The sequence below is a fragment of the Streptomyces sp. NPDC021080 genome (assembly GCF_044333225.1).
Classification (GTDB): domain Bacteria; phylum Actinomycetota; class Actinomycetes; order Streptomycetales; family Streptomycetaceae; genus Streptomyces.
In genome coordinates, this window is record NZ_JBIRQM010000005.1 from 1 (window position 1) to 57,671 (window position 57,671).

A 57,671-nucleotide genomic window follows, 5' to 3' on the forward strand; every position below is an offset into this window, starting at 1 on the left:
AAACGCCCGGTTACATTCCGAACCCGGAAGCTAAGCCTCACAGCGCCGATGGTACTGCAGGGGGGACCCTGTGGGAGAGTAGGACGCCGCCGAACAAATTTTAGAGAGCTGGTCCCCGAACTTCGGTTCGGGGACCAGCTCTTTTTTGTTTTGCTTTACTTTGAGTTCACGTTGCGCGACCAGGATCCGCATCATGAGTACTGCTGCCATGCTCGGAGCCGCGGGTGTCGGAGCCGGTGACGAGGTCGTCGTGCCGGCCTTCGGGAACGTCGAGGTCGCCGACGCCGTGACCCGGGCCGGCGCCACTGTCGTCTTCGCGGACATAGACCCGGCGACGTACTGCCTCGACCCCCGGGCGGTTGAAGCGGTCATAACTCCCCGGACGGCGGCGCTCGTTGTCGTGCACCGCTTCGGGCGGACAGCCGACATGGTGCGGTTGCGGGAGCTGGGGCAGCGGCACGAACTGCTGATGCTGGAACAGGGCGAGTCCGAGGCGCCGTACGACGAGATCGCGCAGCGCAGGGAGCGGGCCGCCTATCTCGACGGCCGCCTCAGCGGCGTACGCACACCGGTCAGCGGCGATGGCCACACCTACCAGCAGTACGTCGTGCGGGTGCCCGGCAACGGGCGTCCGGACCGGGACGCCTTCGCACGGGCCGTACGGGCCAGGGGAGTCGAGTGCCGGGTGCCCGTGAAGACCCCGGTGCACCGCCTGCCCGGGTTCCGCCGCGACGTACAGCTTCCCGAGACCGAGCGGGCCGCCGACGAGACCCTTTCGCTGCCCGTGGACGGGACGTTGACGAAGCGGGAGATGCAGCGGATCGTCTCCGCGTGCAACGCGCTCGGCGGACTGCTGGAGCCGGCCTTCTGATCAGGGCCGGACTGGTTGGGAGCACGGCCGAATTCAGGGTATGATCTCTCTTGTCGCCGCGAGGGAAACCTCAAAAGAGACAGGCCCCCCTAGCTCAGTCGGCAGAGCGTCTCCATGGTAAGGAGAAGGTCAACGGTTCGATTCCGTTGGGGGGCTCAAGCAGAAAAGGCCTCCGCCCTTGTGGGCGGGGGCCTTTCGCATTGCGTGTGTTCCGACCGACCGGACCTCGGCCCCCGGGACGCATGTCCCAGGAGCTCCGGTCCGCCGGGTCTCAGTCCGTGTGGAGGCCGGGGACGCGCATCGCCAGAATCGCCATGTCGTCCGACGGGGCGTCGGATGCGAAGCGTTCGACCGCGCGCATGATGCGCGCGGCGACAGCGCCGGCCGTCAGCCCCGTGCACGTGGTGAGGACGTCCGCGAGGCCGTCGTCGCCGAGCATGCGGGTGCCCTCACGGCGTTCCGTGACGCCGTCCGTGACACACAGCAGGACATCGCCCGGATCGAGCGTGACCCTCTGCTCGTACAGCTCCAGATCCTCCATGACGCCGAGGAGCGGCTGCGGTTCGGCGGCCGGCTCGACCGTGCCGTCCTGGCGCAGGCGCAACGGGAGCGGATGGCCGGCGCAGACGACCTTCAGGACGGCGCTGCCGTCCTCCTGGGGCCACAGCTCGCCGTAGAGGAGGGTCAGGAAGCGGCTGCGGGCGCCCTCGTCGAGGATCGCGGAGTTCAGCCGTTCCAGGACCGCGGGGCCGCCGTAGCCCTCGCGGGCCAGCAGCCGCAGTGCGTGCCGGGCCAGGCCGGTGACCGCCGCCGCCTCCGGACCCGTACCGCAGACGTCGCCGATGGCGAAGCCGTACGCGCCGTCGCGGATCGGGAAGACGTCGTAGAAGTCGCCGCCGACTTCGTTGCCCTCGCCGGCCGCGCGGTAGATGACCTCGACCTCGACGCCCTCGATCTGGGGGAGTTCCGGGGGCAGCAGGCTGCGCTGGAGGGACTGGCTGATGGCCGTGCGCTCCGAGTACAGGCGGGCGTTGTCCAGTGCCAGGGCCGCTCGCCGGGAGAGGTCCTCAGCCAACTCCAGGATCTCCTGGCGGAAATGCTCGTCCGACGGCTTGCCGAGGGTCAGCATGCCGATGACGCGGTTGCGGGCGACCAGGGGCAGGACGACGGTCTCGCCGCCGACCGCCGCGGCCGTCGCCAGGGTCGGGCCGATGCCGGAGCTCACCGACGTCTGCCCGCCGAGGCCCAGGCTGCGCATCGAGGTCCGCAGGGCTGCGTCGTGGGCGGCCGCGGCCGGTGCCGACCAGACCCGGGCGCCCGGAGTGGGCACCGGGTCCGGCGGAGCGACCTTCGAGAGCAACGCCTTGAGGCCGTCGATGAGTTCCTCGTCCTCGTGCAGGACGTACGAGAGGTAGGGATCGGAGGCCTGGTCGGCGATCGTGTACACGGCGCACCAGGTGGCCAGGGTCGGGACCGTCATCTGGGCCATGAGGGCGAGCGTCTGGTCGCGGTCCAGGGTGCCGGCGAGCAGGTCGGAGGCCTCCACGAGGAAGGACAGCGAACCGCGGCGCAGACGTTCCAGCTCGCCGAGCCGGGCCGACTCCACGGCCAGGGCGATGCGGTCGGCGGCGAACTGCAGGCGCAGGGCCTCCTCGTTGGTGTAGCGGTTCGGCGATTCGGCCGCGACGCCGAGGGAACCGGTGAGGCGGCCCTCGACCTTCAGCGGGACCGTGACGACCGAGCGCATGCCGGTGCCGCCGAGGAGCGGTACGGCGCCGGGGACGAGGGTGAGGTCCTCGTGGACGGCGGGCATCCGGGCCGAGCCGTAGCGGCCGGGGCCCGCCTCGACGGGGACGCGGGCGAAACGCTGGCGCGCGGAGGGCAGGCCGGTGGAGGCGCGTACCTCCAACTCCGTTTCGTCGTCGGTCGCGAGGAGCAGGAAGGCGGAGTCGCCGTCGAGCATGTCGCGGGCCCGTTCCACCGTGCGCTGCAGAAGGCCGTCGAGGTCGTCCGGGGCCGGTGATCCGATGAAGACCTCGAACGGATCCGTGGCCTGGCCCTCGGCGTGGGCGCCCGAGTCGGAGGCGGCTCCGCGCAACGGGGTCTGCAGCACGGCGCGTTCGTGGTCGCGGACGAGGAGACAGACGGTGGAGGGCTCGCCGCTCGTGTCACGGACCCGCAGGTGCGAGGCGTACACGGGGGTGACGCGGCCGTCGGCGCAGCGGACGCCGTAACTGCCCTCCCAGCGGGAGAGTTGGAGGGCCTCCACGATGCCGGTGCCGGTGCCGGGGGTGTGCGGCCAGGCCGCCAGGTCGGTGAGCGGCTTGCCGGTGACCTGCTCGGCCGCGTACCCGAAGAGCTCCTCGGCGTCCTCGTTCCAGGAGTTGATGGCGCCGGTGCGGTCGATCTGGACGACCGCCACGCGGACGCGGCCGTCGGCGAGGGGGAGGAGGTCGGCGGGGAGCGAGGGGCCGGCGGTGCGGGTGCCGACCGCGCGCTCGGGGAGGTCGAGCTGGAACCACACCTGCTTGTGGGTGGGTGTGTAGTCGACACCCCAGCGGCGGGCGAGGGCCGCGCACAGCTGCAGGCCGCGGCCGCCCTCGCGGTCGGGGCTGCCCATGGTGACGGCCGCGGCCTGGAGTGGGATCTCGCGTTCCGGGTAGCGATCCGCCACCTCGATGCGCACGCCGTCGTCGCTGCGCAGACACAGAACGTCGGCGGAGGTGCCCGCGTGCACGACGGCATTGGTGACCAGTTCGCTGGTCAGTACGACGGCGTCGTCGACGATGTCGGCGAAGCCCCAGCCCTGGAGGGTGTCGCGGACGAACGAGCGGGCGGTCGCGACGGAGCGTCCGACGGGATCGAAACTGGCGGCCGCGCGCGCGGTGATCACAGAACTCCTTGTCCGGTCGTCGGCATGCGGGGCTCCGTGGCCCGCTCGCTCCTGCGTGGGCAGAGCGTGGTGCCCTGTCGGCCGGGGATCCTGGGGTGTCCCCCCAGGATGCAGTCCGGTGGTCATGGTGCGGTGCCCTCCGATGCCTGCCCGCTCGTGCTCGTGCCACCGCCCAGGCCGGACGGGACCGGCACGGCTGGACAGCCGCTTGCAAGGTTACTTACCTTCGCGGCCCCTGCGGATGCCGGTCATGGGTGTTTCCGTCTTGAAGAGTGCGGTGTTTCCGTTCGGGCAGGTGCGTGTGATTGCCTCCGGCCAGGGCCGGAGGACGTCCCGCGGGTGTGCGGACGATGTGCGAAGCTGCCGAACTGTTATGGCCTGGTTGGGCCGGGGTGAAACACTGGGCAGGCTCCAGGAGTGGGTCCGGGCAGGTCGTACGCCTCCCGCGCACCACGAAGAGAAGTACCCGAGCAGAAGTACCCGAGTACGCCGAGCAGTATTGGTCGACCCTTGCGGGAGGGACACAGTGGAGTCTGGCGCAGCGACGCGGGGCGGTAGGACGCGCGCGAAAGGCGGACAGTCCCTGAACAGCGGGCGCGCACCGCGCACCGGCACCACCGAGGTGGACACGGCGGCCCTGAACCGGTTGCTGGCGGCCCTGGTGGCGATGAGGGACGGCAACTTCCGCAAGCGGCTCACTGTTTCCGGTGACGGCGTGATGTCCGAGATCTCCGCCGTCTTCAACGAGGTCGCCGACCGCAACATGCACCTGACGGGTGAGCTGTCGCGGGTACGGCGCGTGGTGGGGCGTGAGGGAAAGCTCACGGAGCGGCTGGAGGCGGGTGCCGGCGAAGGGGCCTGGGCGGCCGCCATCGACGCGTCGAACGCGCTGGTGGCCGATCTCGTACGGCCCGTCTCCGAGGTCGGCCGGGTGCTGTCCGCCGTCGCGGAGGGCGATCTGTCGCCGCGCATGGACCTGCGCGCGCAGGCGGCGGACGGCAACGGGCATCCGCTGCGCGGTGAGTTCCTGAAGGTCGGCCGGACCGTCAACAACCTGGTGGACCAGCTGTCGACGTTCACCGACGAGGTCACCCGGGTGGCCAGCGAGGTGGGTACCGAGGGCAAGTTGGGCGGGCAGGCCCGGGTCCGCGGTATGTCCGGTTCGTGGAAGGACCTCACGGACTCGGTCAACACGATGGCCTACCGGCTCACCGCCCAGGTGCGTGACATCGCTCTCGTGACGACGGCGGTCGCCAAGGGCGACCTGTCGCGGAAGGTCACCGTTCACGTGGCCGGCGAGATGCTGGAGCTGAAGAACACCGTCAACACGATGGTCGACCAGCTGTCCTCCTTCTCGTCCGAGGTGACACGCGTCGCCCGCGAGGTGGGTACGGAGGGCGAGCTCGGCGGTCAGGCGCAGGTGCCCGGTGTGGCCGGTGTGTGGAAGGACCTCACCGATTCGGTGAACCTCATGGCCGGCAACCTGACGGCCCAGGTGCGCGGGATCGCGCAGGTGACCACGGCGGTCGCGAGCGGTGACCTGTCGCAGAAGGTGACCGTCTCCGCGCGCGGCGAGGTCGCGCAGCTCGCCGAGACGATCAACCAGATGACCGAGACGCTGCGGACGTTCGCCGACGAGGTGACCCGTGTCGCCAACGAGGTCGGCGGCGAGGGCCGGCTCGGCGGTCAGGCCAACGTGCCGGGGGCGGCGGGAACGTGGAAGGACCTCACGGACTCGGTCAACACGGTCTTCCGGAACCTCACGACCCAGGTGCGTGACATCGCCGCGGTGACGACCGCGGTGGCCAACGGAGACCTGTCGCAGAAGGTCAGTGTCCAGGTCGCCGGCGAGATGCTGGAGCTGAAGAACACCGTCAACACGATGGTCGACCAGCTGTCGTCGTTCGGTGTCGAGGTCACGCGCGTGGCGCGCGAGGTCGGTGTCGAGGGTGAGCTGGGCGGCCAGGCCCAGGTTCCGGGCGTGGCCGGTACCTGGAAGGACCTCACGGACTCCGTCAACACGGCGTTCCAGAACCTGACCGGCCAGGTCCGCAACATCGCCCAGGTGACCACGGCGGTCGCGAACGGCGATCTGTCGCAGAAGGTCACCGTCGAGGTCGCCGGCGAGATGCTGGAACTGAAGGTCACCGTGAACACCATGGTGGACCAGCTGTCGAGCTTCGCCGACCAGGTGACGCGGATGGCCCGTGACGTGGGTACGGAGGGCCGGCTCGGCGGCCAGGCCCGGGTGGACGGTGTGTCCGGGACCTGGAAGGAACTCACGGACTCCGTCAACTTCATGGCGGGGAACCTGACGTCGCAGGTGCGGCAGATCGCCCAGGTGACCACGGCGGTGGCCCGGGGCGACCTGTCGCAGAAGATCGACGTGGACGCGCGCGGCGAGATCCTGGAGCTGAAGAACACCATCAACACGATGGTCGACCAGCTCTCCGCGTTCGCCGACCAGGTGACGCGGGTGGCCCGTGACGTGGGTACGGAGGGCCGGCTCGGCGGTCAGGCGCAGGTGCCCGGTGTGGCCGGTGTGTGGCGCGACCTGACCGACTCGGTGAACGGCATGGCCGGCAACCTCACCGCCCAGGTGCGCAACATCGCGCAGGTCGCGACCGCGGTGGCCCGGGGTGACCTGTCGCAGAAGATCGACGTGGACGCGCGCGGCGAGATCCTGGAGCTGAAGAACACCCTCAACACGATGGTGGACCAGCTCTCGAACTTCGCCGAGCAGGTGACGCGGGTGGCCCGCGAGGTGGGCACCGAGGGCATCCTCGGCGGGCAGGCCGAGGTGCAGGGTGTCTCGGGCACCTGGAAGGACCTCACCCAGTCCGTGAACTTCATGGCCAACAACCTGACCATCCAGGTGCGCAACATCGCCGAGGTCACGACCGCGGTCGCCATGGGCGACCTGTCCAAGAAGATCACGGTCGACGCCAAGGGCGAGATCCTCGAACTGGTCACCACCGTCAACACGATGGTGGACCAGCTGTCGTCGTTCGCCGAGCAGGTGACCCGGGTGGCCCGCGAGGTGGGCACCGAGGGCCAGTTGGGCGGTCAGGCGAGGGTGCCCGGGGTCACGGGCATCTGGAAGGACCTGAGCGACAACGTCAACCTGATGGCCTACAACCTGACCATGCAGGTGCGGAACATCTCGCAGGTGGCGGCGGCGGTCGCCAACGGCGACCTGACCCGGACGGTGACGATCAAGGCGAGCGGCGAGGTCGCTCAGCTCGCCGACACCTTCAACACCATGGTCAAGACGCTGAGTTCGTTCGCCGAGCAGGTCACCAAGGTGGCCCGCGAGGTGGGTACGGACGGCATCCTCGGCGGTCAGGCGCACGTTCCGGGAGTCGCGGGGACGTGGAAGGACCTCACCGAGTCGGTGAACGGGATGGCGTCCAACCTGACCGGGCAGGTCCGCAACATCGCGATGGTCACCACGGCCATCGCGAAGGGCGATCTGACCAAGAAGATCGACATCGACGCGCGCGGCGAGATCCTGGAGCTCAAGACCACCATCAACACGATGGTCGACCAGCTGTCGTCGTTTGCGGAGGAGGTCACCCGAGTCGCCCGGGAGGTGGGCACGGAGGGGCAGTTGGGCGGTCAGGCGCGCGTCCGTGACGTGGACGGGACCTGGCGCGACCTCACCGAGTCGGTGAACGAGATGGCCGGGAACCTGACCCGGCAGGTGCGTGCCATCGCGCGCGTGGCGACCGCGGTGACCCGTGGTGACCTGAACCTGAAGATCGACGTGGACGCCTCCGGCGAGATCCAGGAACTCCAGGACTACATCAACAAGATGATCGCCAACCTGCGCGACACCACGATCGCCAACAAGGAGCAGGACTGGCTGAAGGGCAACCTCGCCCGCATCTCCGCCCTGATGCAGGGCCGCCGCGATCTCGACGACGTGGCCTCGCTGATCATGAGCGAGCTGACACCGGTGGTCTCGGCCCAGCACGGCGCGTTCTTCCTGTCGATGCCGCTGGTCGACGGCCAGGACGCGGGCACCGAGGACGAGGAGGCGTACGAGCTGCGGATGCTCGGGTCGTACGGCTACTCGATGGGATCCATGCCCACCTCGTTCCGGCCCGGTGAGGCGCTGATCGGGACGGCCGCGCAGGAGAAGCGCACGATCCTGGTGGAGAACGCGCCGAGCGGCTATCTGAAGATCTCCTCCGGACTCGGCGAGGCGCCTCCGGCCCAGGTCATCGTGCTTCCGGTGCTCTTCGAGGGAACCGTGCTCGGGGTGATCGAGCTGGCGTCGTTCACGCCCTTCACGCAGATCCAGAAGGACTTCCTGAACCAGATCGCGGAGATGATCGCGACGAGCGTCAACACCATCTCGGTCAACACCAAGACGGAGGTGCTGCTGCGGCAGTCGCAGGAGCTGACCGAGCAACTGCGGGAACGTTCCGCGGAGCTGGAGAACCGGCAGAAGGCGCTCCAGGACTCGAACGCGGAACTGGAGGACAAGGCAGAGCTGCTGGCCCAGCAGAACCGGGACATCGAGGTGAAGAACACCGAGATCGAGGAAGCCCGGCAGGTCCTGGAGGAGCGGGCCGAGCAGCTCGCGGTCTCCATGCGCTACAAGAGCGAGTTCCTGGCGAACATGTCGCACGAGCTGCGCACGCCGCTCAACTCGCTGCTGATCCTGGCCAAGCTGCTGGCCGACAATGCGGACACGAACCTCACCCCGAAGCAGGTCGAGTTCGCCGAGACGATCCACGGCGCGGGCTCCGACCTGCTCCAGCTGATCAACGACATCCTCGACCTGTCGAAGGTCGAGGCGGGCAAGATGGACGTGTCGCCGACCCGTATCGCGCTCGTCCAGCTCGTCGACTACGTGGAGGCGACGTTCCGTCCGCTGACCGCGGAGAAGGGGCTCGACTTCTCGGTGCGGGTCTCGCCGGAGCTGCCCGCCACGCTGCACACCGACGAGCAGCGGCTGCTCCAGGTGCTGCGCAACCTGCTCTCCAACGCGGTGAAGTTCACCGATTCCGGTGCGGTCGAGCTGGTGATCCGGCCCGCCGGGGCCGATGTGCCGGTGGCCATCCGTGAGCAGCTTCTGGAGTCGGGTTCGCTGAGGGACGCGGACGCCGATCTGATCGCGTTCTCCGTGACCGACACCGGTATCGGGATCGCGGCGAGCAAGATGCGGGTGATCTTCGAGGCGTTCAAGCAGGCGGACGGCACGACGAGCCGCAAGTACGGCGGTACGGGGCTGGGGCTCTCCATCTCGCGTGAGATCGCGCGGCTGCTGGGCGGCGAGATCTACGCCCAGAGCGAGCCGGGACGCGGCTCCACCTTCACCCTGTACCTGCCGCTGCACCCGAGCGAACTGCCCCCGCAGGGTTACGGGCAGCTCGCGCCGACGATGGAGGCGGGGGAGCTGCTGGCCTCCGAGGCCGAACTGCGCAGCATCGGGATGCCGGCCGAGGTGAAGTCGTATCAGGACGCCCAGAACGGGCCTGCCGCGCTGTTCAGGAGGCGCCGCAGGGCGCTGCCCACGGCCGAGCAGCGCGCGGACGCGGCCGGGCAGCAGGACGGCGGTGCGGGCGCCGCTCAGGAGCCGTGGGCGGCCGCGGGACAGCAGGACGCGGGACCGCAGCATGGCCGGAGCATCCGCTTCGAGGGCGAGAAGGTGCTGATCGTCGACGACGACATCCGCAACGTCTTCGCGCTGACCAGCGTCCTCGAGCAGCACGGCCTTTCGGTGCTGTACGCGGAGAACGGCCGCGAGGGCATCGAAGTCCTGGAGCAGCACGACGATGTGACGGTCGTTCTGATGGACATCATGATGCCCGAGATGGACGGTTATGCCACGACCACGGCGATCCGGCGGATGCCGCAGTTCGCGGGACTGCCGATCATCGCGCTCACGGCGAAGGCCATGAAGGGCGACCGGGAGAAGGCCATCGAGTCCGGTGCGTCCGACTATGTGACCAAGCCGGTCGATCCCGATCATCTGCTGTCGGTGATGGCGCAGTGGATGCGCCAGGGGTGACACACTCGTGAGAGTGACGTGGGCCGTCGCGGTGTGCCGGATGTCGGGACACCGTGCGGCCCGGCCGTTCCGGTCGGCCCGTGTCGGATGACTGACTGTGCCCGAAGCCGTGTAGAAGCACGGGATACGGGGAACCTTCTGGTCCCCTGCCGCGTTTCTGCTACGTGCACAGTGACATCACGGTGACAGGGTGTGGCGACAGGCGGGGTGCGGCTAGCATGACCGGCACAAGGACGGACGGCGCAAGGGAGTCGTCCCCTGGGGCGGCGCCCGGCGCTTCCCCAAGTCCTGCGGACAGGGGAGGCCCCATGCCGGGGCGAGGAGGGCGGGCCATGGTGCAGAAGGCCAAGATCCTCCTGGTCGATGACCGGCCGGAGAATCTGTTGGCGCTGGAGGCGATCCTCTCCGCGCTCGATCAGACACTGGTACGGGCATCGTCCGGGGAGGAAGCGCTCAAAGCGCTGCTCACGGACGACTTCGCGGTCATTCTGCTGGACGTCCAGATGCCGGGCATGGACGGATTCGAGACCGCCGCGCACATCAAGCGGCGGGAGCGCACCCGGGACATCCCGATCATCTTCCTCACCGCCATCAACCACGGCCCGCACCACACCTTCCGGGGGTACGCGGCCGGCGCGGTGGACTACATCTCCAAGCCCTTCGACCCGTGGGTGCTGCGCGCGAAGGTCTCGGTGTTCGTCGAGCTCTACATGAAGAACTGCCAACTCCGTGAGCAGGCGGCGCTGTTGCGGCTCCAGCTGGAGGGCGGCGGAAAGGCGGCGCTCGGCGAGGCCAAGGAGCCCGCCGGACTCCTCGCCGAACTCTCGGCGCGGCTCGCGGCCGTCGAGGAGCAGGCCGAGGCGCTGTCCAAGCAGCTCGACGACGACTCCGCGGACGCGGCGGCCGTGGCGACCGCGGCCCATCTGGAGCGCAAACTCACCGGACTGCGCAGGGCGCTGGACGCGCTGGAGCCGGGGACGGGCAGTGGAGCCCCCTCGGTGCCGTCGCAGAGCTGAAGCCCGTACGGACCGTCCGGGCAGCCGTGCCGGACCTTGAGGAAGCGTCAGTTCCGCTCCCTGTAAGGGCGACACGATCGGGTGAAGCACTGGGCACACGTGTCCGCTGTCGTCTCCACCGGTAACCTCACACACATGGCCTCACGTCAGTCCGCAGCCAAGAAGCCGCCCGCGAAGAAGGCGGCCGCTCCGACGAAGGCTCCGGCGAAGAAGGCCCCAGCGAAAAAGGCCCCCGCGAAGAAGGCAGCCGCCGCCAAGGCGCCCGCCAAGAGGGCCCCCGCGAAGAAGCCCGTCCCCGCGCCGGCGCCCAACCCGACCGCGGGCGTGTACCGACTCGTACGCGCCCTGTGGCTGGGCGTCGCCCATGCCGTCGGAGCCACCTTCCGCGGGATAGGACGGGGTGCGAAGGGTCTCGACCCGGCGCATCGCAAGGACGGACTCGCGCTCCTGCTGATCGGTCTCGGGCTGATCGTCGCGGCGGGGACCTGGTCCAATCTGCGCGGCCCCGTCGGCGACCTCGTCGAGATGCTGGTCACCGGCGCCTTCGGCCGGCTCGACCTCCTCGTCCCGATACTTCTCGCCGTCATCGCGGCGCGGCTGATCCGGCACCCCGAGCAGCCCGACGCGAACGGCCGGATCGTGATCGGTCTGTCGGCGCTCGTGATCGGCGTGCTCGGGCAGGTGCACATCGCGTGCGGATCGCCCGCGCGCAGCGACGGGATGCAGGCCATACGGGACGCCGGCGGGCTCATCGGCTGGGGGGCGTCCACCCCGCTGACGTACACGATGGGTGACGTCCTGGCCGTACCGCTCCTGGTGCTGCTCACGATCTTCGGGCTGCTGGTCGTCACGGCGACCCCGGTCAACGCGATTCCGCAGCGGCTGCGGCTGCTCGGCCAGAAGCTCGGCATCGTCCAGGCCGACTTCGACGAGGACCTGCCCGGCGAGGACGACGAGCGCTACGACCAGCAGTGGCGCGAGGGACTTCCCGCGCGCCCCGGCGGGCGCTCGCGCGCCCCCGAGGCCTACGACCCCGACAGCGCCGAGCAGGAGGCGCTCACCCGGCGCAGGGGCCGCCCCCGGCGGCCCGGCGCGCAGCAGCCCGACATGAACCGGCCGATGGATGCCGTGGATGTCGCCGCGGCCGCCGCCGCGGCGCTGGACGGCGCCGTGCTGCACGGGATGCCGCCCTCCCCGCTGGTCGCCGATCTGACGCAGGGCGTCAGTGTGGAGCGGGACGGGTACGAGGAGACGACGCCGGTACCGGCCGCCCGCGCCAAGGTCGTCCCGGGTGCCAAGAGGCCCCGGCAGGAGGCACTGCCGGTCGAGTCCGTCGTGCCCGACCTCACCAAGGCCGCGCCCGACGCCCCGCGCGAACTGCCCCCGCGCGCGGAACAGCTCCAGCTGTCCGGGGACATCACCTACGCGCTGCCCTCCCTCGACCTCCTGGAGCGCGGCGGCCCCGGCAAGACCCGCAGCGCGGCCAACGACACGGTCGTCGACTCCCTGCGCCAGGTCTTCGCCGAGTTCAAGGTGGACGCCGACGTCACGGGCTTCACCCGCGGACCGACGGTCACGCGCTACGAGGTCACGCTCGGTCCCGCCGTGAAGGTCGAGCGGATCACCGCCCTCACCAAGAACATCGCGTACGCGGTCGCCAGCCCCGACGTGCGGATCATCAGCCCGATCCCCGGCAAGTCCGCGGTCGGCATCGAGATCCCCAACACCGACCGCGAGATGGTCAACCTCGGTGACGTGCTGCGGCTCGCGGACGCGGCCGAGGACGACCATCCGATGCTGGTCGCGCTCGGCAAGGACGTCGAGGGCGGCTATGTGATGGCCAACCTGGCGAAGATGCCGCACGTCCTCGTCGCCGGAGCCACCGGTTCCGGCAAGTCGTCCTGCATCAACTGCCTGATCACCTCGATCATGGTCCGGGCGACCCCCGAGGACGTGCGGATGGTCCTCGTCGACCCCAAGCGCGTCGAGCTGACCGCCTACGAGGGCATCCCGCACCTGATCACGCCGATCATCACCAACCCGAAGCGGGCCGCCGAGGCGCTGCAGTGGGTCGTGCGGGAGATGGACCTGCGCTACGACGACCTCGCGGCGTTCGGGTTCCGGCACATCGACGACTTCAACGAGGCCATCAGGAACGGCAAGGTCAAGCTGCCCGAGGGCAGTGAGCGCGAGCTGACCCCGTACCCGTACCTCCTGGTGATCGTCGACGAGCTCGCCGACCTGATGATGGTCGCGCCGCGCGACGTCGAGGACTCGATCGTGCGCATCACCCAGCTCGCGCGCGCGGCCGGCATCCATCTGGTGCTCGCCACGCAGCGGCCCTCCGTCGATGTCGTCACCGGTCTGATCAAGGCGAACGTGCCCTCCCGGCTCGCCTTCGCCACCTCCTCCCTCGCGGACTCGCGCGTCATCCTCGACCAGCCCGGTGCCGAGAAGCTCATCGGCAAGGGCGACGGACTGTTCCTGCCGATGGGGGCCAACAAACCCACGCGTATGCAGGGTGCCTTCGTCACCGAGGGCGAAGTCGCGGCGATCGTGCAGCACTGCAAGGATCAGATGGCGCCCGTCTTCCGGGACGACGTCACCGTGGAGACCAAGCAGAAGAAGGAGATCGACGAGGACATCGGTGACGACCTCGACCTGCTGTGCGCGGCCGCCGAACTGGTCGTCTCCACGCAGTTCGGTTCCACCTCCATGCTCCAGCGCAAGCTGCGCGTCGGTTTCGCCAAGGCCGGCCGGCTCATGGACCTCATGGAGTCGCGCGGGATCGTCGGGCCCAGCGAGGGGTCCAAGGCGCGTGACGTCCTGGTGAAGGCCGACGAGCTGGACGGGGTGTTGGCCGTGATGCGCGGGGAAGCAGAGGCGTAGAACCTCCGGTGAAGGGGGGACGGGACAACCGGCGACGGCACGGTGAGCGCACGGCGGTCGGCCAAGGAGCGACGGGCTGTCGGGCGAATGGCGGAACGTCATGTTCCGCACTCGGCTGATATGTGAATGTGACTCACCCGTAAGGAGTCGGTGAGCAACCGTTTCGCCTTGTCGCACGTCAAGTTGAGCGAAGGGGCGTCACCATGTCCCTATATCAGGATGACCGGCCATTCTGATGGCGTACAAAGTCCCACCGCCCGGTTGCCCCACCCTTTCGTACCCCCCCTAGACTGAACTTCCAGCACAGGTGGCTACACGCTCGAAAGGCGCCCCCGTGTCCATCGTCAACTCACCTGACGGCAACTCCCCCGAAGACGAGCGTCCGTTCGAAGACGACCCTACGGCTGAGCAGCTCTCGATCGGCCGTGCCCTTCAGAAGGCACGCATCGAGGCCCATCTCACCGTCGACGACGTCAGCAACGCCACCCGCGTCCGTATCACGATCATCCACGCCATCGAACAGAACGACTTCGCCCCCTGTGGTGGCGACGTCTACGCGCGCGGGCACATCCGCACCCTGGCCCGCGCCGTCCGGCTCGATCCGGCCCCGCTGCTCACGCAGTACGACGCCGAGCACGGCGGACGTCCCGCGCCGACGCCCGCCGCCCCGCTCTTCGAGGCGGAACGCATCCGCCCCGAGCGCCGCGGACCGAACTGGACGGCCGCCATGGTCGCCGCGATCGTCGCGGTGATCGGCTTCGTCGGGTTCACCATGGTCAAGGGCGGCGGCAGCGGCGACGACTCGAAGACCCAGGTCGCCGAGGGGTCCACGCCGACCACCAAGAAGTCCGCCGCCCCCTCGGCGACCGCCACCAAGCCCGCCGACCCGAAGCCCGAGCCCTCCGACAGCGCCATCGCGGCCGCTCCGCAGGACAAGGTGACCGTCCAGGTCAGTGCCGCGGACGGACGCAGCTGGATCTCCGCCAAGGACCACAACGGGCGGATGCTCTTCGACGGGCTGCTGAAGCAGGGCGAGTCCAAGACCTTCCAGGACAGCTCCAAGATCAACCTCATCCTCGGTGACGCCGGAGCCATCCAGCTCTTCGTCAACGGCAAGAAGATCGAGGATCAGTTCCAGCCGGGTGCGGTGGAGCGCCTGACGTACACGAAGGGTGACCCCCAGGTCGGATAAGGGGTCCCGAACAGCACACCGTCGACGGGGTTGGCCAAGATCGGCCAACCCCGTCGACATTGGCTCTCGGCCAGACAAAGTAGTCTTGAGCCCATGCCTGAACGCCGTACCGTCGCACTCGTCACCCTTGGCTGCGCCCGTAACGAGGTGGACTCGGAGGAGCTCGCAGGCCGCTTGGAGGCGGACGGCTGGCAACTCGTCGAGGACGCCGAGCAAGCGGATGTCGCCGTCGTCAACACCTGTGGGTTCGTCGAAGCCGCCAAGAAGGACTCCGTCGACGCCCTCCTCGAAGCCAATGACCTCAAGGGGCACGGCAGAACCCAGGCCGTGGTCGCGGTGGGCTGCATGGCCGAGCGGTACGGCAAGGAACTCGCCGAAGCGCTCCCCGAGGCCGACGGCGTGCTCGGCTTCGACGACTACGCCGACATCTCCGACCGCCTCCAGACCATCCTGAACGGCGGCATCCACGCCTCCCACACCCCGCGCGACCGGCGCAAGCTGCTGCCGATCAGCCCGGCCGAGCGGCAGAGCGCCGGCGAGGAAGTGGCCCTTCCCGGCCACGGCGCCCCCACCGACCTCCCCGAGGGCGTCGCCCCGGTCTCCGGCCCCCGCGCGCCCCTGCGCCGCCGCCTGGACGGCTCCCCGGTGGCCTCGGTCAAGCTGGCCTCCGGCTGCGACCGCCGCTGCACGTTCTGCGCCATCCCCTCCTTCCGCGGTTCGTTCATCTCGCGCCGCCCCAGCGACGTCCTGAACGAGGCCCGCTGGCTCGCCGAACAGGGCGTCAAGGAGGTGATGCTCGTCTCCGAGAACAACACCTCGTACGGCAAGGACCTGGGTGACATCCGTCTCCTGGAGACGATGCTCCCCGAGCTGGCCGAGATCGACGGCATCGAGCGCGTGCGGGTCAGCTACCTCCAGCCCGCCGAGATGCGCCCCGGGCTCATCGACGTCCTGACCTCGACCCCGAACGTCGCGCCGTACTTCGACCTGTCCTTCCAGCACTCCGCGCCGGACGTGCTGCGCTCGATGCGCCGCTTCGGTGACACCGACCGCTTCCTGGAGCTGCTGGACACCATCCGCGCCAAGGCCCCGCAGGCCGGCGTGCGCTCCAACTTCATCGTGGGCTTCCCCGGCGAGAGCGAGGACGACCTCGCTGAGCTGGAGCGCTTCCTCACCGGAGCCCGCCTCGACGCGATCGGTGTCTTCGGGTACTCCGACGAGGAGGGCACCGAAGCGGCGACGTACGAGAACAAGCTGGACGAGGACGTCGTCGCCGAGCGCCTCGCGCGGGTGTCCCGGCTCGCCGAGGAACTGGTCGCCCAGCGTGCCGAGGAGCGCGTGGGCGAGACCGTGCACGTGCTCGTCGAGGGCATCGACGACGAGGACGGGGCGTACGGCCGTGCCGCGCACCAGGCTCCGGAGACGGACGGCCAGGTGCTGTTCACGACCGGCGAGGGGCTGACCGTCGGCCGTATCGTCGAGGCCAAGGTGGTCGGCACGGAAGGTGTCGACCTGGTGGCCGAGCCGCTCCTCGGCTCGCTCGCGTGTACTGAGGAGGCGGCCAGATGAGCGGAGCCCCGGCATCCGCGGCAGGCGGCTCCCCGGGCGCCCAAGGTGCGACGGGCGCTCCCGGCGCATCCGATGCCCCGGGCGCATCCGGTGCTCCGGGCGCGACGGACGCGCCGGGCGGCCCGAAGACGCCTCGTGGCGGGAAACTGGGCGCCGCGGCCGTCAACCAGGCCAGCCTCTGGAACATCGCCAACATCCTGACCATGATCCGGCTCGTCCTCGTGCCGGGCTTCGTGGCGCTGATGCTGGCCGACGGCGGATACGACCCCGCCATGCGCGCCTGGGCCTGGGCGGCCTTCGCCGTCGCCATGATCACCGACATCTTCGACGGTCACCTGGCGCGCACGTACAACCTCGTCACCGACTTCGGGAAGATCGCCGACCCCATCGCCGACAAGGCGATCATGGGGGCGGCGCTCGTCTGTCTGTCCGGCCTCGGGGATCTGCCCTGGTGGGTCACCATCGTGATCCTCGGGCGTGAGCTCGGGGTCACCCTGCTGCGCTTCGTCGTGATCCGCTACGGGGTCATCCCGGCGAGCCGCGGCGGCAAGCTGAAGACGCTGGCCCAGGGCACGGCGGTCGGCATGTACATCCTGCCGCTGACCGGGGCGCTGGCCAGCCTGAGGTTCTGGGTGATGGGTGTCGCGATCGTGCTGACCGTGGTCACCGGACTCGACTATGTGAGACAGGCCATTGTGCTGCGCCGCCGCGGAATCGCCGAGCGGCGGGCCGCCGCCGCGGAGGCCGAGCGGTGAGTTCCACGGCCGCCGAAGTGGTGCGACTACTCACGGTGAGGGGCGAGACCCTCGCCGTCGCCGAGTCGCTCACCGGCGGTCTGGTGGCGGCGGAGATCACCGCGGTGCCGGGCGCCTCGAAGGCGTTCCGGGGCTCCGTGACCGCGTACGCCACCGAACTGAAGCACGGACTGCTCGGCGTCGATGTCACTCTTCTGGCCGAACGTGGAGCGGTGGATCCGCAGGTCGCGATACAGATGGCGGCAGGGGTGCGCGCGGCGCTCGGTGCCGACTGGGGGATCGCGACCACCGGCGTCGCCGGTCCCGACCCTCAGGACGGACAGCCGGTCGGTACGGTCTACGTGGCCGTCGACGGGCCCTTCGAGGCGCCTGCCGACACCCCCCGTGGCGGGAAAGTGGCGCCGCTGCGGTTGAACGGCGACCGGGCGGAAATCCGTATGGAGAGTGTACGCAGCGTACTCGCGCTGCTTCTTCGGGAGCTCGCGGGCGAACAGACCGGGAATGAGCGGGCACAGCATACGGAACAGAACGGGGGGTTTTGATGTTTGCAGCCCTGAGTGAACACGACATCGCTCCCCGCACGGCCGCGGCGCAAGGCGGTACGGTGGGGCGTGAAGGATGCGGCTACGCGGTCCGAGGAGGGAGCCACCGATGATTCTGCTCCGTCGCCTGCTGGGTGACGTGCTGCGTCGGCAGCGCCAGCGCCAGGGCCGTACTCTGCGCGAAGTCTCCTCGTCCGCCCGAGTTTCACTCGGCTATCTCTCCGAGGTGGAGCGGGGGCAGAAGGAGGCGTCCTCCGAACTGCTCTCCGCGATCTGCGACGCGCTGGACGTACGGATGTCCGAGCTCATGCGGGAAGTGAGCGACGAGCTCGCCCTCGCCGAGCTGGCCCAGTCGGCTGCGGCCACCGAATCGGTGTCCGCACCGGTGCGTCGCCCGATGCTCAATTCCGTATCGGTGACCGGTGTGCCACCGGAACGGGTCACGATCAAGGCGCCTGCCGAAGCGGTCGACGTCGTCGCCGCCTGACGCTCTCCGGCTCGGTTCCCCGAGCCGGAAGACGTACCACAAAAGCCCTGGCCGGGGCTTTTCCGGGGAGACCCGGAGGAGCCGGGCCGGGGCTTTCGCCTTTCCCGGGGTCCCTCGTGGGCCCGTTTGCCGGTATCCGGCGCGGCCTCCATGGTGGAGGGACCAGGCGTTGCCGGTGCCGGCCGTCGTGACCCGGAGGATGCGGATGTACGTCGTTCCAGGCGGAGAACGTGTGGGTGCCCGGGAGGCGCTCCACCTCGGCCGGTGCCGCGTGCCGAGGGCGTGCTCTGCTCACGCGTGAGATCGGCGGCCCGGTGCCGCGCCCGAGGAGGGTGCCATGGCGGGGCGAATAGCGCGCCGGGGGGCGTGTCTGGTGTTCGGTGCGCTGTGGTGGTTCAGCGTGCTCCGGCTCGCGCTGGTGCCCGGTGCCGGGGTGCTCGAAGGCGCGGTCGCGGCGGGCGGGTGGGGGCTCAGCCTGCTGCCGGTCCACTGCGTGCCGAAGTCCCGGGCGGCCGGTGCCGTGGGATCGGACCGGTGGCCGGGACACCGTCGGCGGGATCGCCGGCCAGAGGTCCGGCGCCGGTACGGGAGCACCGGCGGACGGGCTACCAGGGCATGGCGACGCCGCCGTTGGGGCGGAGGATCTGACCGGTCGTGAACGCCGAGGCGTCCGACGCCAGGTACAGCACGGCGTGGGCGATGTCCTCGGGCTCCCCGACGCGGCCCAGCGGTGACAGGCGTGCCATGAACGCCTCGGTGTGCGCCTGCCGCTCGCCGTGGCGGTCGGTCATGGGAGTACGGATCCAGCCCGGCGCCACGGCGTTGACGCGAATGCCGTGCGGACCGGCCTCGGTCGCCAGCGTCTTCGTCAGCTGGACGACGGCGGCCTTGGCCGCGCTGTAGCAGAGCAGGCCCGGACCGCCTGAGTCGATGGCGCCCGACGCCATGGTGACGATGCTGCCGCGCACGCCGTTCGCGATCATGGAACGCGCGGCCTCCTGGCAGGCGTACAGGACCCCCTTGAAGTTGACGTTCAGCACCCGGTCCAGGTCCTCGTCCAGGGTCTCCAGGACCGGGCTGCTGTGCATGATCCCGGCGACCGCCGCCATGACGTCGAGCCGGCCGCACGAGGCGACGGCCTGCTGGAGCCGGGCGCGGTCGGTGACGTCGAGCGGGTGGCCGAGCGCCGTGCCGCCCTGGCCCTCGATCAGCTTCGCCGTCGCGTGCAGGCCCTGCTCGTCGACGTCCGCGCAGTGCACGGTCGCGCCCGCCTCCGCCAGCAGGACCGCCGCCGCGCGGCCGATGCCGCTGCCCGCGCCGGTGACGAAAGCGGTGCGTCCGATGAGGTCGTACGCGGGAAGGCCCATGAAGGGACGGTACGAAGAGATCTGACGGTCCGTCAATTGGTCGTGCGTGACGTGATGTGCGGACGGGCGGCCGGCGGTGGGGTGGGGCCGGTCTGGCACCGGGGGCACCAGTACGTGGGGCGCTCACGGGATCCGTCGCCCTGGTTCGCCGAGCGGACCGGCGTCCCGCAGCGCAGACACGGGCGCGAGGCGCGCCCGTACACGAACAGGTTCTGTTCACGGCGCCCGGTGGTGACGCGGACCGGACGGTCGCGGTTGAACTCCAGCAGCTTCCTGGCGAGGACCGGCAGCCGGGCGGCACGGTCGGCGGACAGCGCGCCGACGGGGATCCAGGGGGTGACGCCGAGCAGGAAGCACAGCTCGCTCTTGTACACGTTCCCGACGCCGGCGAGGTTGCACTGGTCCAGGAGTGCCTCGCCGAGGGCGCGGTGGGGGTCGCCGAGGAGGTTCTCCAGGGCCCTGGCCGGGTCCCAGTCCGGACCCAGGAGGTCGGGGCCGAGATGGCCGACCGCGCGGGCCTCGTCGGTGGTGCGGAGCAGTTCCAGCACGGGCAGGCGGTAGCCGACCGCCGTACGGTCGGCCGTGCCGAGGACGGCCCGGATCTGGTGTGCGGGACCTCCGCTCCAGCGCCGGCCGGACTCGTACACCTTCCAGGAGCCGTCCATCCGCAGATGCGAGTGCAGGGTCAGACCGCCCTCGATCCGGGTGAGGAGGTGCTTGCCGCGCGGGGTGACGTCCAGGACGGCGCGACCGGTGAGGTCGGCCGTGGCGTACCGGGGCACCCGCAGGTCGGAGCGGATCAGGACTTTGCCCGCGAGGGCGACGTGCAGGCGCCTCGCGGCCTGCCAGACGGTGTCTCCTTCGGGCATGGCTCCAGGGTGGCACGGGTGGGGGCGGCCGGTCAGGCGCGAAGGCGGAGTCCGCGCGGGGTGGCGATGAAGCCCGCTCCCTCCAGGAGGGTGCCCAGCGGCGAGGTGAGGGCCGGGGCGCCGTTGACGCGCTCGACGGTGACCGTGCCGAGGGAGCCCGCGCGGGCGGCCGCGGCGAGGGCTTCCGCCGCGGGCCCCAGACGGGTGTCCCGCGCGAGGGGGCCGTCCGGATCGGCGGGCCATGTCAGCAGCGTCTTGCCGCCGCGCTCCATGTACAGCGTCAGTTCACCGTCGACCAGGACGACCAGGGAACCTGCCTTGCGGCCCGGCTTGTGCCCCGCCCCGGTCGGGGACTCGGGCCACGGGAGGGCCGCGCCGTAGGCGTTCGCGGGGTCGGCGGCGGCCAGGACGACGGGCGGGGAGGCGGTACGGGAACGGGCGCCCGGGAGACCCGCGCCGCCGGGGTGGCCGGACCCGTTCGCCGGGTACCGCGAGCCGCCGCGAGGGGACGGGGTGCTCCGGAGGTGGGGCGCGTCCGGGTGGGGCGCGGCGGGGTGGGCGGAACCGGCCGGGAAGGCGGAGTCCGCGGAGAAGGTGTGGTCGTCGCCGAAATCGAAGTCGAGGGGGGAGCCGGGCCCGAGGGGGGCATCGGGGCCGAGGCCGGGAGCCAGGTCGTTCCAGGAATCCGGACCGCCGGCGAGACCGGCCCCGTCCGGGAAGCGATCGCCGTGACGGCCCGTGCCGTCGGAGCCGGAGCCGGAGCCGGAACGCGGGAAAGCGGCGCTGTCCGGGAAGCCGTTCGCGGCGGGAGAGTTGTCCGGGACGGCCGGTTCGAACACGGCGGCACCCCGGTCGCGCGCGTTCGCCGCCGCCCGGAGCCGGTCCACGGCGCCGTCCATGGCGAACTGGGCCGCGCCGAGCCCCTCGACCACATAGCCCCGGCGCGCCTGGCCGCTGTCCTCGAAGGCCGACAGGATGCGGTACACCGCCGAGAAGCCTCCCTCGACGCCCTCCGCCGCGACGGCTCCCCGGGTCACCACCCCGTGCCGGTCGAGCAGGGTACGCGTCAGGGCGTGGGCGCGGACGGTGGCGTCGGGTTCCCGCTCGGGCAGCAGTGACCAGCGGCCCGCCATCGTAGGGGGACCGGTGCGCGACTGGGGGCGTGCCCCTCCGGTCAGGGAGCCGTAACGCCCGCGGGGGACCGGGCGCTTGGCGCGGTGGGCCGTGGACCCGGCGGTGCGGCCCGAGCCCAGGAGGGAGCGCATCGGCGCGAGCGTGTCGTTCGTCAGCCGCCCGGACCACGCCAGCTCCCAGATCGCGTCGGCGAGCTGCGGATCGGTCGCGTCGGGGTGGGTGGTGGCGCGGACCTGGTCGGCGATCTGGCGGAAGAACAGGCCGTAGCCCCCCGAGAGAGCGTCGAGGACCGACTGATGCAGAGCCGTCGGCTCCAGGGGATGCGCGGCCGGAAGGAGCAGCGGGGCTGCGTCCGCGAGATACAGCGACACCCAGCCGTCCTTGCCCGGCAGGGAACCCGCCCCGGCCCAGACCACCTCCCCCGCGGCCGTGAGCTCGTCGAGCAGCGCGGGTGTGTAACCGGCGACCCGGGACGGCAGCACGAGCTTCTCCAGCGCCGACGCCGGCACGGACGCGCCCTGCAACTGCTCGACGGCGCGCACCAGTCCGTCGATACCGCGCAGCCCGTGACCGCTGCCCACGTGCTGCCACTGCGGCAGGAACTGGGCGAGCGCGGCGGGCGGGACCGGCTCCAGCTCATGGCGCAGCGCCGCGAGCGAACGGCGGCGCAGCCTGCGCAGCACCGTCGCGTCGCACCACTCCTGGCCGATGCCCGCCGGATGGAACTCCCCCTGGACGACCCGGCCGCTCGCCGCCAGACGATGCAGCGCGCCGTCGGTGACGGCCGTACCGAGACCGAAGCGGGCGGCGGCCGTGGCCGAGATGAACGGCCCGTGGGTGCGCGCGTACCGGGCGAGGAGATCGCCGAGCGGATCCTTGACCGGCTCGGTGAAGGCCTCCGGGACGCCGACGGGCAACGCCGTGCCGAGCGCGTCGCGCAGCCGGCCCGCGTCCTCGATCGCCGCCCAGTGGTCGGCTCCGGCGATCCGGACCCGGATGGCGCGGCGCGCGGCGGCCAGCTCCGCCGCCCACTGCGGCTCCCCGCCCCGCTCGGCCAGTTCGGCCTCCGTGAGCGGCCCGAGCAGGCGCAGCAGGTCGGCGACGCCCTCCACGTCCTTGACGCGGCGGTCCTCGGTGAGCCACTGGAGCTCGCGCTCCAGCTCGGCCAGGACGTCGGCGTCCAGGAGCTCACGCAGTTCGGCCTGGCCCAGCAGTTCGGCCAGCAGACGCGAGTCCAGCGACAGCGCGGCGGCCCGCCGCTCGGCGAGCGGGGAGTCGCCCTCGTACAGGAACTGGGCGACGTACCCGAAGAGCAGGGAGCGGGCGAAGGGGGAGGGCTCGGGGGTGGTGACCTCGACGAGCCGCACCCTGCGGGACTCGATGTCGCCCATCAGCTCCGTGAGACCGGGCACGTCGAAGACGTCCTGGAGGCATTCGCGCACCGCTTCCAGGACGATCGGGAACGAGCCGAACTCACTGGCCACCTGGAGCAGCTGGGCGGCCCGCTGCCGCTGCTGCCACAAGGGGGTGCGCTTGCCGGGGCTGCGGCGCGGCAGGAGCAGGGCGCGGGCGGCGCATTCGCGGAAGCGGGCGGCGAAGAGGGCCGAACCGCCGACCTGGTCCGTGACGATCCGGTCGACCTCGCCCTTGTCGAAGGCGACGTCCGCCGCACCGACCGGCGCCTGCTCCGCGTCCCACTCCGTGCCCGCTTTCGAGGGCGCCTGGTCGAGCAGGTCCAGGCTCATCAGATCGGCGTCGGGCAGCCGCAGGACGATGCCGTCGTCCGCGTGCATCACCTGGGCGTCCATGCCGTACCGCTCGGACAGTTTGGCCCCCAGGGCGAGGGCCCAGGGGGCGTGGACCTGCGCGCCGAAGGGGGAGTGCACGACCACACGCCAGTCGCCCATCTCGTCGCGGAAGCGTTCGACGACGATCGTGCGGTCGTCCGGGATGTGCCCGCACGCCTCGCGCTGTTCGGTGAGGTACGCGATGACGTTGCCGGCGGCCCAGGTGTCCAGGCCGGCGGCGAGCAGGCGCAGCCGGGCGTCGTCCTCGGGGAGCGATCCGACCTCGCGCAGGAACGCGCCCACAGCGCGCCCCAGTTCGAGCGGACGCCCGAGCTGGTCGCCCTTCCAGAAGGGCAACCTGCCGGGGACACCGGGTGCCGGCGAGACGAGGACCCGGTCCCGGGTGATGTCCTCGATGCGCCAGGAACTGGTGCCGAGGGTGAAGACATCACCCACCCGGGACTCGTAGACCATCTCCTCGTCGAGCTCGCCGACCCGGCCGCCGCCCTTCTTGGGGTCGGCCCCCGCGAGGAACACCCCGAAGAGGCCGCGGTCGGGGATGGTGCCCCCGGAGGTGACGGCGAGACGCTGGGCGCCGGGGCGGCCGGTCACCGTGCCCGCGACCCGGTCCCACACCACGCGGGGCCTCAGCTCGGCGAAGGCGTCCGACGGATAGCGGCCCGCGAGCATGTCGAGGACGGCGGTGAACGCCGACTCCGGGAGCGAGGCGAAGGGGGCCGCCCGGCGGACCGTGGTGAGCAGGTCGTCGACCTGCCAGGTGTCGAGCGCCGTCATGGCGACGAGCTGCTGGGCCAGCACGTCCAGCGGATTGGAGGGGACCCGGAGGGACTCGATGGAGCCGGTGCGCATCCGCTCGGTGACCACGGCCGCCTGTACCAGGTCGCCCCGGTACTTCGGGAAGACGACGCCGGTGGAGACCGCGCCGACCTGGTGGCCCGCACGGCCCACCCGCTGGAGCCCCGAGGCCACGGACGGCGGCGACTCGACCTGGACGACGAGGTCGACCGCGCCCATGTCGATGCCCAGTTCGAGACTGGAGGTGGCGACCACGGCGGGGAGGCGGCCGGCCTTCAGGTCCTCCTCGACCTGTGCCCGCTGTTCCTTGGAGACCGAACCGTGGTGAGCGCGGGCGATGACGGGCGGTGCCCCCTGGGCCGCGCCGGATCCGCCCATCAGCTCGGCCGGCGCGTGCGCCTCCTCCAGGGGCTCGCCGGTCGCCCTCTCGTACGCGATCTCGTTGAGCCGGTTGCACAGGCGCTCGGCCAGTCGGCGCGAGTTGGCGAACACGATCGTCGAGCGGTGGGACTGGACGAGGTCGGCGATCCGCTCCTCGACGTGCGGCCAGATGGACGGCTTCTCCGCGCCCTCCTTGCCGTCGGCGGCCGGGGACCCGCCCAGCTCGCCCAGGTCCTCCACCGGGACGACCACGGAGAGGTCGAACTCCTTGCCGGACGGCGGCTGGACGATCTCCACCTTGCGCTGCGGGGACAGATAGCGGGCCACCTCGTCCACGGGACGCACCGTCGCGGAGAGGCCGATGCGCCGGGCGGGCTTCGGCAGCAGTTCGTCGAGGCGCTCCAGGGTGAGTGCGAGATGGGCGCCGCGCTTGGTGCCCGCGACCGCGTGCACCTCGTCCAGGATCACCGTCTCGATGCCGGTCAGCGCGTCGCGCGTGGCCGAGGTCAGCATCAGGAACAGCGACTCGGGGGTCGTGATCAGGATGTCCGGGGGGCGGGTGGCCAGCGCCCGGCGCTCGGCGGGCGGGGTGTCGCCGGAACGGATGCCCACCTTCACCTCCGGCTCCGGCAGCCCGAGCCGCACGGACTCCTGCCGGATACCGGTCAGCGGGCTGCGCAGATTGCGTTCCACGTCGACCGCGAGCGCCTTGAGCGGCGACACGTACAGAACCCGGCAGCGCTTCCTCGGGTCCGCCGGCGGTGGTGTCGAGGCCAGTTGGTCGAGCGCGGCGAGGAACGCGGCCAGCGTCTTGCCGGAACCGGTCGGGGCGACGACCAGCACGTCCGAGCCCGCGCCGATGGCCGCCCATGCCCCGGCCTGGGCCGCGGTGGGCGCGGAAAAGGCCCCCGTGAACCAGCCGCGGGTCGCGGGGGAGAAGCCGTCGAGCGCTCGGTGTGCAGAGCTGACCATGCGTCCATCCTGCACCCGCCCACTGACAACCGCGCTGACCTGCGAGAACGCCATGGTCGAGCCGGGCCGGGCCGAGACCGGGGAGAGCCGAGCAGGGGAGAGCCGACCCGGCGCGGATCCGGACGGGCCGGGTCGAGGCGGCGCGGGCGTCGGCGGTCTGCGCCGGCACGGGGGCGGACGATCCGGCACGGTGGCGGACAATGAGGAGGTGGCAGGTTCGGGGCAGGAGCAGGCAAGGCACTGGCAGTACGCGGAGCTGCCCGGTGTCGATCTGCTGCGCGCCCGCTACGTCGAGAAGATCTTCGTGCGCCACACCCACGAGAACTTCGTCATCGCCGCCGTCGCCGAGGGGGTCGAGGTCTTCCACCACGGCGGCGCCGACCAGTACGCGGGCCCGGGCTCGCTGGCCCTGGTCAACCCCGACACCCCGCACACCGGGCGCGCGGGCGTCCCCGAGGGCTGGAAGTACGGCGCGGTCTATCCCTCGCCGGACACGGTGGCCGAGATCGCCGCCGAGACCACCACGCTGCGCGGCACCCCCGGATTCAGCCGCCCGGTACTAGACGACCCCTACGCGGCCGGGCTGGTCCACCAGGTGCTCAGGGCCGCCGAGGAGGGCAACGCGCTGGCCGCCGACACCCTGCTGAGGGTCGCCGTGACCCGGCTGCTGCGCCTGAACGGAGGGCCCCTGCCGCAGCGGGCCGTGCGCACCGCCGGCGGCCGGCTCGCGGCACGCGCGCGTGGCGTGCTGGACGAGCGGATGGCCGAGCCGCCGACCCTGGAGCGGCTCGCGGCGGACCTCGGCACCAGCTCGTTCGCGCTGCTGCGTGCGTTCCGGGACGCCTACGGCATGCCGCCCCACACCTGGCTGACCGACGCGCGGGTACGCCGGGCACGCCGGCTCCTGGACGCCGGGTCCACGCCCGCCGAGGCGGCCGTCGCCGTCGGTTTCACCGACCAGCCGCACCTCAACCGCCACTTCAGCCGGATCGTGGGCGTGCCTCCGGGGGCCTACCAGCGGGAGCGCAAGAACGTACAAGACGCCGGGCGGCGGCTCACCGTACCGTCCGACGCGTGGCACAACAGACAGCTCTCCCAGACATACGCAGTGCCGAAGGCGGAAAACCCGACGCGGCCGTCGTCCGAGACGCCCTCGGCGTCGGGGTCGCCGTCGGACTGTCCGGTTTCGCCTTCGGAGTGACCTCGGCCGGCAGCGGACTCAGCCTGCTCCAGACCTGCGCCCTCAGCCTCCTGGTCTTCACCGGGGCGTCGCAGTTCGCCCTCGTGGGCGCCCTCGCGGCCGGGGGCAACCCGCTCACCGCGGCCGCCGGCGCGTTCTTCCTCGGGGTCCGCAACGCCTTCTACGGACTGCGGCTGTCACAGATCCTGGCCCTCCCGCGCGCGGTGCGTCCGTTCGCCGCGCAGTGGGTGATCGACGAGACCACGGCCGTGGCGCTCGCCCAGCCCACCCGCCGCAGCGTCCGGATCGGCTTCACCGTCACCGGCCTGTCGCTCTACCTGCTGTGGAACCTCACCACCCTGCTCGGCGCGGCCGGGGCCGGGGCCATCGGCGACACGGACGCCTGGGGCCTCGACGCGGCCGGACCCGCGGTGTTCCTGGCGCTGCTCGCGCCGATGCTGAAGACCACCGCGGAACGCGCCGTCGCGGGAATCGCCGTCCTGCTGGGACTCGGCCTGCTGCCCGTGCTGCCCGCCGGAGTCCCGGTGCTGGTGGCCGCCCTGGCCGCCCCCGCCGTCCTCTACGTGACGGGACGCCGCCGCGCGGACGCCACCCGCGGCGCCATGGCCGACGTGCCGGACGGGACGCCCGCCGGCGCGGTGGACGGGGCCCCGGTCGGCGCACGCGACGACGCTCCGGACGTGTCGGGAGAAGAGCGGTGAACATCTGGATCGCCATCGGCGTCACCGCCGTCGGCTGCTACGCCGTGAAACTCATCGGTCTGCTGATCCCCGCGGGCGTGCTGGAGCGGCCGCTCGTCCAGCGACTCGCCGCTCTGCTGCCCGTCGCGCTCCTGGCCGCTCTCACGGCCCAGCAGACCTTCGCCGACGGACGGGTCCTCGTCGTCGACGCGAAGGCCGCCGGACTCGCCGCGGCAGCCGTCGCGCTGATCCTGCGCGCCCCGTTCCTGGTGGTGGTCGCCGTGGCCGTGGTGGTGACGGCCGGGGTCCGCGCACTGACGGGCTGACACCCGGGCGGGCGCGGCCGGCAGCCGGGCACCCCGGAGCACCCGGGACGACGGAGCGTCGGGCACACGGGTGCAGCCGGGGACTCCGGAGCATCCGGCGGCACCGGGGGTACCCGGCCACCGGTGGCCTCAGCCGACGGCCCTGCCGTACGCCCGGAGGGTGCGCAGTGCCTCGATGGTCACGACGGGACGGCTCTCCAGTGCCGTGCCCGGTGCCCACTGACGCCAGCGGATCGGCCACCCGCCGTCCTCCCGCTGCTCGTCCGCGAGGTGGTCCAGCGAGCGGGCCATCTCCGCGTCGGTGAACCACGCGCGCGCGAGCGAGTCCGGCGTCCGCGCGTAGTCGTGCGGGAAGTGGTGCTCACCCGGCGCGTAACCGGGCGGGACGGGGTAGGCGTCCAGACGCCCGGGGTCCAGCGCGGCGAGCCGCTGCTCGCGGACGAGCCGGCCCAGCCGGTCGGCGCTCGCCTCCGCGCGCGAGCGGTCGGCCGCGGAGTCCAGGAAGGCGACGGCCGCCTCGATCTCGTACGGATGCGACTTCTCCAGGGACTCCACCGCCTGCCAGCAGAAGTCGGTGGCCCGGAACAGCCAGGCGTTCCACACCTCGTTGCGGTGCAGCAGGCCCACGACCGGACCGGTGGCGAGGAGATCGCTCGGCGGATCGTCCACGACCGGCACGAAGGGGGCCGCCGGATAGCCGCGCTGACTGGGAAGGACGGCGGGCAGCGCGCCGTCCGCGGTCGACACGGAGGTCAGATAGCGGCACACCCGCTCCACGCGCTGTCCGCCGCAGCGCCCGATCGAGTCGAGCACGCGCAGGGCGTGCCCGGTGTGCAGCGGCTGGCTGACGGGTCCGCGCAGATCGGGTTCGAGCGCGTGACCGTACCCTTCGTCGTCGTTGCGATAGGCGGCCAGCGCCGTCTCCACCGCGTCGGCACCACCGCCGAGGAAGTGGTAGGCGAAGCGGCGCTGTTCCAGCACGCGCGCGGTGAGCCAGACGAAGTGCTCGGCACGGGCGAGGGGCGATCGCGCGATGGGCGTCGGGGGGAGTGGAGATGCTCCGGTTTCGGCCATGCGTCAGACCGTAGGGCGGAAAGCGGTCTCGGCACGCGGTCCCGGCTCGGGCCCACTCTCAGGGGCGGGATACTGGAGTCATGCGGTTGACGGTCTTCTGGCAGCGAATGGCTGATCACTTCGGCGCGGGGTACGCCGAGACGTTCGCGCGCGATCATGTGATGACGGAACTGGGCGGGCGCACCGTCCACGGGGCGCTGGACGCGGGCTGGGAGGCCAAGGACGTGTGGCGCGTGGTGTGCGCGACCATGAACGTTCCGTACGAAAACCACTGAAGCGGACCGGAGACCGGGAAAGACGGGGGGACGTGGATCTGGTGTCGGTGGCGTGGGCCAGACTTGGCGGGTGGCCCCGACAGACGAGAACACGCAGGTCGATCAGCAGTCATCACCGTTCGGCACGACGCCGCCCGGTCGGCCCGGCGCCGACGCGGCCGGGCCGGGCGCGCGCATGCCGCGCTGGCTCCCGCGCGCCATGGTGCTCGCGCTCACGCTCGTCGCCGTGTTCCAGCTGGGCAGTTGGGCCTTCCATCAGCTCACCGGCCTGCTGATCAACATCCTGATCTCGTTCTTCCTGTCGCTCGCGATAGAACCCGCGGTCAGCTGGATGGCCTCACGCGGCATGCGCAGGGGACTGGCCACCTTCCTCGTCTTCCTGGGCTCGTTGATCATGATCGCCGGGTTCGTCACCCTGCTCGGCTCGATGCTCGCGGGCCAGATCATCAAGATGATCGAGGGCTTCCCGGAGTACCTCGACTCGCTCATCAACTGGATCAACACGCACTTCCACACCGACCTCAGGCGGGTCGACATCCAGGAGGGACTGCTCCACTCCGACTGGCTGCGCAAGTACGTGCAGAACAGCGCCACCGGCGTCCTGGACGTGTCCGGGCAGGTGCTCGGCGGTCTCTTCCAGCTGCTGACGGTCGCGCTGTTCTCGTTCTACTTCGCCGCCGACGGACCACGGCTGCGACGCGCGCTGTGCTCGGTGCTGCCGCCGGCCCGGCAGGCCGAGGTGCTGCGCGCCTGGGAGATAGCCGTCGACAAGACCGGCGGCTATCTGTACTCGCGCGGCCTGATGGCGCTGATCTCGGGCGTGGCCCACTACATCCTGCTGGAGGCGCTGGGCGTGCCGTACGCACCGGTGCTCGGTGTGTGGGTCGGCTTCGTGTCGCAGTTCATCCCGACCATCGGCACCTATCTCGCGGGTGCCCTGCCGATGCTGATCGCGTTCACGATCGACCCCTGGTACGCGCTGTGGGTGCTTGTCTTCGTCGTGGTCTACCAGCAGTTCGAGAACTATGTGCTCCAGCCCAAGCTGACCTCCAGGACGGTCGACATCCATCCCGCGGTCGCCTTCGGGTCCGTGATCGCGGGGACCGCGCTCCTCGGGGCCGTCGGCGCGCTGATCGCCATCCCCGCGGTCGCCACCCTGCAGGCCTTCCTGGGGGCGTATGTGAAGCGCTACGACGTCACGGACGACCCTCGGGTGCACGGCCACCGCACGCGCAGTTCGGAAGGCGTGCTCGCGCGCGTGCGGCGGCAGTTCGGCCGGTGACGGCCACCGCGTCCTCCGCCGGCGACGATCACCACTTGCTGCGCCGATGACGGTCACCGGGTGTTGCGCCGATGACGGTCACCGGGTGCTGTGTCGATGACCGCCGGGTGCCGCGCCGATGACGGTCACCAGGTGAGGGCGGCCTGGGCACCGGTCACGACGACGGCGGTCGCGTAACACCAGACCGCCGCCAGTACGACCCGTTCCCTGGTCTCCTCGCTCCAGCCGGTGCGTGAGAGCAGCCAGGCGAGCGCGGGCAGCACCAGTACGGCGTGCAGGCTCACTCCGTGCAGCGGCTTGAGCGGAGCCGTCGAGTGGTACGCGGCCTCCTGGTGGCCGGTCCTGGTCAGGACGACCCCGCGCGCGATCATCACGGCGCCCGAGGCCAGCGCGACGAGCAGGATCGCGAACCCCGAGCGCACGGCGAGCGGCATGCCGGGGGGCCCGGTGGGACGGCCACGGAACGAGGCGACCGCGAACGCGGTCAGCACCACGACCAGAACAGCGCCGCCCACCGCGAGCATCATGGACACCGCCGTGTCGAAGCCGGTCTCCATGTTGAGATGCGAGGGGACCCGGCGCCACGCCTGGAGGGTGATCCCGCCGACCTCCACCACGCAGTCCGCCGCGAACACCAGGAGCAGCGCGGTGCGCGGCCTCGCCCCCATCCGCACGTACGACGTGACCCAGGTGATCGCCATCAGGGTCAGTCCGAAGGAGAGCCCGAAGGTCACGGGCTTGCGCCAGGAGACGGGACCGTCCCACGGGCCGCCGTCGACGGCGAAGACCAGCAGGTGCAGGAGGCCCGACAGGACGAGCAGGGCGCCCGTCGCGCGGCAGAGCCGCTCGGCCGGCCGGAGCGAGGGCTTCGGCGGTGTCAGGGGTCGGGTCGTCGTCGGCATGGCCCACAGCCTGCCGGGCGGGCCCGGCGTCGTCGTCGTACGGCCGAAGACACCGGCCGTACGCCCCGGAGAGTAGTCCCGGGCCGGGGCGGGTACCGGGTTCCGGGAGATGTGCCGGCCCGGGCGCCGGGGCAGGGGCGGCGGGATCCCCGGGGCGTCGCGGGAGCGCGAACGCGGTCTCGGAAGTGTCGCGTGGTGCGCTTGACACGGAAATCGAACATCCATTCTCATGGAAGTTCCGGCGGGGCTTTCGACAGGTGATTCGGCACGGTTTCGGCAGGGATGTGACCGAGTTATCCACAGGCTGGACGTGCGTCGGGGCGCATTGTCAGTGGCAGGCGTTAGCGTCTTTGACGTGAAGCGATCGACTCAAGCAAACCGGGTGGAACCCATGGCAGGAACCGACCGCGAGAAGGCGCTCGACGCCGCGCTCGCGCAGATTGAACGGCAGTTCGGCAAGGGCGCAGTGATGCGCCTGGGCGAGCGGCCGAATGAGCCCATCGAGGTCATCCCCACCGGGTCGACCGCGCTCGACGTCGCACTCGGCGTCGGCGGCCTGCCGCGCGGCCGCGTGGTGGAGGTGTACGGCCCGGAGTCCTCCGGTAAGACGACCCTCACCCTGCACGCGGTGGCGAACGCGCAGAAGGCCGGCGGCCAGGTGGCGTTCATCGATGCCGAGCACGCCCTCGACCCCGAGTACGCGAAGAAGCTCGGCGTCGACATCGACAACCTGATCCTGTCGCAGCCCGACAACGGCGAGCAGGCCCTGGAGATCGTGGACATGCTGGTCCGCTCCGGTGCGCTCGACCTCATCGTCATCGACTCCGTCGCCGCCCTGGTGCCGCGGGCGGAGATCGAGGGCGAGATGGGCGACTCGCACGTGGGTCTGCAGGCCCGTCTGATGAGCCAGGCCCTGCGGAAGATCACCAGCGCGCTCAACCAGTCGAAGACGACGGCGATCTTCATCAACCAGCTCCGCGAGAAGATCGGCGTGATGTTCGGCTCCCCGGAGACCACGACCGGTGGCCGGGCGCTGAAGTTCTACGCCTCGGTGCGCCTCGACATCCGCCGCATCGAGACGCTGAAGGACGGCACGGACGCGGTCGGCAACCGCACCCGCGTCAAGGTCGTCAAGAACAAGGTCGCGCCGCCGTTCAAGCAGGCCGAGTTCGACATCCTCTACGGTCAGGGCATCAGCCGTGAGGGCGGCCTGATCGACATGGGCGTGGAGCACGGCTTCGTCCGCAAGGCCGGCGCCTGGTACACGTACGAGGGCGACCAGCTCGGCCAGGGCAAGGAGAACGCGCGCAACTTCCTGAAGGACAACCCCGACCTCGCCAACGAGATCGAGAAGAAGATCCTGGAGAAGCTGGGTGTCGGTGTGAGGCCCGCGGAACCCACCGCCGAGCCGGGCGCGGACGCGGCGGTCTCGGCCGCCCCGGACGACGCCGCGAAGACGGTGCCCGCTCCGGCTGCCAAGACCACCAAGTCCAGGGCCGCGGCGGCCAAGAGCTAGTCCATGACACGACGAACCGACTGGGCCGAGTACGCCGGTCCCCTCACTCCCGACGGCCCGGGGCAGAGGTACGGCGGGGGCGACGGCGGCTCGGACGGAGACGGTGACAGGCCGTACGACGGTGCCGGGGGGTACGGCGGGCAGCCGTACGGCACCGACGGCGGGTTCTACGGATCCGACGGTTTCCACGACGCCGGCCCGGACGACGGTGATCCGGGCGGCGGCGGTTCGACGGGCGGCGGTGACGCACGGCGCGGTGACGGCCCGCCGCGCGGTCACGGTTCGCCGGACGCGGTCTCCCGGCGCGGCGGACGCGCCGAGGACGGACCGCGTGGTGGAAGGGGGCGTCGGCGGAGCGGCGGTTTCGGCGAGCCGTCCGGCGACCCGTGGGACGGAGGCACCCCCTCCTCGTCGAGGGCCGAGAAGGGGGAGTCCCCTGCGGACCCGGCTGAGCGGGCGCGAGCGATCTGTCTGCGCCTGCTCACCGGGACCCCGCGCACGCGCAAGCAACTGGCGGACGCGTTGCGCAAGCGCGAGATCCCCGACGAGGTGGCGGACGAGGTGCTGTCACGGTTCGAGGAGGTCGGGCTGATCAACGACAGTGCCTTCGCGGACGCCTGGGTCGAGTCCCGGCACCACGGACGGGGGCTGGCCCGGCGGGCGCTCGTCCAGGAGCTGCGGACCAAGGGCGTGGAATCGACGCTGATCGACGAGGCCGTCGGACAGCTCGACTCCGAGCAGGAGGAGGCGACCGCGCGTGAACTGGTCGCGCGCAAGCTGCGCTCCACCCGCGGACTCGACCGCGACAAGCGGCTGAGACGCCTCGCGGGCATGCTCGCCCGCAAGGGCTACTCCCAGGGCATGGCCCTGCGCGTGGTCCGCCAGGCGCTGGAGGAAGAGGGCGAGGACACGGAAGGTCTCGGGGACGAGGGGTTCTGAGCCGTCCGATCCCACGGGGTTCCGTACGCATGTCCGTGCCGGCGATCCCGCGGGACTCCGTAGGCGCGCTCATGACCGGCGATCCCACGGAGTTCCGTTCGCGTGCCCGTGACCGGCGATCCCGCAGGGGCTTCGTACACCTGCTGGTGACCGGACTTCGTGCGGAGGGGCGCGGTCAGTTCTCCGTGTCGGCGGTCGTCACCGGAAGGCCGGCGCTCTTCCACGCCTGGAAGCCGCCGATCAGATCGGTGGCCCTGTGCAGGCCCAGCCGCTGCAGGGACTCGGCGGCGAGGCTGGAGGCGTACCCCTCGTCGCAGAACAGCACGACCCGCAGATCATGGCTCGTGGCCTCCGCGACGCGGTGACTTCCCGTGGGGTCGAGCCGCCACTCCAGTTCGTTGCGCTCGATGACGAGAGCGCCGGGGATCAGGCCGTCCCGTTCGCGCAGGGCGGCATAACGGGTGTCGACCAGAAGCGCTTCGCCGCGTCCCACGGCCGCGAAGGCCTCCTCGGCCTCCACACGGTCGAGGCCCGCCCGGACCCGCTCCAGCAAGGTGTCGATGCCCACGGGCTGTCGAGTGCCGCTCACTGCCAGTCCTCCGGACGCTCGACGTGCTCCAGGCGCAGGATCTGGCCCGTACGGCTGTAACGGCGGATCTGCGGGAGCGGCGGGTAGTAGGCGTGGACCGAGATCGCGTGCTCCTCGGTGGACTCGTTGAGCACCTCGTGCACGTGATGGCGGCCGAAGCCGCGGCCGGTCCCCGCAGGCAGCTTCCGCTGCCGGTCGATCTCCTCGGTGAGTTCGAGGGTCTTCCAGCCGTCGGCGGGGAGCCGGGCGGCGAGCGAGTTCTCCTTGAGTTCGCCCGACGCGGTGAGGAAGGCGCCCACCGACTCGGCGTGGTCGTGCCAGCCGGTCCCGGTGCCGGGCGGCCAGCCGATGAGCCAGGCCTCGCTGCCGCCGGGTCCTTCGAGCCGCACCCAGGTACGGCCCTCGGGATCGAGGGGAAGCGAGGCGATCAGCTCGGCATCGGCTGCCGTACGGCGTACGAAGGCCAGCAGGTCGGCCTGGGTCGGTGTGCGGGGCGCACCGGACACGGCGGAAGGCACGGAGGTGGCGGCTACCGGGGCAGGCGTGGAGGCAGGGGATGGCGCAGACACTTGGACCGTCCTGAGAGTTCGCGAGAGGAGCGCGCGGCGGCACGGGGCGGCGCGCGGAAGAAGAGGATGCGAAGTCAGAAGGACGGGCGACACACGCAGCCCGCATAGCGGACGAGGTCCATATGGACCCTCCGCCACAGGCGCACACAGGTGTCGGTCACGATCCGGAGTAGACCATGGAGGCGCAGACCGGTCAACTCACCGTCACCATGTGGACCACGACGGCCCGCGGAGCCCGGAACCCCCGGGCCGGACGGTCACCGGGGGTTCACCTCCTGCCCGCCGTCGCCTCCGCGACGCTCTCCGCGGCCGCGTGCGCCGGTCCGCCGAGGGCCGCCTCGGCCGCCTCGTACAGATCGGCCGGCCGGACCCCGCCGAGTGAGGTGACCAGGTGCCCGTCGGGGCGGACCAGCAGCACGGTGTGCGCCGCCGCACCGGGGTAGCTCTCCGCGACGAGGAGTTCGGCGGGGTGCGGCAGGGCGGTCACGGCGGCGGCGAGCCGGGGCATGACGCCGGCCGTCACCCAGTGCTTGCGCGCCCACACCCCCGTACCCGGAGCGATCAGCACGACGAGCAGGACCCCTCGCCCGAGCCGCTCCCGCAGCGGTACGAACGAGCCGTCCTCCGCGGTCACCCGTACGTCGACGACCGGCGCGCCGGGCTCGGTGTCGACGGGGGTGTGCGACTCGGCCGGCGGCGGCATGAGCGGGGAGCCGGTGTACGCCCCCGGCGCGCCCAGCGGGCCGCGCCCGAGGTGACCGTCCGTGAGCAGTGCGTCGTGGCCGCGGGCGGACCCGGGGACGTAGGCGCGCAGGCCGCCGCCACTCCGGAGCAGGGGCAGTGCCTGGTCGGCGGCGCGCAGCCGGGCGGCGACCACCGCGCGCCGTTCGGCCTGGTAACTGTCGAGGAGCGTCTCGTGAGGGCCGTGGTGCCAGCCGAGTGCCAGCTTCCAGGCGAGGTTGTCGGCGTCCCGCAGTCCCTCGTCCAGCCCCTGGGTGCCGAGGGCGCCGAGCAGATGGGCCGCGTCCCCGGCGAGGAAGACCCGGCCGACGCGCCAGCGGCGGGCCAGCCGGTGGTGGACGGTGTGCACTCCGGTGTCGAGCAGTTCGTACGCGGGGGTGGCGCCGCCGCTCCAGCCCGCGAGGGTCTCCCGGATGCGCGCCACCAGCAGGTCGGGCGTGACGAGGTCCTTGCCCGGGGGCAGTAGCCAGTCCAGCCGCCAGACGTCTTCGGCGAGCGGACGGGCGCTCACCTCGTCCGTCGAGGGGCCGGAGGTGCGCCAGGGTGTCATCCGGTGCAGCAACGCCTCGCCGGGCCAGGGGAGTTCCGTCCGCAGGGCCGCCACGGCGTACCGTTCGACGGCGGTGCGCCCGGGGAAGCGGACGTCCTGGAGCTTGCGCACCGTCGAGCGCGGTCCGTCGCAGCCGACCAGGTAACTGCCGCGCCACCAGGTGCCGTCGGGTCCCCGGGTGTGTGCCGTGACGCCGGAGGCGTCCTGTTCGACGGAGTCGAGGCGGCTGAGCACGGCGACCTTGATGAGCCGCTCGTGGATGACGGCCTCGCGCAGGGCGCCGGTCAGGGCGTGCTGCGCGATGTGCAGCGGAGCGCTGAACTCCTCGCCCTCGCCGAGGCCTTCCGCGCTCCGGGAGGAGCCGGTACCGCGCGGGGCGACGGCCCCCCGAGGACCGTCGCCCCGTGCGGCCTCGGCGCCGAGAGGACCGGCGGCGCCCTTCGCGCCGAACCCGATCTCGCGCATCACCTGCCTGCGCCGCATCGACCGCCATCCGGCCCAACGGAAACCGGCGTCGTCCAGGGGCAGCCCTGTCAGCCGCTCGACCAGCGCGACCGTGTCCTCGCGCAGCACCACGGTCCGCGCGAGCCGCAGTTCGTCCTTGCCGGGTCCCTCGTCGAGGACCACGGAGGGGACCTCTTGGCGGGCCAGCGCAAGGGCCAGCGTCAGTCCCACGGGCCCCGCACCGACGATGATCACCGGGTCCACGGCGCGGTGCTCCCTGCACGGAGCTGTGTCCTGAGGGACGTACGGGAACAGGCAGGTGGAGCAGGGTGCACGATCACAGAACGTATGCAACCCATTGCCGCTGCTTGCGTCAAGTGACGAGGTCAGTGGCGGTCATGTCACTGAGCTCCTTCAAGGTATGCCATCTGGGTGAGCGTTAGATCGTGCTGCTTGCGGCGGTCCCGTGGGTGCCGCTGACTTTGGTGACGTCGACCTCCAGCATGTTCTCGACGCCGGGCATCGCATCCGTGATCCAGATGAGGGCACGATTACCGACCTTGGATGCGTGATGGGGCGTGTGTGGTGAAATGGGCCCGGTTCCGGCGCTACAGCCGCTGAGTTCGGCGCTGCGGTCTTCGGCTGGGTGTGGGTCCTGTTGGAGGACGGGGCTGGATCAGCCAAGGAAAGGTCGACCAGAGGCGCGGCACCCGCTGCGCGTGTTGTCGGCCGACGGTCACTGCAACGACGCTCCCCGTATCCGCCTCTGATCCGGCAGTGCGGGGCCGGTACGGGGCTGGCCCCAGCATGGACTCCGCGCGTCGCACGCCGACAGCGGATCCGATTCCTGCGCGAAGATGGAGCTGCTGCCCTCTATGTATCGGGCAGCAGCTCCACAGTAATTCACGGAAAGAAAGGCGCTAGCAATAGCGCCTGTTCTGTGGGTGCATGATTAGCACTTATCAATGTTGATGAAGGTGCCCGACGCCCCCTGCTGAAACTTGATGTGGGACTTCTTCCCGGCGGGTATCGAAAAGCAGTCGTGCGTCAGGGAGCCGTTGTGATCCTTGATGTCGGCTGCGGCTTGCACCGTGTAGTCGCAGTGGTTGTTGTAGTAGACGGTCGTGGTGACGTCGCCGGGGTGGTAGGAGAAGTTCACCCGCTTCGAGCTGTCGTCGCATCCCCATGAGTTCTTGGATGCCGGACCATCGAAGGCCTGGGCGCTCCCGCTGAAGACGGGAATCGAGAGGACGATACTCAGGGCGACCATGCCGACCCTGGAAACTGAATTCATCATGTTTCTTTCGCTTCTGTGGGAGGGGTTACGTCTGAAATATTTTCATTATTAGCCTGGTGAATCAATGATGTTGAGCTAGATTTGAGCCTGTCGACTTTAGCGGAATTCATAATTCCACTAAGGGGCGTTTTGGGGACTTTTACGGGCGAGGCTCATATTGTTTGAATCTCGAAGAATCCGGTTGGCGGCAGATTCGGTGCCCCGCGTTGACCTGGGGAGGCAGAGCCGTTGCGAGGTCTCTTGATGCTGGCCGGTGGAACAGCCTATGGGGCATCTCGCGAACGGCTGCGGCGACTTTCGTGAGCCGGCCGTTTGCAGCAGGTTGATGGCGAAGCCGTGCAGTGCCTCGGCCGTAACCACCGCAACCGGGCCCCAGCGGCCGAGGAGGCGAAGTGGGCGCTTGTATGTGCGTTTTGCCTGGCCGCCTCCAGTGGGTGACGATCGGGCCCGTGCGGGCCGTCGCTGTCAAGAGGGGCATGGGCAGAGTGCCGCCGTGACGGAAGGCCGCTGGCGGAGACCTGGTCGAGGATTTGGTAGATGGTTGCTGCCGTACGCGGCGCGATGTTTCGGGAAGTCTTGTCCGCACCTGCTGGGTTTGCTGCCACGACATGTCGTCGAGCGGGACTTCGACAGGGCGGCGCGGGCCAGTCTGGTAAACGTGGATCAGGTGACGGAGGCGGCGACGTGCGGCCACTGTCTCCGTACCAGTCGAACCGCTTGCTGATGCGTCAGATTCTGGCGCGCCTCGCGCCGCCGGTCGGCGGGGCAGGACGTCCGAGACCTGTGAATCGTCGGCTACGGGGTGCCACAAGTCCGTTCTGCTCACGCCTCAGGGTGACCTGGGCGCCAACCTCATACTGGCCATCCATCGGGACCCCACGGGCATCACGGCGAGCATTGTCGCCAGGCCTGTCCACTGAGCAGCGCCGAGGCATTCAACGGGTGCGGGCGGGACATCGATGTCCCGCCCGCACCCGTGTTCCGTGGCTACTTCCCCGTGTGGTCCGCGTCCCGGTCAGCCGGTCCCGAGGGCCCACCCGCGACATCGAGCACTCCGGGCTGATCAGTCGGATCAGCCGCCGCCGCTACGACGACCCTGGTCTTCGAGCGGCGCCCGCGCCGTTCGATCCAGGTCGCGAGAGAGGAGAGCGAGAGGCACATCGCGATGTAGATGGCGCCGACGACGATGGTGACCGCGGTGAACGGGTTCTCTCCGTTGACGATGATGTTGTTGGCCATCGTCCGGGTGGCGTACAGAAGTTCCGTGTACGTGATGACGTAGCCGAGCGAGGTGTCCTTCAGGGTGACCACAAGCTGGCTGATCACCGTCGGCAGCATGGAACGAGTCGCCTGGGGCAGCAACAGTGTCGTCATCACCTGATATTTGCGCAGCCCGAGGGCGTACGCAGCCTCGACCTGACCCCTGGGTACCGCGTTGACACCCGCGCGGAACACCTCCGCCTGCACACTGCCGTTGTAGACGGTCAGGCCGATGACAAGACCCCAGAACGCGGTGTTGTCGCCCACGACACCGAGGTCGTTCTTGTAGGTGAGGAACAGGACCCACAAGGCGTAGATGGTGATGAGCAGCGGGACGGCCCGGAACAGCTCGATGAAAGCGGTCGCGAACCAGCGGACCGGGCGGTGCTCGGACAGGCGCGCCACGGCGAGAAGCAGCCCGAGCACCAGAGACAGTGCGCCGGCCACGGCGAACACCTTCAACGTGGCCAGCACGCCGTCGCGGATGTTGGTCCGCACACCCGCGTTGTTGAAGATGTTCCAGACGTCGGGGTCCAGTTGGTTCTTTGCGTCGAGCCGGTACACGACGAAAGCGAGCAGGGCGGCCAGCGCCAGCGAGCCGAACGCCGTGTAGAGGCGGTTGCGCAGGCGCGCCTTGGGACCCGGCGCGTCGTACAGAACGCTCGAACTCATCGCGCGACCCCCAGGCGGCGTTCCAGCAGCCGGAAGAGACCGCTGAGCGAGAAGGTGATGACGAGGTAGCCCAGAGCCACCCACAGGAAGATCCAGGCGATCGGGTAGCCCTGATCGCTCAGCATTTTCTGCACGCCGAACAGTTCGGTGACGCTGAAGGCGCCCGCGATCGCCGAGTTCTTGGTCAGGGCGATGAAGATCGAACTGAGCGGGGCGATCACGGTTCGCGTCGCCTGTGGCAGGACGATCAGGCGCAGAGTCTGCGAGAAGGTCATACCGAGCGAGCGAGCGGCCTCCGCCTGGCCCAGCGGCACCGTGTTGATGCCCGACCGCACGGCCTCGCAGACGAAGGCCGAGGTGTAGAAGCTCAGCGCCAGCAGAGCCTTCGTCCAGGGGCTCATGCCGGGCAGGAAGATGACCGGGACGACGAACCAGGCGATGAGGAAGAGAAGCGTCAGGGGCGTGTTCCGGAAGAGGGTGACCCAGGCGGTCCCGAGCATCCGCAGGGGAGGCACGGGTGAGACGCGGAACCCGGCGATGACGACACCCAGCACCATCGCGAGGAGTCCGCTGGCCAGGGTCAGCAGCACGGTTCCTATGAAACCTTCGCGGAATTCCGCGAGATGGTCGAGCAAAACGTTCACGGGGAGGTCCTCGTGGCGGTGTACGGGAGGGGGAGGCTGCCGCGTCCGGGGCGGTACGCCGTCCGGCGTACCGCCCCGTGTCGACGCTTCTGCAGCGGGACGCCTCGGTGGTGCGTCAGTAGCGGTCGACGGCCGGCGGCGCCGAGTAGGCGGAGCCGGAGAGGCCGAGCGTCGCCTCGTACGCCTTCTTGTAGTCGCCGTTCTGCTCGTGCTTCTCGAGCGCGTCGTCGACCGCGTCGCGCAGGGCCTTGTCGTCCTTGTTCATGCCCACGCCGTACGGCTCCTCGGTGAACGGCTTGCCGATCACCTTGAGCTTGGTGGGGCGCTGCGCGGCATAGCCCTTGAGGATGGCGTCGTCGGTGGTGACAGCGTCGACCTCGTTGTTGAGGAGCTGCTGAACGCACTCGGAGTACTTCGACAGTTCGATCGTCTTCGCGCCGTACTTGGGCTTCTTGATCTCCTGGAGGGGAGTCGATCCCTTGATGGAGCACACGGTCTTGCCCTTGAGCGAGTCGGGACCGGTGATGCCGGTCTCGTCCTTGCGTACGAGCAGGTCCGCGCCAGCCTTGAAGTACGGACCCGCGAAGCCGACCTGCTTCTTGCGCTCGTCGTTGATCGTGTAAGTGCCGACGTACAGATCGACCTCGCCCTTGGAGATGGTGGTCTCGCGGACGTTCGAGTCGACGGTCTTGAACTCGATCTGGTCGGGCTTGAACCCCAGGTCCGCGGCGACCATCTTGGCGATCTCGATGTCGAAGCCGGACCGCTTGCCGGTGGTGTCCTCGAAGCCCAGGTACGGCTGGTCGTTCTTGGCGCCGATGACGATCTTGCCGGCCTGCTGTGCCTTCTTCAGGGTGGCGGAGTCGATCTTCACACCGGAGGCGACGGCGTACGTCGGCAACTTGGGCGCGTTCGCTCCCGTGCTCGCGTCCGAGGGCTGGTCGCCGGCGTTTCCGGAATCGCCGCCACAGGCCGTCAGGGTGAGCGCGAGGGTGGCGAGCACTGCCGCGGAGGCGGACGTGCGGAATTTCATGAGGTGCATCCTTCGGTTCGGCGGATTCGTCGGTGCGTGGTTCCGGCCGGTCGTGGGAACCGGGCGGTGGCGGCGCTGAGCCGGAGTCAGTGGTGCAGGATCTTCGAGAGGAAGTCCTTGGCGCGGTCGCTGCGCGGATTGCTGAAGAACTGGTCCGGGGCGGCCTCTTCGACGATGCGGCCGTCGGCCATGAAGACGACCCGGTTGGCGGCCGAACGGGCGAAGCCCATCTCATGGGTGACGACGATCATGGTCATGCCGTCCCGGGCGAGCTGCTGCATGACCTCGAGGACCTCGTTGATCATCTCGGGGTCCAGCGCCGAGGTCGGCTCGTCGAAGAGCATGACCTTGGGGTCCATCGCCAACGCCCGTGCGATGGCGACGCGTTGCTGCTGCCCGCCCGACAACTGCGCCGGGTACTTGTCGGCCTGCGTGCCCACGCCGACGCGGTCGAGCAGGGCGCGGGCCTTCTCCTCCGCCGCCTGCTTGCCGGTCCTGCGGACCTTGATCTGCCCCAGCATCACGTTCTCGAGCACGGTCTTGTGCGCGAAGAGGTTGAAGGACTGGAAGACCATGCCCACATCGGCCCGGAGCCGGGCGAGCGCCTTGCCCTCCTGGGGCAGCGGCTTGCCGTCGATCGAGATGTCACCCGAATCGATCGTCTCCAGGCGGTTGATGGTGCGGCACAGGGTGGACTTCCCGGACCCGGAGGGCCCGATGACCACGACGACCTCGCCACGGGTGATCGTCAGGTCGATGTCCTGGAGCACGTGCAAGGCTCCGAAGTGCTTGTCGACGCTCTTCAGGACGACCAGTTCGTCGGTCCCGGCCATGGCGTCCTTGGCCACCGATGCTGCGGTCATCGCTTGGGGGCTCCGTCCTCCTCGGTTTCGGTGGACAGTAGTGACCCCTTGCGACCAGCGTCATTACATCTGAGGGGAACTTGAGCATCACGATCCGGTAGCAATCGGACACGTGTCGTAGCAGTCCGTACAGAAGCGCGTACCGGGTGGGTAACGGAAGCTCCGGGCAACCCGAAGCCCCTTGACGCCGTCCTTGTCCATCGGCGTGACTTCACTTGGTGCACGCGCGCGTGCACCACTTTGTTGAAACGGGGACCGTTCGACCGATGAGACCCGAGACCGTACGACAGACGAGACCCGAGACCGTACGACCGATGAAACGGTACGACCGATGAACCGGAGGGGGCCGGAATGAGACTGCTCCTCGTCGAGGACGACAACCACGTCGCCGCCGCCCTGTCCGCGGTGCTGGCACGGCACGGCTTCGAGGTCACGCACGCCCGCAGCGGCGAGGAGGCTCTGCGGGCCCTCGTCCCCGAGAGCGACGGCTTCGGCGTCGTCCTGCTCGACCTCGGACTGCCCGACCAGGACGGCTACGAGGTCTGCGGCAAGATCCGCAAGCGGACCGCCACACCGGTGATCATGGTCACCGCGCGCGCGGACGTCCGCTCCCGCATCCACGGCCTCAACCTCGGCGCCGACGACTACGTGGTGAAGCCGTACGACACCGGGGAACTGCTCGCCCGGATCCATGCCGTCAGCAGGCGCAGCGCCCACGACGACGTGTCGACGCCCGGCGACGACCTGGTGCTCCTGGGGCCCGTACGCATCGAACTCCCCAACCGCCAGGTCACCGTGGGCGGTTCGACGGTCCAGCTGACCCGCAAGGAGTTCGACCTGCTCGCGCTGCTGGCCCAGCGCCCCGGAGTGGTGTTCCGCCGGGAACAGATCATCAGCGAGGTGTGGCGCACCAGTTGGGAAGGGACCGGCCGCACGCTGGAGGTGCACGTGGCATCGCTGCGCTCCAAGCTGCGCATGCCGGCGCTGATCGAGACCGTACGCGGCGTCGGGTACCGGCTCGTCGCCCCGGCCGCGTAGCGGGCACGGGTGCGCACCCGCCTCCTGCCGCTGCTCATCGTCCTGATGGCGGCCGTGCTGCTCGCGCTCGGCGTCCCGCTCGCGGTGAGCGTCGCGGCGGCGCAGCAGCAGCGCGTGGTCCTCGACCGCATCGACGATACCGCGCGCTTCGCGGCCCTCGCCCAGTACGTCACCGATTCCCCGAGCCGCTCCCGGGCCGGCTTCCCGGACGAGCGCGGCGAGACCCTGCGCACCGAACTCACCCGCTACCACGAGGTGTACGGCATCAGGGCCGGCGTCTTCTACCGCGACGACGAGCCGATGGCCAACGCGCCGGAGAGCTGGCTCCTGCCCAAGGCCGGCGCGGCCCGCGACGCCTTCAACGAGGCACTCGTCAGCAGCCGCAGCCACGACCCCGAACAGGTCTGGCCCTGGCAGCACCACCGTCTCGTCGTGGCCTCCCCGGTCATCCGGGACGGCGACGTCATCGGCGTCGTCGTCACCGACTCGCCCACGGGGCAGATGCGTTCCAAGACCCTGCACGGCTGGCTGGTCATCGGCGCGGGTGAGATCGCCGCGATGCTCCTCGCACTCGGCGCCGCGCTGCGCCTCACCGGCTGGGTGCTCAGGCCCGTACGCGTTCTGGACGCCACCACCCACGACATCGCGACCGGTCGGCTGAAGTCCCGGGTCGCGCCCGCCGGCGGACCACCCGAACTCCAGCGTCTGGCACGGTCGTTCAACGAGATGGCGGACAACGTCGAGAGCGTGCTCGAGCAGCAGCGCGCCTTCGTCGCCGACGCCTCGCACCAACTGCGCAACCCGCTCTCGGCGTTGCTGCTGCGGATCGAGCTGCTTGCCCTCGAACTCCCGGAGGGCAACGAGGAGATCGCGTCGGTCCGCACCGAGGGCAAGCGCCTCACCCAGGTGCTCGACGACCTGCTCGACCTGGCGCTCGCCGAGCACGCCGAGGCCGACGTGCGCCTGACCGACATCGGCGCGCTGGCCGCCGAGCGCGTGGCGTCCTGGCAGCCGGTCGCTGACAGCAGGGGCGTACGGCTGACGGGGAACTGCCCGCCCACGACGGCGTGGGCCGACCCCATCACGCTGTCCAGTGCCCTGGACGCGGTGATCGACAACGCGGTCAAGTTCACGCCCGAGGGAGAGTGCGTCGAGGTCACGGTCGCCTCGAACGGCGCGTCCTCGACCGTCGTGGTCACCGACGGCGGCCCCGGTCTCGGCGACGAGGACCTGGCCCGCATCGGCGACCGCTTCTGGCGCAGCACCGCCCACCAGAACGTGAAGGGCTCGGGCCTCGGCCTCTCCATCTCCCGGGCCCTGCTGGCCGCGGGCGGTGGCTCCATCGCGTACGGCCACCATGAGCCGCACGGCCTGCGGGTGACGGTGACGGTGCCCAGGTCGGAGCCGGTGACCTGAGGGATCCCGCGCGGCGCCCCCGTGGGGCGGGAGACCCCGCCGGTCTCCGCCGAGGGGGCGGCGCTACGGCTTGATCGACCGGTAGTAGCGGCGCGCGCCCTCGTGCAGCGGCAGGGGGTCGGTGTAGATCGCCGTGCGCAGGTCCACCAGCTGGGCCGCGTGCACCACGGCGCCGATGCGGTCGCGGCTCGCGATCACCGTGCGGGTGAGCGACTCGGTGAGGTCCGCGTCCGCGTCCTCCCGGGTGATCAGGAAGTTGGCGACCGCGAGCGTCGGCACGGCGGAGCCGCGCTGCGCCTCCGGATAGGCGTCGGCGGGCATCACGGCGGACCGGTAGTAGCGCGAGGCCTCGCCCTGCTCGTGCAGCTTCTCGACGAGGTCGCCGCCGATCGGCACCAGCCGGATGTCGTCGGCCTTCGAGAGCTTCTGAACGGCGTTCGTCGGCAGACCGCCCGACCAGAAGAAGGCGTCGATCTTGTGGTGTTCGAGCAGGCCGGGCATGGTCGCGATGCCATCGGCGAGCGGCTCGATGTCCCTGCCGGGGTCGAGTCCCGCCGCCTCGAGCACATGGTTCGCGATCAGCCGCACCCCGGAACCGCTCGGTCCCACCGCGACCCTCAAGCCCTTCAGATCCTCCACGGACTGCACGGGCGAGGTGCGCGGGACCACCAGGTGCACATAGTCGTCGTAGAGCCGCGAGCAGCCGCGCAGCCGCTTCGCGCCCGGCTTGTTCTGGAGGACGTACGTCTCCACGGCGTCGGCCGCCGCGATGGTGAAGTCGGCCTTGCCGGTGGCCACCCGGCTGATGTTCTCCTGCGACCCGTCGCTGTTCAGCAGTCGCACGTCCAGATGCGGCATGTCCTTGGCGATGGCACCCTGCAGGAGCTTGCCGTACATCTGGTAGACCCCGGTCGGGGTGCCCGTGCTGAAGGTGATCGTCCCGCTCGGGGACTCCTCGCCCAGCGGCACCAGCCACCACAGCAGCAGCCCGACGACCGCGAAGACGGCCGCCGAGCCGAACAGCGCGCGTCGCCGGCCGATGCGGGGGAGAGCCTGGAACATGCGCGCGATCCTGCCAGCCCGGGCCCTGTCCTGGCCAGGGCCGGCCCCGGGGAGCGGGCCCTGTCCTGGCCAGGAGCGGGTTCGGTGCGGGCCGGGGGGCGGGCCAGGGACCGGGTTCCGTCCGGCCAGGGCCGGGGAGCGGGTTCCCGTGGATGGGTAGGCTCGCCGGATGCAGTCGTCCTCGCCGTCGCAGGTCCCGCCGTCCGCCTCTCCGGCGCCTCCCGTCTCCACGGCTTCACCCGTCTCCACGGTTCCTCCCGTCGCGTCCGACTCTCCGGTCCCTCCGGTGTCCTCCCCGGCCTCTCTGGTCCGTGAGTTCCATCTCGCCTTCGGTCTCGACGTGCGCGGCACCCCGACCGAGGTCTCCCCGCAGCTCGCCGCACACCGCGGCGAGCTGCTGGCGGAGGAGGCGGCCGAGGTCGCCGAGGTCGCGGTCGGCGGCCCGCTCGACCGGCTGGCGCACGAGCTCGCCGACGTCGTGTACGTGGCGTACGGCACGGCTCTCGTCCACGGCATCGACCTCGACGCGGTGATCGCCGAGATCCACCGGGCCAACATGACGAAGCTCGGCCCCGACGGGCACGTCGCCCGCAGGGCCGACGGCAAGGTGCTCAAGGGCGAGCACTACCGGGCACCGGACGTGTCGGAGGTGCTGCGACGGCAGGGATGGAGCGCGCCGGACGCGTGACACCGGGGCGCCCCGGCGAGGGAGGCCGCGGGACCACCCCACCGCCCCTGCCGGAGCCCACCAGCGATGACCAGGAGAGCGCATGAACGAGCCGGACGAACTCGATCTGCCCGTCGAGGGCGGAGCCCTTCGCGTCCTGAGGTTCGGCAGGGGGCCGCGGATCGCCCTCGCGGCACACGGAATCACCGGATCCGGGATGTCCTTCCGCGCCATGGCCCGTCAACTCCCCGACGAGTGGAGCCTGTTCGCGCCCGACCTGCGCGGACGCGGCGGCAGCGCGGACACCCCCGGCCCGTACGGCCTGGACCGGCATGCCCAGGACCTGTGCCACCTGGCCCAGGAGCTGGGCGACGGCCGGCCGGTCGCCCTGACCGGCCATTCGATGGGCGCGTACGTCGCGCTGCTCGCGGCCGTGCGCCGGGCCGCGCTGTTCGACCGGCTGCTGCTCGTCGACGGCGGCCTGCCGCTGCCCGTCCCGCCCGGCGCGGACCTCGACGCCCTCCTCGGCACCACGCTCGGACCGGCGCTGGCCCGCCTCGGCCGGACGTTCGAGACCGACGCGGCCTACGTCGACTTCTTCCGCGCGCATCCGGCGCTCGGACCGCACTGGAACGCCGACATCGAGGCGTACGTGCGCTACGACGTCACAGGACCCCGAGGCGCCAGGCGATCGAAAGTGCGGGAGGAGGCCGTGCGCCGCGACGGGCGTGATCTGCTGACGTCCGCCGACCTGTTCGCGGCCGGTCTCACCGGACCGGCCGTCCCGGCCCTGCTGCTGCACGCGCCGCTCGGTCTCCTCGGCCAGGAGCCGCCGATGCTGCCGAAGTCCCTCGTCGAACGCTGGACCGGCGGGCCGGGGAGCCCGGCCGCCGAGCCGGTCGGGGGCACCAACCACTACACGATCCTGCTCGGGACGGCCGCGGCGACCGTCGCCGAGCGGTTCGTCGCGCTGGGCGCGTGACCGGGCGCGGACCTCGTGCACGGTTCCGCGGGCGGGGGTGCCGGTACGCGGCCGCGCGGACGCACGCCGGGTGCCGCCGCGGGGCCGCGCGGACCGCACGCCGGGTGCCGGAAGCCGTACGTCCTGTGACGGGCCTCGGGGTGCGAAGACTCCGGCGTCCGGACGTGCTCCCGGCACCGCCTACCCTTGTCACATGAGCAGCGGCGACCGGAGTCAGGCAGTGGACGTTCAGGAAACCAAGACGTACGAAGTGCGCACCTACGGGTGCCAGATGAACGTCCACGACTCCGAACGGCTCTCCGGGCTCCTGGAGGACGCCGGTTACGTGCGGGCGCCCGAGGGCGCGGACGGGGACGCGGACGTCGTCGTCTTCAACACCTGCGCCGTGCGCGAGAACGCCGACAACAAGCTCTACGGCAACCTCGGCCGTCTCGCCCCGATGAAGACGAAGCGCCCCGGCATGCAGATCGCCGTCGGCGGCTGCCTCGCCCAGAAGGACCGCGACACCATCGTGAAGCGGGCGCCCTGGGTGGACGTCGTCTTCGGCACCCACAACATCGGCAAACTGCCGGTCCTCCTGGAGCGCGCCCGTATCCAGGAGGAGGCGCAGATCGAGATCGCCGAGTCCCTGGAGGCCTTCCCCTCCACGCTGCCGACCCGCCGCGAGAGCGCGTACGCGGCCTGGGTGTCGATCTCCGTCGGCTGCAACAACACCTGCACCTTCTGCATCGTCCCGGCACTGCGCGGCAAGGAGAAGGACCGCAGGACCGGCGACATCCTGGCCGAGATCGAGGCACTGGTCGGCGAGGGCGTCTCCGAGATCACCCTCCTCGGCCAGAACGTCAACGCGTACGGCAGCGACATCGGCGACCGCGAGGCCTTCAGCAAGCTGCTGCGCGCCTGCGGGAAGATCGAGGGCCTGGAGCGCGTGCGCTTCACCTCGCCGCACCCGCGCGACTTCACCGACGACGTGATCGCCGCCATGGCCGAGACGCCGAACGTGATGCCGCAGCTGCACATGCCGATGCAGTCCGGATCGGACACCGTCCTGAAGGCGATGCGCCGCTCGTACCGCCAGGAGCGCTTCCTCGGGATCATCGAGAAGGTCCGGGCCGCCATCCCGCACGCGGCGATCACCACCGACATCATCGTGGGCTTCCCCGGCGAGACGGAGGAGGACTTCGAGCAGACCCTGCACGCGGTCCGCGAGGCCCGTTTCTCGGCCGCCTTCACGTTCCAGTACTCCAAGCGCCCCGGCACCCCGGCGGCCACCATGGAGGGGCAGATCCCCAAGGAGGTCGTCCAGGCGCGCTACGAGCGTCTCGTGGCCCTCCAGGAGGAGATCTCCTGGGACGAGAACAAGAAGCAGGTCGGCCGTGTCCTGGAGCTGATGGTCGCCGAGGGCGAGGGCCGCAAGGACGGCGCCACCCACCGTCTGTCCGGCCGCGCCCCCGACAACCGGCTGGTCCACTTCACCAAGCCCGACGAAGAGGTCCGCCCCGGTGACGTGGTCACCGTCGAGATCACCTACGCCGCCCCGCACCACCTGCTCGCCGAGGGCGCCGTCCTGGACGTGCGCCGCACGCGCGCGGGGGACGCCTGGGAGAAGCGCAACGCCGCCGAGGCCGCCAAGCCGGCCGGCGTCATGCTGGGCCTGCCGAAGATCGGCGCCCCGGAGCCGCTGCCGGTCGCCGCGGGCAGCGGCTGCGGCTGCGACTGACCCGGCCGACCGGGACCGACGCGTAAGCGACCGGGGCCGACGCGCCGGAGGGCGTGCGCGCGGGCACGCCCGCGGGGCCGCGACCGGAACGGTCCGCGACGGACGCACCGGCGAAGCACGGCACGACGGGCGTGCGGCACCCGGGACGGGCATCCGGGACGGGCATCCGGAACCGGGGCGGGGCCAGGCCGGATCGGCCGGATACGGGTATACGGAGCCGGGGCGGGGCCGGGGGCGGATCGGCCGGATACGGCGTTACGCTGCGGCTCATGCTTGTAGCCGCCGCAGTCTGCCCCTGCCCTCCGCTGCTCGTCCCCGAGGTCGCCGCCGGCGCGGCCCCCGAGCTGGACGCCGCGCGCGCCGCGTGCACGGACGCGCTCGGCGTGCTCGCCGCGTCCCGTCCCGATCTGCTGGTGGTCGTCGGCCCGGCCGGGAAGAGCGGTCGTGGACCCCATCCGGAGGGCACCCGCGGCTCCTTCGACGGCTTCGGGGTCGACCTCGACGTGTGCCTCGGCCGCCCGGACGCGGACGGCGTGAGTCCCGGCCCGGACGGCGCGGACCCCGCGTCCCCGGCACGTGAGCTGCCGTCCTCCCTCGCCGTCGCGGCCTGGCTGCTGGAGCGCACCGGCTGGTCCGACGCCCCGGTGGAGGGGCTCGGGGTCGGGGAACCCCTGGAGGCCGAGCGGTGCGTCCGGGCCGGGGAGCAGATCGCCGGGCGCGCCCGGCGGGTGGCCCTGCTGGTGATGGGGGACGCCAGTGCGTGCAGGACCCTCAAGGCCCCGGGCTATCTCGACGAACGCGCGGAGGGTTTCGACACGGAGGTCGCGCGGGCGCTCGGGGCGGCCGACGTCGCGGCCCTCAAGGCGCTGGACGCCCCGCTGGCGTACGAACTGAAGGCCGCGGGCCGCGCCCCCTGGCAGGTCCTCGCGGGCGCGGCCGAGGGCGCGGGGCTCGGCGGCGCCCTGCTCTACGACGACGCGCCCTACGGAGTGGGGTACCTGGTGGCGGCCTGGTCGTAGGAGCGGCACGGACGACGGCCGATCCCGTCCTGCGCCGCCCGCCCCGACGTCCTGCCCCGGACCTCCGCCCCACAGCGAGGCACCCCCGTACGCCTCGGCCCCCATGTCACCGACCAGGACGTACCGGTCTCTGTCCCGGCCGCTCTCCGGCAGGACCCGCCCGTCAGCCTGTACGAGCGACACCGCATCCCCGCCAGCCTGCCCCGTCCGGCCCCGACGCGGCGGACGGCCGGAAGAAGCCTGAGCTCTTCGCGGCCGTCCGCCGATGCGTGGGACCTTCAGGGCCGGTGCGCAGGGCGGTCGGGACCGGTGCGCGGGTCGTTCAGGACGCCCGGGGCGGGGTCCGGGTGTCCGGCGGGCCGGTGTCCTCGCCGCCGTCCTTGTGCGCGAGACGGTCCACGGCGTCCTTCGCCTTGCCCGTGCCCGTGTGGATCTTGTCGCTGTACTTGTGCTTGGTCTTCTCGTCGACCGCCTTCGCGGCCTTGTCGAGACCGTGGGCGACTTTGTGCCCGTGCTGCTGCGCGAGCCCGGAGACCTTGTCCTTCGCGGGCTCCAGCTTGGCTTTCAGATTGTCCATCAGACCCATGGTTCGCCTTCCCTCGCGGGACCGTCATGTGCGGGGGCCCTTGCCGGCCTCGTTGTCGGGGGCCTGGTCGGCGGTCTGCTGCCTGGGGATGTCGACGTCCTCCGCGGAGGACGTGGCGGCGGTGGCGGTGCCCGCCGTCGTCCCGCCCCCGTTCGCGGACGAACTCCCGGCTTCCACCGTCCCCTGCGCCTCGGCCGTCCCCTGCGCCTCGGCGGCGACCGGCTGTGTGGCGACCGGTGCCTCCTCGGTGGCCCTCGGCCTCCGGAGAAGCCATTCAAAAACGCCCATACCAGCTCCATACGTTACTCGTGGGGGCGAAGTTCCGCGTTGCCCGGCGCGACCCGTCGCGTCACCCGGGCCACCGGTTCCCGGAACCGGTGGCCGGAACTTCGCACGGGGGGAACGAACCCGGAAGCGTCGCGTCACGCGGCTCGTTGCGGGAGAGGTCCCGGGGTTTGCGAGACTGGGTCCGTGAGCAGCGCACCCCCCGCACCCCGGGTCATCGCCGTCGTCGGACCGACCGCGGCCGGAAAGTCCGATCTGGGCGTTTTCCTCGCCAGGCGTCTCGGCGGCGAGGTCGTCAACGCCGACTCGATGCAGCTCTACCGCGGGATGGACATCGGCACCGCCAAGCTGACGCCCGCCGAGCGCGGCGACGTCCCGCACCACCTCCTGGACGTCTGGGACGTGACGGTCACCGCCAGCGTCGCCGAGTACCAGCGGCTCGCCCGCGCCCGGATCGACGCGCTGCTCGCCGAGGGGCGCTGGCCGATCCTGGTGGGCGGATCCGGACTCTACGTCCGCGGGGCCGTCGACAAGATGGAGTTCCCCGGTACCGACCCGGCCGTGCGCGCCCGTCTGGAGGAGGAACTCACCCTCCGCGGCTCCGGAGCCCTGCACGCGCGGCTCGCCATGGCCGACCCCGGGGCCGCCCAGGCGATCCTGCCGAGCAACGGCCGCCGTATCGTCCGGGCCCTCGAGGTCATCGAGATCACCGGCAAGCCCTTCACCGCCAACCTGCCCGGACACGACTCCGTCTACGACACCCTCCAGATCGGAGTCGACGTGGCGCGCCCCGAGCTGGACGAGCGCATCGCGCGCCGGGTGGACCGGATGTGGGAGGCCGGGCTCGTGGACGAAGTGCGGGCGCTGGAGGCGCAGGGCCTGCGCGCCGGGCGCACCGCCTCCCGCGCACTCGGATACCAGCAGGTCCTCGCGGCGCTCGCCGGGGAGTGCACCGAGGACGAGGCCCGTGCCGAGACCGTTCGCGCCACCAAGCGCTTCGCGCGCCGTCAGGATTCATGGTTCCGGCGCGACCCCCGGGTGCATTGGCTCAGTGGGGCTGCGGCGGATCTCACGGAACTTCCGGAACTCGCACTGGCGTTGGTCGAACGACCGGTCACAGCCTGATCACGTCATGGCATCGGGACGCTCCGGCCGTCATCCGGGCCTCCGGCGCCGTGCCATCATCGAGCTTCGATCGACCAGTGAAATCCGAGTTGGGAGGGCGCGTGGCGATGGAGGCCGGCCCTCGCGACACTGCACGAGGCACTGAGTACGGTGCTGATCGGGACGGAGTTCGTCTGAGCATCGATCCGGACGCCGACCCCGGCGTCGAGCCGGAGTTGGGTGGGGAGCGACTGAGCTCCGACGGCCCCGAGGACACCCCTGGCGGGGTGATCGCCGACGGTCCCGGACCCGGCGAGATGTCCCCGGAGCCCGAGGTCGAGGTCGAGCTGCGCCCGCAGCGTCTGCTGCGCATCTGGCAGCTCGCGCCGATCGTGGCACTGGCCGCGACCGGCTCCCTGATGTTCGCCTTCCCGCTGGCGTTCGAGTTCGGTGACGGCGGTGCCGTGGTCGCCATGCTCGGGCTGCTGATCTGCCTGTGCGCCGCCGGCTGGGGCATGATGGCCGCCCGCCGGGTCGGTTACGCGCTGCCCGGCCTCCCGCCGCGCGGCTCGGGCCGACGCGCCGACTGGCGGGTGGTGCTCGCGTACGTCGTGATCGTCGCCGCGGTGGCCGTGCTCGCCGTGGGACGCGTGGCCAGGCTGCGCTGACCCCGGAGGCCGTCCCGGTACCCGCACCGCGCGGGCAGGCCTGTCGAGCCGACCCCTTACGATCGAGGAATGAGCACGCGGATCGCCTTCCTCAAGGGCCACGGGACCGAGAACGACTTCGTGATCATCCCGGACCCGGAGAACGTCATCGACCTGCCTCCCGCCGCCGTCGCCGCCCTGTGCGACCGCCGCGCGGGCATCGGCGGCGACGGGCTGCTGCACGTCGTGCGGTCCGCCACGCACCCCGAGGCCGAGGAGATGGCGGCCGAGGCGGAGTGGTTCATGGACTACCGCAACGGCGACGGATCGGTCGCCGAGATGTGCGGCAACGGAGTGCGGGTGTTCGCCCACTACCTCCACCGCGCCGGGCATGTGGCCGAAGGCGACATCGCGGTCGCCACGCGCGGCGGCGTGAAGCCCGTGCACATCGCCAAGGACGGGGACGTCACCGTCGGCATGGGCAAGGCCCGCCTCCCCGAGGGAGAGGTCACGGTGAGCGTCGGCGAGCGCAGCTGGCCCGCGCGCAACGTGAACATGGGCAACCCGCACGCGGTCGCCTTCGTCGACGACCTCGCGCACGCCGGCGATCTGTTCACACCGCCGCCCTTCGCCCCGGCGTCGGTGTACCCGGACGGGGTCAACGTCGAGTTCGTGGTCGACCGGGGGCCGCGCCATGTCGCCCTGCGGGTCCACGAGCGCGGCTCCGGCGAGACCCGCTCCTGCGGCACGGGCGCGTGCGCCGTGGCGGTCGCCACCGCCCGCCGTGACGCCGCCGACCCCGCCGTGACCGGCACCCCGGCGACGTACACCGTGGACGTGCCCGGCGGACGCCTGGTCATCACCGAGCACCCGGACGGCGAGATCGAGATGACGGGCCCCGCCGTGATCGTCGCCGAGGGCGAGATCGACGCCGAGTGGCTGGGTGGCGCGCTGCGCTGAGCCGCATGGCCGTCGAGCGGCGTGCCCGGCCGGCACCGGCGTGACGCGTCATGCCGGTGCGCCGCGTTCCGCCGCTTCGCGGTCGTTCCGTCGCTGTCCCGCCGCCGCCCCGACGTTGTCCCGGCGCACAGGACGGACGTCGTACGTCCTTGCCGTCCCTTCCAGAAAATCGAAACCGTAAACCCCAAAACCTTCGCTCGAATGGGTGATCCGTTTCACGCTCGGCGAGAGGCGGTCAGCCGGGCGTGGTGGGGTCGGTAGCATCAAGCACCGGCCCGGACGGGGGACCGACACCATCCCCTGAGCCGAGTCCGCCCTGGGGCACCCGTCCGCCGGTCCGACGCAGCCGGAGGTGCCCATGAGTGCGGAGGCGACGAATCCCGCGACGCCAGGCCCCGCCACGCCCGCCAGCCGGCGCCCGGCGTCGCCGGCACCGGACGTGCCCCCGGCGCACCGCAAGAAGACGCGGCCCCGGATCGACCTGCGCCGGCTGGGGCGGGCCGCCCTGCTCGGGCCCGCGACCCGCGACCGATTGCCGGACGCGATCGGCCATGTGGCCGAGGCCCACCGCGCTTACCACCCCGACGCCAAACTGGAGCCCCTGCGCCGGGCGTACGTGCTCGCGGAGTCCTCGCACCGCGGCCAGATGCGCAAGAGCGGCGAGCCGTACATCACCCACCCGCTCGCCGTGACCCTGATCCTCGCCGAACTCGGTGCCGAGACGACGACGTTGACCGCCTCCCTGCTCCACGACACCGTCGAGGACACGGAAGTGACGCTCGATCAGGTCAGGGAAGAGTTCGGCGACGAGGTCTGCTACCTGGTCGACGGCGTCACCAAGCTGGAGAAGGTCGACTACGGCGCCGCCGCCGAGCCGGAGACCTTCCGCAAGATGCTGGTCGCCACGGGCAACGACGTCCGGGTCATGTCGATCAAACTCGCGGACCGGCTCCACAACATGCGGACCCTCGGCGTCATGCGCCCCGAGAAGCAGGCGCGCATCGCCAAGGTGACCCGGGACGTGCTGATCCCCCTCGCCGAGCGTCTCGGCGTGCAGGCGCTCAAGACCGAACTGGAGGATCTCGTCTTCGCGATCCTGCACCCCGAGGAGTACGAGCACACCCGGGAGCTCATCTCCGCGAACGCGAACCGCGACGACGACCCCCTCGCGGAGATCGCCGAGGAGGTGCGCACGGTCCTGCGCGACGCGGGGATCCAGGCCGAAGTCCTCATAAGGCCGAGACACTTCGTCTCCGTGCACCGGGTGTCCCGCAAACGCGGCCCGATGCGCGGCGCCGACTTCGGACGCCTCCTGGTGCTCGTGAACGAGGACGCCGACTGTTACGGCGTCCTCGGTGAACTGCACACCTGTCTCACCCCGGTGGTCTCGGAGTTCAAGGACTTCATCGCCGTCCCCAAGTTCAACCTGTACCAGTCGCTGCACACGGCGGTCACCCGCGGCGACGGCCAGGTCGCCGAAGTCCTCATCCGCACCCACCAGATGCACAAGGTCGCCGAGGCCGGAGTCATCGCGCTCGGCAATCCCTACGCCCCGCCCGCGGAGGAACAGCCCGACGGCGGAGGCGAGCGCCCCTTCGACGGCGAGCGCGCCGACCCCACCCGGCCCGGCTGGCTCTCCCGGCTGCTCGACTGGCAGCAGGGCGCCCCGGACCCGGACACCTTCTGGTCGACGCTGCGCGAAGACCTCGCCCAGGACCGGGAGATCACCGTCTTCCGTGCCGACGGAGGCTCGCTGGGCCTTCCGGAGGGCGCCAGTTGCGTCGACGCGGCGTACGCGCAGTACGGCGAGGACGCGCACGCCTGCATCGGCGCCCGCGTCAACGGCCGCCTGGCGACGCTGAGTACGGTCCTGAGGGACGGCGACACCGTGCAGCTGCTCATGGGCCAGGACCCCGCCTCGGAGCCGTCCCGGGAGTGGCTGGAGCACGCGCACACGCCCGCCGCGCGGATCGCCATCCAGCGCTGGATCGCCGCGCATCCCGCACCCGGCGACGGGGAGGTGCCGACGTCCTCCGCCACCGGCCTCCGGCAGTCCGTCGCGGACCCGGCCCGCCCCGCCGGGACACAGGGCGCCCGCCCCACCGGGACACAGGCGGCCCGCTCCGCCGGGTCGCAGCTCGCCCGCCCCGCGAGCGCCGTCACCGAAACACCCGGCGCGACCGTGCGCATGGCCGGCTGCTGCACGCCCGTACCACCCGACGAGGTGACCGGCTTCGCCGTCCGCGGGGGAGTGGTCACCGTGCACCGCGTCGAGTGCGCCGGGGCGGCGCGCATGAAGACCGCGGGGCGCCCGGAGGTGAGAGTGCGCTGGGGGGACACCACCGAGTGCCGCGTCACCCTGGTCGCCGAGTCGTTCGGACGCCCGCATCTGCTCGCCGACCTCACCGAAGCCATCGCGGCGGAGGGGGTCGCCATCGTCTCCGCGACCGTCGAACCCCCGAGCCAGCAGCGCGTGCGCCACACGTACACGCTCCAACTCCCGGACGCGGCCTGCCTCCCGGGCCTGATGCGCGCGATGCGCAACGTGCCCGGCGTGTACGACGTGAGCCGCCCCCAGCATCCGGCGACCGCGGCCCAGTAGGACGGGCAACGGTGATCGGCCGACGAACCGGACGACGCCGGCCGGCGGACCGGGCGCCGGTGATCCGGTGGACCGCGCGCGGGCGGCCCGGACCCGGCCGTCGCGCGCTGGCCCCAACGAGTTCCGGCGCCTACCCGTTCGGGTGGGCCGGGTGCGAGTCGGCAGCGCGGAGGAGGTGCGCGCTGGTAGCCGTGGTCCATGCCGCTCAACGCCACCCCCATGCCCGCACGCCCGAGGAGCCGCCGCGTCACGGCGGCCCTGCTCGCCTCGGCCGTCTCCGTCTGCCTGATCGCCGCGAGCGCCCCGGACCCGGCCGTGCCCCTGGGAGTCGGCGACCGTCTCTTCCCCACTCTCGGCAACCCCGGATACGACGTCGAGTCGTACGACCTCCACTTCACCTACCCCGGCAGCAACGACAAGCCGCTCACGGCCGTCACCACGATCGACGCCGTGACCACCGAGGCGCTCGACCGGATCAACCTCGACTTCGCGCACGGAAGCGTCCGGTCGGTCGAGGTCGACGGAGCCCCCGCCCGCTTCACCGAGGCCGGCGAGGACCTGGTGGTGACACCGGCCGAACCGCTGTTCGCGGGGAGCCCGCTGCGCATCACCGTGCGTCACACCAGCGACCCGGTGAGCGCGAAGGGCCAGGACGGCGGCTGGGTACGGACCAAGGACGGGCTCGCGATGGCCGGCCAGGCCGACGCCGCGCACCTGGTCTACCCGTGCAACGACCATCCCTCCGACAAGGCCCTGTTCACCATCCGCGTGACGGCCCCCGACCGGTACACGGTCGTCGCCAACGGTCTGCCCGAAGGCACCCGCCGGGCCCGTGGGAACACCACCTGGACGTACCGGACCGAGCACCCCATGGCCACCGAGCTGACCCAGGTGTCCATCGGCCGCTCCGCCGTCCTGCACCGGCAGGGGCCGCACGGACTGCCCGTACGGGACGTGATCCCCAGCGCCGACCGGGCCGCGCTCGAACCGTGGCTGCGCAAGACACCCGGCCAGATCGCCTGGATGGAGAGCAAGGTCGGACGGTACCCCTTCGAGACCTACGGGCTGCTGATGGCCCAGGCGCAGACCGGCTTCGAGCTGGAGACGCAGACGCTCTCGCTGTTCGAGAAGGAGCTGTTCACCCAGTCCGCCTACCCGAAGTGG

Annotated in this window: 46 protein-coding genes, 1 tRNA gene and 1 rRNA gene (1 of these 48 running past the window's edge); 30 read left to right on the forward strand and 18 right to left on the reverse strand. The window is 71.1% G+C overall.

The window, feature by feature from the left end; translation table 11 throughout:
• The 3 genes from rrf to ACH4S8_RS13375 form a co-directional block, all read left to right on the forward strand.
• A 5S ribosomal RNA gene (gene rrf / locus ACH4S8_RS13365) occupies positions 1-95 on the forward strand; the annotation flags it as partial.
• Positions 96-208: 113 nt separating this feature from the next.
• Positions 209-871 carry a DegT/DnrJ/EryC1/StrS family aminotransferase gene (locus tag ACH4S8_RS13370; RefSeq protein ID WP_398394092.1) on the forward strand — a complete coding sequence of 221 codons (663 nt, stop codon included), beginning with the start codon at positions 209-211 and terminating at the stop codon, positions 869-871.
• Between the two features lie 83 nt (positions 872-954).
• Positions 955-1,027, forward strand: a tRNA-Thr gene (locus ACH4S8_RS13375).
• A 115-nt stretch (positions 1,028-1,142) separates the two neighbouring features.
• On the opposite strand, the gene ACH4S8_RS13380 is transcribed toward ACH4S8_RS13375, so the two are convergent.
• Complete coding sequence (locus ACH4S8_RS13380; protein WP_398393200.1) at positions 1,143-3,890, reverse strand: SpoIIE family protein phosphatase; 2,748 nt, start codon at positions 3,888-3,890, stop codon at positions 1,143-1,145.
• A 400-nt stretch (positions 3,891-4,290) separates the two neighbouring features.
• Between ACH4S8_RS13380 and ACH4S8_RS13385 the strand changes: the two genes are divergently transcribed.
• The 9 genes from ACH4S8_RS13385 (at position 4,291) to ACH4S8_RS13425 (ending at position 18,894) form a co-directional block, all read left to right on the forward strand.
• Positions 4,291-9,786 carry a HAMP domain-containing protein gene (locus tag ACH4S8_RS13385; RefSeq protein ID WP_398393202.1) on the forward strand — a complete coding sequence of 1,832 codons (5,496 nt, stop codon included), beginning with the start codon at positions 4,291-4,293 and terminating at the stop codon, positions 9,784-9,786.
• Between the two features lie 332 nt (positions 9,787-10,118).
• Positions 10,119-10,802, forward strand: a complete 684-nt coding sequence (locus ACH4S8_RS13390) for a two-component system response regulator (RefSeq protein ID WP_037620357.1) — start codon at positions 10,119-10,121, stop codon at positions 10,800-10,802.
• Positions 10,803-10,937: 135 nt separating this feature from the next.
• On the forward strand, positions 10,938-13,691 hold the full coding sequence (locus tag ACH4S8_RS13395; protein WP_398393205.1) for a DNA translocase FtsK: 2,754 nt from the start codon (positions 10,938-10,940) through the stop codon (positions 13,689-13,691).
• Between the two features lie 334 nt (positions 13,692-14,025).
• The gene (locus tag ACH4S8_RS13400) at positions 14,026-14,883 is read left to right on the forward strand and encodes a helix-turn-helix domain-containing protein (protein WP_398393207.1); all 858 of its coding nucleotides are present in this window, start codon (positions 14,026-14,028) and stop codon (positions 14,881-14,883) included.
• A 93-nt stretch (positions 14,884-14,976) separates the two neighbouring features.
• Positions 14,977-16,452: a 30S ribosomal protein S12 methylthiotransferase RimO gene (gene rimO / locus ACH4S8_RS13405; protein ID WP_398393209.1), complete on the forward strand. Its 1,476-nt coding sequence runs from the start codon at positions 14,977-14,979 to the stop codon at positions 16,450-16,452.
• Entirely contained in the window at positions 16,449-17,207 is a 759-nt protein-coding gene (gene pgsA / locus ACH4S8_RS13410; protein WP_398393211.1) for a CDP-diacylglycerol--glycerol-3-phosphate 3-phosphatidyltransferase, read from the forward strand. The genes rimO and pgsA overlap by 4 nt, the downstream gene beginning before the upstream one ends.
• Positions 17,204-17,749: a CinA family protein gene (locus ACH4S8_RS13415; RefSeq protein WP_398393213.1), complete on the forward strand. Its 546-nt coding sequence runs from the start codon at positions 17,204-17,206 to the stop codon at positions 17,747-17,749. Before pgsA ends, ACH4S8_RS13415 begins: the two co-directional genes overlap by 4 nt.
• Before the next feature lie 109 nt (positions 17,750-17,858).
• Positions 17,859-18,236 carry a helix-turn-helix domain-containing protein gene (locus ACH4S8_RS13420; protein ID WP_398393215.1) on the forward strand — a complete coding sequence of 126 codons (378 nt, stop codon included), beginning with the start codon at positions 17,859-17,861 and terminating at the stop codon, positions 18,234-18,236.
• 337 nt (positions 18,237-18,573) lie between these two features.
• Positions 18,574-18,894 carry a hypothetical protein gene (locus ACH4S8_RS13425; RefSeq protein ID WP_398393217.1) on the forward strand — a complete coding sequence of 107 codons (321 nt, stop codon included), beginning with the start codon at positions 18,574-18,576 and terminating at the stop codon, positions 18,892-18,894.
• On the opposite strand, the gene ACH4S8_RS13430 is transcribed toward ACH4S8_RS13425, so the two are convergent.
• The 3 genes from ACH4S8_RS13430 to ACH4S8_RS13440 are packed head-to-tail and all read right to left on the reverse strand — an operon-like array spanning position 18,842 to position 25,562.
• Positions 18,842-19,603, reverse strand: coding sequence for an SDR family NAD(P)-dependent oxidoreductase (locus ACH4S8_RS13430; RefSeq protein WP_398393219.1), 762 nt, complete (start codon positions 19,601-19,603; stop codon positions 18,842-18,844). The two genes, ACH4S8_RS13425 and ACH4S8_RS13430, sit on opposite strands and share 53 nt — an antisense overlap.
• A 32-nt stretch (positions 19,604-19,635) precedes the next feature.
• On the reverse strand, positions 19,636-20,472 hold the full coding sequence (locus tag ACH4S8_RS13435; RefSeq protein WP_398393221.1) for an Fpg/Nei family DNA glycosylase: 837 nt from the start codon (positions 20,470-20,472) through the stop codon (positions 19,636-19,638).
• Positions 20,473-20,504: 32 nt separating this feature from the next.
• Positions 20,505-25,562 (reverse strand): ATP-dependent helicase, encoded by a 5,058-nt coding sequence (locus ACH4S8_RS13440; protein WP_398393223.1) that lies wholly within the window; start codon positions 25,560-25,562, stop codon positions 20,505-20,507.
• Positions 25,563-25,770: 208 nt separating this feature from the next.
• Between ACH4S8_RS13440 and ACH4S8_RS13445 the strand changes: the two genes are divergently transcribed.
• From ACH4S8_RS13445 to ACH4S8_RS13455, 3 genes are read left to right on the forward strand one after another with little or no spacing between them, the layout of a single operon-like run.
• On the forward strand, positions 25,771-26,763 hold the full coding sequence (locus tag ACH4S8_RS13445; protein WP_398393225.1) for an AraC family transcriptional regulator: 993 nt from the start codon (positions 25,771-25,773) through the stop codon (positions 26,761-26,763).
• Positions 26,664-27,464, forward strand: coding sequence for an AzlC family ABC transporter permease (locus tag ACH4S8_RS13450; RefSeq protein WP_398394094.1), 801 nt, complete (start codon positions 26,664-26,666; stop codon positions 27,462-27,464). Before ACH4S8_RS13445 ends, ACH4S8_RS13450 begins: the two co-directional genes overlap by 100 nt.
• The gene (locus ACH4S8_RS13455; protein ID WP_398393227.1) at positions 27,461-27,769 is read left to right on the forward strand and encodes an AzlD domain-containing protein; all 309 of its coding nucleotides are present in this window, start codon (positions 27,461-27,463) and stop codon (positions 27,767-27,769) included. The genes ACH4S8_RS13450 and ACH4S8_RS13455 overlap by 4 nt, the downstream gene beginning before the upstream one ends.
• A 129-nt stretch (positions 27,770-27,898) precedes the next feature.
• Here ACH4S8_RS13455 and ACH4S8_RS13460 read toward each other — a convergent pair whose 3' ends face one another.
• Positions 27,899-28,843 (reverse strand): hypothetical protein, encoded by a 945-nt coding sequence (locus ACH4S8_RS13460; protein WP_398393229.1) that lies wholly within the window; start codon positions 28,841-28,843, stop codon positions 27,899-27,901.
• A gap of 80 nt (positions 28,844-28,923) precedes the next feature.
• Between ACH4S8_RS13460 and ACH4S8_RS13465 the strand changes: the two genes are divergently transcribed.
• Positions 28,924-29,118, forward strand: a complete 195-nt coding sequence (locus ACH4S8_RS13465) for a DUF3046 domain-containing protein (protein ID WP_398393231.1) — start codon at positions 28,924-28,926, stop codon at positions 29,116-29,118.
• Positions 29,119-29,188: 70 nt separating this feature from the next.
• Positions 29,189-30,400 carry an AI-2E family transporter gene (locus ACH4S8_RS13470; protein ID WP_398393233.1) on the forward strand — a complete coding sequence of 404 codons (1,212 nt, stop codon included), beginning with the start codon at positions 29,189-29,191 and terminating at the stop codon, positions 30,398-30,400.
• Between the two features lie 125 nt (positions 30,401-30,525).
• Here the strand turns inward: ACH4S8_RS13470 and ACH4S8_RS13475 are convergent, their stop codons facing one another.
• A complete protein-coding gene (locus tag ACH4S8_RS13475) occupies positions 30,526-31,302 on the reverse strand; it encodes a hypothetical protein (RefSeq protein ID WP_398393235.1) in 777 nt (258 codons plus the stop codon).
• A gap of 391 nt (positions 31,303-31,693) precedes the next feature.
• Between ACH4S8_RS13475 and recA the strand changes: the two genes are divergently transcribed.
• Entirely contained in the window at positions 31,694-32,818 is a 1,125-nt protein-coding gene (recA, locus tag ACH4S8_RS13480) for a recombinase RecA (protein ID WP_398393237.1), read from the forward strand.
• A 3-nt stretch (positions 32,819-32,821) separates the two neighbouring features.
• Positions 32,822-33,757, forward strand: coding sequence for a recombination regulator RecX (recX, locus tag ACH4S8_RS13485; RefSeq protein WP_398393239.1), 936 nt, complete (start codon positions 32,822-32,824; stop codon positions 33,755-33,757).
• A gap of 175 nt (positions 33,758-33,932) precedes the next feature.
• Here recX and ACH4S8_RS13490 read toward each other — a convergent pair whose 3' ends face one another.
• The 9 genes from ACH4S8_RS13490 to ACH4S8_RS13530 form a co-directional block, all read right to left on the reverse strand.
• Positions 33,933-34,346 carry a rhodanese-like domain-containing protein gene (locus tag ACH4S8_RS13490; RefSeq protein WP_398393241.1) on the reverse strand — a complete coding sequence of 138 codons (414 nt, stop codon included), beginning with the start codon at positions 34,344-34,346 and terminating at the stop codon, positions 33,933-33,935.
• Positions 34,343-34,915 carry a cysteine dioxygenase gene (locus ACH4S8_RS13495; protein ID WP_398393243.1) on the reverse strand — a complete coding sequence of 191 codons (573 nt, stop codon included), beginning with the start codon at positions 34,913-34,915 and terminating at the stop codon, positions 34,343-34,345. Before ACH4S8_RS13495 ends, ACH4S8_RS13490 begins: the two co-directional genes overlap by 4 nt.
• Before the next feature lie 74 nt (positions 34,916-34,989).
• Positions 34,990-35,037, reverse strand: a complete 48-nt coding sequence (locus tag ACH4S8_RS13500; protein WP_352018865.1) for a hypothetical protein — start codon at positions 35,035-35,037, stop codon at positions 34,990-34,992.
• A gap of 146 nt (positions 35,038-35,183) precedes the next feature.
• Positions 35,184-36,914: an FAD-dependent monooxygenase gene (locus tag ACH4S8_RS13505; RefSeq protein WP_398393245.1), complete on the reverse strand. Its 1,731-nt coding sequence runs from the start codon at positions 36,912-36,914 to the stop codon at positions 35,184-35,186.
• Between the two features lie 688 nt (positions 36,915-37,602).
• Complete coding sequence (locus ACH4S8_RS13510) at positions 37,603-37,947, reverse strand: hypothetical protein (RefSeq protein WP_398393247.1); 345 nt, start codon at positions 37,945-37,947, stop codon at positions 37,603-37,605.
• 987 nt (positions 37,948-38,934) lie between these two features.
• Positions 38,935-39,879, reverse strand: a complete 945-nt coding sequence (locus ACH4S8_RS13515) for an amino acid ABC transporter permease (protein WP_398393249.1) — start codon at positions 39,877-39,879, stop codon at positions 38,935-38,937.
• Positions 39,876-40,523 carry an amino acid ABC transporter permease gene (locus tag ACH4S8_RS13520; protein WP_398393251.1) on the reverse strand — a complete coding sequence of 216 codons (648 nt, stop codon included), beginning with the start codon at positions 40,521-40,523 and terminating at the stop codon, positions 39,876-39,878. Before ACH4S8_RS13520 ends, ACH4S8_RS13515 begins: the two co-directional genes overlap by 4 nt.
• 115 nt (positions 40,524-40,638) lie before the next feature.
• Entirely contained in the window at positions 40,639-41,556 is a 918-nt protein-coding gene (locus ACH4S8_RS13525) for a glutamate ABC transporter substrate-binding protein (protein WP_398393253.1), read from the reverse strand.
• A gap of 86 nt (positions 41,557-41,642) precedes the next feature.
• Positions 41,643-42,419, reverse strand: a complete 777-nt coding sequence (locus ACH4S8_RS13530; RefSeq protein ID WP_398393255.1) for an amino acid ABC transporter ATP-binding protein — start codon at positions 42,417-42,419, stop codon at positions 41,643-41,645.
• A gap of 351 nt (positions 42,420-42,770) precedes the next feature.
• Between ACH4S8_RS13530 and ACH4S8_RS13535 the strand changes: the two genes are divergently transcribed.
• Positions 42,771-43,457: a response regulator transcription factor gene (locus tag ACH4S8_RS13535; protein WP_398393257.1), complete on the forward strand. Its 687-nt coding sequence runs from the start codon at positions 42,771-42,773 to the stop codon at positions 43,455-43,457.
• A gap of 9 nt (positions 43,458-43,466) precedes the next feature.
• Positions 43,467-44,873: a sensor histidine kinase gene (locus ACH4S8_RS13540; protein ID WP_398393259.1), complete on the forward strand. Its 1,407-nt coding sequence runs from the start codon at positions 43,467-43,469 to the stop codon at positions 44,871-44,873.
• Between the two features lie 63 nt (positions 44,874-44,936).
• On the opposite strand, the gene ACH4S8_RS13545 is transcribed toward ACH4S8_RS13540, so the two are convergent.
• Positions 44,937-45,935, reverse strand: a complete 999-nt coding sequence (locus tag ACH4S8_RS13545; protein WP_398393261.1) for a TAXI family TRAP transporter solute-binding subunit — start codon at positions 45,933-45,935, stop codon at positions 44,937-44,939.
• 286 nt (positions 45,936-46,221) lie between these two features.
• Between ACH4S8_RS13545 and ACH4S8_RS13550 the strand changes: the two genes are divergently transcribed.
• The 4 genes from ACH4S8_RS13550 (at position 46,222) to ACH4S8_RS13565 (ending at position 50,323) form a co-directional block, all read left to right on the forward strand.
• Entirely contained in the window at positions 46,222-46,623 is a 402-nt protein-coding gene (locus ACH4S8_RS13550; RefSeq protein WP_398393263.1) for a MazG nucleotide pyrophosphohydrolase domain-containing protein, read from the forward strand.
• Between the two features lie 82 nt (positions 46,624-46,705).
• Positions 46,706-47,584, forward strand: coding sequence for an alpha/beta hydrolase (locus ACH4S8_RS13555; protein WP_398393265.1), 879 nt, complete (start codon positions 46,706-46,708; stop codon positions 47,582-47,584).
• A gap of 193 nt (positions 47,585-47,777) precedes the next feature.
• Positions 47,778-49,304 (forward strand): tRNA (N6-isopentenyl adenosine(37)-C2)-methylthiotransferase MiaB, encoded by a 1,527-nt coding sequence (gene miaB / locus ACH4S8_RS13560; protein ID WP_398393267.1) that lies wholly within the window; start codon positions 47,778-47,780, stop codon positions 49,302-49,304.
• 269 nt (positions 49,305-49,573) lie between these two features.
• Complete coding sequence (locus ACH4S8_RS13565) at positions 49,574-50,323, forward strand: class III extradiol dioxygenase subunit B-like domain-containing protein (protein WP_398393269.1); 750 nt, start codon at positions 49,574-49,576, stop codon at positions 50,321-50,323.
• Positions 50,324-50,645: 322 nt separating this feature from the next.
• On the opposite strand, the gene ACH4S8_RS13570 is transcribed toward ACH4S8_RS13565, so the two are convergent.
• Positions 50,646-50,909, reverse strand: coding sequence for an antitoxin (locus tag ACH4S8_RS13570; protein WP_398393271.1), 264 nt, complete (start codon positions 50,907-50,909; stop codon positions 50,646-50,648).
• Positions 50,910-50,933: 24 nt separating this feature from the next.
• Positions 50,934-51,197 carry a hypothetical protein gene (locus tag ACH4S8_RS13575; RefSeq protein WP_398393273.1) on the reverse strand — a complete coding sequence of 88 codons (264 nt, stop codon included), beginning with the start codon at positions 51,195-51,197 and terminating at the stop codon, positions 50,934-50,936.
• 183 nt (positions 51,198-51,380) lie between these two features.
• Here ACH4S8_RS13575 and miaA point away from each other — a divergent pair, with 183 nt between their 5' ends.
• From miaA to ACH4S8_RS13600, 5 genes are all read left to right on the forward strand, one after another.
• Positions 51,381-52,319 (forward strand): tRNA (adenosine(37)-N6)-dimethylallyltransferase MiaA, encoded by a 939-nt coding sequence (miaA, locus tag ACH4S8_RS13580; protein WP_398393275.1) that lies wholly within the window; start codon positions 51,381-51,383, stop codon positions 52,317-52,319.
• Positions 52,320-52,426: 107 nt separating this feature from the next.
• Positions 52,427-52,966 carry a hypothetical protein gene (locus ACH4S8_RS13585; protein WP_398394097.1) on the forward strand — a complete coding sequence of 180 codons (540 nt, stop codon included), beginning with the start codon at positions 52,427-52,429 and terminating at the stop codon, positions 52,964-52,966.
• 69 nt (positions 52,967-53,035) lie between these two features.
• Positions 53,036-53,905: a diaminopimelate epimerase gene (gene dapF, locus ACH4S8_RS13590; RefSeq protein ID WP_398393277.1), complete on the forward strand. Its 870-nt coding sequence runs from the start codon at positions 53,036-53,038 to the stop codon at positions 53,903-53,905.
• Between the two features lie 358 nt (positions 53,906-54,263).
• Positions 54,264-56,507, forward strand: coding sequence for a RelA/SpoT family protein (locus ACH4S8_RS13595; RefSeq protein WP_398393279.1), 2,244 nt, complete (start codon positions 54,264-54,266; stop codon positions 56,505-56,507).
• A 198-nt stretch (positions 56,508-56,705) separates the two neighbouring features.
• Positions 56,706-57,671 carry the 5' portion of a M1 family metallopeptidase gene (locus ACH4S8_RS13600; protein WP_398393281.1) on the forward strand. It continues 531 nt past the right edge of the window, so the window shows 966 of its 1,497 coding nt (coding positions 1-966); the start codon lies at positions 56,706-56,708; its stop codon lies beyond the right edge, outside the window.

Excerpts from the sequence above, each read along its gene's own strand:
- pgsA (WP_398393211.1), top strand. The coding sequence starts at position 16,449 with ATGAGCGGAGCCCCGGCATCCGCGGCAGGCGGCTCCCCGGGCGCCCAA.
- ACH4S8_RS13430 (WP_398393219.1), bottom strand. The coding sequence starts at position 19,603 with ATGGGCCTTCCCGCGTACGACCTCATCGGACGCACCGCTTTCGTCACC.
- ACH4S8_RS13510 (WP_398393247.1), bottom strand. The coding sequence starts at position 37,947 with ATGATGAATTCAGTTTCCAGGGTCGGCATGGTCGCCCTGAGTATCGTC.
- rimO (WP_398393209.1), top strand. The coding sequence starts at position 14,977 with ATGCCTGAACGCCGTACCGTCGCACTCGTCACCCTTGGCTGCGCCCGT.
- miaB (WP_398393267.1), top strand. The coding sequence starts at position 47,778 with ATGAGCAGCGGCGACCGGAGTCAGGCAGTGGACGTTCAGGAAACCAAG.
- ACH4S8_RS13515 (WP_398393249.1), bottom strand. The coding sequence starts at position 39,879 with ATGAGTTCGAGCGTTCTGTACGACGCGCCGGGTCCCAAGGCGCGCCTG.
- ACH4S8_RS13555 (WP_398393265.1), top strand. The coding sequence starts at position 46,706 with ATGAACGAGCCGGACGAACTCGATCTGCCCGTCGAGGGCGGAGCCCTT.
- ACH4S8_RS13570 (WP_398393271.1), bottom strand. The coding sequence starts at position 50,909 with ATGGGTCTGATGGACAATCTGAAAGCCAAGCTGGAGCCCGCGAAGGAC.
- ACH4S8_RS13545 (WP_398393261.1), bottom strand. The coding sequence starts at position 45,935 with ATGTTCCAGGCTCTCCCCCGCATCGGCCGGCGACGCGCGCTGTTCGGC.
- ACH4S8_RS13390 (WP_037620357.1), top strand. The coding sequence starts at position 10,119 with ATGGTGCAGAAGGCCAAGATCCTCCTGGTCGATGACCGGCCGGAGAAT.
- ACH4S8_RS13525 (WP_398393253.1), bottom strand. The coding sequence starts at position 41,556 with ATGAAATTCCGCACGTCCGCCTCCGCGGCAGTGCTCGCCACCCTCGCG.
- dapF (WP_398393277.1), top strand. The coding sequence starts at position 53,036 with ATGAGCACGCGGATCGCCTTCCTCAAGGGCCACGGGACCGAGAACGAC.
- ACH4S8_RS13440 (WP_398393223.1), bottom strand. The coding sequence starts at position 25,562 with ATGGTCAGCTCTGCACACCGAGCGCTCGACGGCTTCTCCCCCGCGACC.
- ACH4S8_RS13595 (WP_398393279.1), top strand. The coding sequence starts at position 54,264 with ATGAGTGCGGAGGCGACGAATCCCGCGACGCCAGGCCCCGCCACGCCC.
- ACH4S8_RS13420 (WP_398393215.1), top strand. The coding sequence starts at position 17,859 with ATGATTCTGCTCCGTCGCCTGCTGGGTGACGTGCTGCGTCGGCAGCGC.
- ACH4S8_RS13435 (WP_398393221.1), bottom strand. The coding sequence starts at position 20,472 with ATGCCCGAAGGAGACACCGTCTGGCAGGCCGCGAGGCGCCTGCACGTC.
- ACH4S8_RS13465 (WP_398393231.1), top strand. The coding sequence starts at position 28,924 with ATGCGGTTGACGGTCTTCTGGCAGCGAATGGCTGATCACTTCGGCGCG.
- ACH4S8_RS13475 (WP_398393235.1), bottom strand. The coding sequence starts at position 31,302 with ATGCCGACGACGACCCGACCCCTGACACCGCCGAAGCCCTCGCTCCGG.
- ACH4S8_RS13370 (WP_398394092.1), top strand. The coding sequence starts at position 209 with ATGCTCGGAGCCGCGGGTGTCGGAGCCGGTGACGAGGTCGTCGTGCCG.
- ACH4S8_RS13565 (WP_398393269.1), top strand. The coding sequence starts at position 49,574 with ATGCTTGTAGCCGCCGCAGTCTGCCCCTGCCCTCCGCTGCTCGTCCCC.
- recX (WP_398393239.1), top strand. The coding sequence starts at position 32,822 with ATGACACGACGAACCGACTGGGCCGAGTACGCCGGTCCCCTCACTCCC.
- ACH4S8_RS13575 (WP_398393273.1), bottom strand. The coding sequence starts at position 51,197 with ATGGGCGTTTTTGAATGGCTTCTCCGGAGGCCGAGGGCCACCGAGGAG.
- ACH4S8_RS13395 (WP_398393205.1), top strand. The coding sequence starts at position 10,938 with ATGGCCTCACGTCAGTCCGCAGCCAAGAAGCCGCCCGCGAAGAAGGCG.
- ACH4S8_RS13585 (WP_398394097.1), top strand. The coding sequence starts at position 52,427 with ATGGAGGCCGGCCCTCGCGACACTGCACGAGGCACTGAGTACGGTGCT.
- ACH4S8_RS13530 (WP_398393255.1), bottom strand. The coding sequence starts at position 42,419 with ATGACCGCAGCATCGGTGGCCAAGGACGCCATGGCCGGGACCGACGAA.
- ACH4S8_RS13380 (WP_398393200.1), bottom strand. The coding sequence starts at position 3,890 with ATGACCACCGGACTGCATCCTGGGGGGACACCCCAGGATCCCCGGCCG.
- ACH4S8_RS13425 (WP_398393217.1), top strand. The coding sequence starts at position 18,574 with ATGGCGGGGCGAATAGCGCGCCGGGGGGCGTGTCTGGTGTTCGGTGCG.
- ACH4S8_RS13535 (WP_398393257.1), top strand. The coding sequence starts at position 42,771 with ATGAGACTGCTCCTCGTCGAGGACGACAACCACGTCGCCGCCGCCCTG.
- recA (WP_398393237.1), top strand. The coding sequence starts at position 31,694 with ATGGCAGGAACCGACCGCGAGAAGGCGCTCGACGCCGCGCTCGCGCAG.
- ACH4S8_RS13460 (WP_398393229.1), bottom strand. The coding sequence starts at position 28,843 with ATGGCCGAAACCGGAGCATCTCCACTCCCCCCGACGCCCATCGCGCGA.